This window comes from Streptomyces sp. R302, from assembly GCF_012927245.1.
Lineage (GTDB): Bacteria > Actinomycetota > Actinomycetes > Streptomycetales > Streptomycetaceae > Streptomyces.
The window spans coordinates 112,321-169,186 of sequence record NZ_JABBGE010000013.1 but is presented as its reverse complement, the minus strand read 5'-3'; the positions used below and the strand labels follow the sequence as shown (position 1 = coordinate 169,186).

Sequence of the window (56,866 nt, the reverse complement as noted above, 5' to 3'; positions counted from 1 at the left end):
TTCTCCCAGTCCAGGAGCCGCTTGTGCTCGTTCTCCGCGTCCTCGGGCGCGACGTACGAGAACATCTCGACCTTGTCGAACTGGTGGACGCGGAAGATGCCGCGGGTGTCCTTGCCGTACGTGCCGGCCTCGCGGCGGAAGCAGGGCGAGAAGCCCGCGTACCGCAGCGGCAGCTTGTCGGCGTCGATGATCTCGTCCATGTGGTACGCGGCGAGCGGGACCTCGGAGGTGCCGACCAGGTAGTAGTCGTCCTTCTCCAGGTGGTACACGTTCTCCGCGGCCTGGCCGAGGAAGCCGGTGCCCTCCATGGCGCGCGGGCGGACCAGCGCGGGGGTGAGCATCGGGATGAAGCCGGCCTCGGTGGCCTGCGCGATGGCGGCGTTGACCAGCGCGAGCTCCAGGAGCGCGCCGACGCCGGTCAGGTAGTAGAAGCGCGAGCCGGAGACCTTGGCGCCGCGCTCGACGTCGATGGCGCCGAGCGCCTCGCCGAGCTCCAGGTGGTCCTTGGGCTCGAAGCCCTCGGCGGCGAAGTCGCGGATGGTGCCGTGCGTCTCCAGGACGACGAAGTCCTCCTCGCCGCCGACCGGCACGTCCTCGTGGACGATGTTGCCGAGCCGGAGGAGGAGCGCACGGGCCGTCTCGTCGGCCTCGTTCTGCTCGGCCTCGGCGGCCTTGACGTCGGTCTTGAGCTGTTCGGCGCGCTGGAGGAGCTCGGCGCGCTCCTCGGGGGTGGCCTTGGGGATCAGCTTTCCGAGCGCCTTCTGCTCGGAACGGAGCTCGTCGAAGCGGACGCCGGACGACCTGCGCCGCTCATCGGCGGAGAGCAGGGCGTCGACGAGGCCGACGTCCTCTCCACGGGCGCGCTGGGAGGCGCGAACACGGTCGGGGTCCTCACGGAGCAGGCGAAGGTCAATCACCCCACCAGGCTACCGGTGTGTGCTCGTGCGCCCTCACCGGATAAAGGAGGGCGTGTTGGTATGCCCGAATTGAGGGCCTTGTTGCGGTTCTCGAAATTCCAGGGAATCGAGTTATCCACAGGGTGTGAGGAAGTTCTGTGGATTCCGGGACCGTCACCTCCGAATTGCGTGATCAAACACCATTCCCGCACTCATTTCGAGGGGAATCGCTCGCTCCGGAGGGTGAGTGGGGTGGGCCCGCTCTGACGTGCACGGCGGTGGGGCCTGTGGATGGAGGCCATGTGCGCGAGGGGTGACGGGGGTGATTTGTCGACCTTGTCGGGGACGGGAGTCGACTTGTCCCCAGCCTGCCCGCTGGCCCTGTGGATAAGTGATGGGGGAAACCGAAAAGTATGCAGGTAGGACTAATGATGCCTGCCTGTGGACGAACGAACGCACGAACCGCGCGGCTCGGTCACTATCGCGGTCAGGCCCTGCCGTCCTGGGCCCTCGCCAGCCAGTCGGAGGCAGCCGTGAACTCTTCGTCCGAGGTCCCCCGCCGCAGCGGCCTCACGTCCGCGCGGGACGCACCCGCACGCGGATACGAGCCGAGGAAGCGCACCTGCGGGCAGATCCGCTTCAGACCCATCAGCGCCTCGGCGACCCGCCGGTCCGAGACATGGCCCTCGGCGTCCACGGCGAAGCAGTAGTTCCCGATCCCCGCCCCCGTCGGCCGGGACTGGATCAGCATCAGGTTCACCCCACGCACCGCGAACTCCTGCAGGAGTTCCAGAAGGGCACCCGGATGATCGTCACCCAGCCACAGCACCACCGAGGTCTTGTCCGCGCCGGTCGGCGCCGCCGGCCGGGCCGGCCGGCCCACGAGCACGAACCGCGTCTCCGCGTTCTCCGCGTCGTGGATCTCCTTGACCAGTGCCTCCAGGCCGTACGTCGCCGCCGCGAACTCACCCGCGAAGGCCGCGTCGAACCGCCCCTCCTGCACCAGCCGGGCGCCGTCCGCGTTGGACGCCGCCGACTCCCACACCGCCTCCGGGAGGTGCTTGCGCAGCCAGTTGCGCACCTGCGGCTGGGCCACCGGATGGCCCGTCACCGTCTTGACGTCCGACAGCGCGGTCCCGGGGCGCACGAGCAGCGCGAAGGCGATCGGCAGCAGCACCTCGCGGTAGATCATCAGCGGCTCGCCGGAGGCCAGCTCGTCGAGGGTCGCCGTCACCCCGCCCTCGACCGAGTTCTCGATCGGGACGAGCGCGGCGGCCGCCTCCCCGTTCCGTACGGCGTCGAGCGCGGCCGGGACCGAGACCATGGGGACGAGTTCCCGCGTGGCCGCCTCGGGCAGGCTCCGCAGCGCGGCCTCCGTGAACGTGCCTTCGGGACCGAGGTAGGTGTACCGGGTGGCGGACATACCGTCACCCTAATGCGCCCCGGCGCCCTGCCCCGCCCCGTCTCAGCCCTCGGCCCGGCCTCAGGACTCCAGCAGCCGCTGGCCGACGTACTCGCCCTCGGCGGCCCCGCCCGGTACGGCGTAGAGACCGCTCGACTCGTGCCGGATGAAGGCCGACAGCGCGTCGCCCCGGTCGAGCTTCCGCTGCACGGGCACGAAGCCGCGCAGCGGGTCCGCCTGCCAGCAGACGAAGAGGAGTCCGGCGTCCGGGGTGCCGTCCGCGTCGATCCCGTCGTGGAAGGAGAAGGGCCGGCGCAGCATCGCCGCCCCGCCGTTCTGTTCGGGGGCGGAGATCCGGGCATGGGCGTTGTCGGGGATGACGGGCTTTCCGTCCGGGCCCAGCTTGTCCAGGTCCAGCGGAGTGGTCTCCGAGCCGCCCGAGAGCGGCGCCCCGTCCGCCTTGCGGCGGCCGATGACCCGCTCCTGTTTCTCCCGCGCCAGCCCCTCCCAGTCGTCCAGGAGCATCCGGATCCGCCGCACGACCGCGTAGGAGCCGCCCGCCATCCAGTCCTGGGCGCCGGGCGCCCCGGCCGGGACGAAGATCCGCCGGTCGAAGTCGGGGTCGGTGGTCTTCGGGTTGTTCGTGCCGTCGACCTGCCCCATCAGGTTCCGGGCCGTCATCGGGCGCGCGGTCGCCCCGGCCGAGCGGTTGAAGCCGTTCATCTGCCAGCGGACCCGGGCAGCGTCCCCGGCGTCCTTCTGGAGCGCGCGCAGCGCGTGGAAGGCGACCAGGGCGTCGTCCGCCCCGATCTGCACCCACAGGTCGCCCTCGGAGCGCTTCGGGTCGACCGCGTCGGAGGAGAAGGCGGGCAGCGGGTCGAGCTGCGCCGGGCGCCGGGCGGCGAGGCCGGTCCGGTCGAAGAAGGTGCGGCCGAAGCCGAAGGTGACCGTGAGGGAGGACGGGCCCGCGTCCAGCGCGATCCCGGTGTCCCCGGACGCCGGCGCCTCCCCCGCCATCAGCGTCCGCGCCGTCGCCGACCAGCGGCGCAGCAGCGCGGCGGCCTCCCTGCGGCCCGCGCCCGGCGCGAGGTCGAAGGCGATCAGATGGCCCCGCGACTGCAGCGGGGTGGTGATCCCGGGCTGATGGCGCCCGTGGAAGCCCACCTCGGTGGCCCCCACCGAGGTGAGGGCGCCGGAGCCGCCGGCCCCGGGCGTGGCGGTGCCGTCCTCCGAGACGGCCGCCGCGATCCCGGCACCGCCGGCGGCGCCGATCACCAGGCCGGCCGCGCCCGCCGCGCCGACGGTGCCGAGCAGCCGGCGCCGGGAGATGTCGAGGTGGCCGCTGTCGGAGACGGAGACGGAGGTGGAGGTGGAGGCGGAGGTGGAGGTGGAGGTGGAGGCGGGCGTGGTGCCGTCGGACGCGGGGCCGGTCACGGGGTTGCTCACGGTCATTCAGCCGATCTTGACGTTCTTCTCGATGGTGGTCTGGTCGATCTCGGAGGTACGGACCGTCACCTGGATCCGCCATTCGCCGGGCAGCGGGAGCTGGACGCCGCTCGCGCTCCAGTGCCCGGTCTGGATCCGGTCGGGGGCGACGGGAAGCGGGCCGACGCCCTTCTCCTCCAGGGTGAGGTTCACCTTGATCTCGGGGACGTCCAGCGGCTTGCCGTTGGGGCGCTCCACGAAGAGGTGCAGGGCGTTGGCGCCGGTGCGGCCCGGGTCGAGGCTGAGCCGGACGACGCCCTCGCCGTCCACGCCGCCGGTGTCGAAGGGGAGGCGGATGTCGACCGGGCGGTCGGGCACCGCGGCCGAGCCGGCCGTCGTCCCGCCGTTCCGGGCGGCCTCCTCGGTGCGGCCGGGCTCGGTGGAGGTGAGGACGGTGGTCACGGCGAGCAGGACGACGGCCACGGCGGCCTCGGTCAGCACCGAGCGGCGCAGGCCGGTCCGCTCGGGGTCCGCGTCCCGCGCCTTCTTCCGCCGGGCGGTGGCCACGGCGGCCCGCTGCCGGGCGAGCTGGGCGGCCCGCTCGGGATCGGGCCCGTCCTGAGGGTCCTGCTCCTGAAGCTCCTCTTCGGCGCTCTCCGGATCAGGCTCAAGCTCCTCCTCCCCGGTCTCCGACGCCGTCCGATCCGCCAGGCGACGGGTCCAGCGGCGGGATATCCAGGCGATGCCGACGAGTACCGCCATCAGGCCGATCTTCACCAGGAGCAGCTGCCCGTACCGGGTGCCGGTGAGGGCGGACCAGGAGCCGACCTGGCGCCAGGACTGGTAGAGGCCGGTGGCCACCAGGGCGGCGACCGAGACGAAGGCGACCCGGGAGAAGCGCTCGACGGCCGCGCGCTCGACGGAGGGCGCCCGGTAGAGGGCGACCAGCAGGGTGGTGAGCCCGCCGAGCCAGGCGGCGACCGCCAGGAGGTGCAGGATGTCGACCGGCATGGCGATGCCGGGCTGGATGCCGGTGGAGGCGTGCTCGGCGAGCGCCCAGGTGCCGGCGATGCCCGCGGCGACCACGGTGCCGCCGAGGCCCAGGCCGAAGGCGAGGTCCTTGCGCTCCTTGGGGTCGGTGCGCCGGGCGTACGCGCCGAAGAGGACGGCGACGAAGAGCGCGGCCGCCCCGAGCAGCAGCAGCCGGGAGGTGAGCGCGGCCCCCGTCTTGGTCTGGAGCACGGCCTGGAGCCCGGCCAGGTCGAAGACGTCGGCGAGCCTGCCGGAGCCGGTGTACGGGCCGCGGAGCAGCAGCATGGCCAGGGTGGCGCCGGTGAGGGTCAGCCAGCCCCGGACCACGGTCCGCTGCACGGGCCGGACGCCCGCGCCGCGCGGCCAGCACAGCAGCACGAAGGCGCCGCCGCCGACGAGGACGGCGAAGCCCGCGTACGACAGATAGCGCGCGATCCCGTAGAGGGCGCCGACGACCCCGCCGCCGGCCGTCTGCTCGGGCAGCGCGACCGAGGTGGCGGAGGGGGCGCCGATGGAGAAGGTGAAGGCCCCGGCGATGGGGTGGCTGTCGGCGGAGACGGTCTGCCAGGCGACGGTGTAGGTGCCGTCCGGCAGACCGGCCCGCAGGGCCACTCCGTACTTGACGACGGCACCGCTGCACAGGTTGATGATCTCGCCGGTGTCGGCGCGCCGGCCCGAGGGGTCGAGGACCCGGATCGAGTCGGCGCTCATCGCGACCTGTTCCGAGAAGATGAGGCCGACCTCCTTGGGAGCGGTGGCGACCACCGCCCCGTCGCCGGGGTCGCTCCCGGTCAGCGCCGCGTGCGCGGAGGCGGGGGCGGCGCCGGCGAGGAGCATGCCCAGGAGCGCGGCCGCGAGTACGAGCAGCCGGGCCAGGGCGGTACCGAGGCGGGGGGCGGTGGTTGTCGTCACTGTGTCACTCCGTCAACGAGCTCAGTGCTGCTGCGGGTTGTGGTTGGTGGCTTCGACGGGCAGCTCGACCGTGATCGGGTCGGCCTTCTCGAAGTGCAGCTCGACGCTGACCTTCTCGCCCTGCTTCGGCTTCTTCTTCAGCTCCATGAACATGAGGTGGTTGCCGCCCCGGGCCAGCTTCAGCTCCCCGTTGGCGGGGATGTCGAAGGCCTTCACCATCTCCATCTTCTGGTTCTTCGTCTCGTGCATCGTGACGTCGTCCGAGAGCGGGCTGGTGACCGAGGTGAGCTTGTCGGCGGTGTCGCCGGTGTTCTCGATGATGAGGAAGCCGCCGGCCATGTCCGTCACGGGCTGGGGCATGTACGCGCCGCTGACCTTCAGCTCGGGCTTCCCGCCGTCGGACGAGCACCCGGTGAGCGCGAGCGCGGCGGCGAGCGCGACGGAGGCGGAAAGGGCGGTGGTGCGGCGGGTCACGGGTTCTCCCCCTTGATGATCTTCGGCAGGTCCTTGGCGTAGTCGTCGACGGTGGCGTCCTCCCCGTACAGGACGTAGCCCTGGTCGGTGGTGGGGGAGAAGGCGATGACCTGGGCGCCGTGCATGGAGACGACGGTGCCGTCCTTCTCCTTCTTCGGCGGGTCGATGCCGATGCCGATCGAGCGGGCGCCCGCCTGGATCGTCGCGAAGTCGCCGGTGAGCCCGGTGAAGGACGGGTCGCCGAAGCCCGGCAGCCACTTGGCCAGCGAGGCGGACGTGTCCCGCTCGGGGTCGGTGGTGACGAAGACGACCTGGAGCTTGTCCTGGTCGGCCTTGGGGAGCTGCTTCTTGGCGATGGCGATGTTGCTCATCGTCAGCGGGCACACGTCGGGGCAGTTGGTGTAGCCGAAGTAGATGAGCGTCGGCTTGCCCTTGGTGCGCTCGCGCAGGTCGTAGCGCTCGCCCTTGGTGTCGGTGAGGACGAGGTCGGGCTTGGTGAAGGGGCGGTCGAGGACGGTGGCGGCCCGGGTCTTCTCGGTGACGCCCTCGATCCGGGCGATGCCGGAGGACGAGGCGTCCTTCTCGTCGTCGCCGCCGAGCCCGACCGCGGCGGTGATGCCGAGGGCGGCGACGATGGCGACGGCGGCGATGATCAGCGGGGTGCGCCGTCCGGGGCGGCCTGTGGTGCCGTCCCCGCCGCTCTGCGACGGGGACGTCTTCTCTGTGGACATGCGATGAGTGTCTTTCGGAGTACGGGAAGTACGAGACATGCCGGGGGTGCGGGTCGTGGCGGGGGTGCCTCAGGCCGAGCGGCGGCGGCCGTAGAGGACGCCGAAGGCGACGCCGGCGATGCCGACGAGGATGCCGACGACGCCGAGGACGCGGGCCGTGGTGTCGCTGGAGGAGCCGGACGCGGTCTCGGTGTGGTCGCCGTCCCCGTGCTCGTGACCGGCCTTCGCGTCCGCCGCGGCGGAGGCCGAGGCGGTGGGCGCGGCGCCGCCGCCGTGGTGGTCGGCGCCGGCGGCCGAGAGCTTCAGGACCGGGGCCGGGTTCTGCGGTTCCTCGGAGCCCTTCTGCTCCTCGATCCAGCGCACGACCTCGTTGTTGTCGTAGGTCTGGATGGCCTTGAGGACGAGCTGGTCGGCGTCCTCCGGCAGCTGGCCGAGGGAGAGCGGGAACTGCTGGAACTGGCCGGGGCCGATCTTCGAGCCGTCCGCGGTCCAGGTCACCTTGGAGACGGCCTCGTTGATCTGCTTGCCGTGCAGGGTCAGCGGCTTGTCCAGCTTGGACTTGGTGACCTCGGTCTTCCAGCCGGGAACGGGCTGCGGCATGACGGAGGCGAGCGGGTGGTCGAGCGGGAAGTTGACCTCCAGCTTCACGGTGGAGGCGTTGTCGCGCTCGTTCGGGACCTTGATGTTCACGGTCGCGTAGCCGCCCTTGGCGGCCTCGCCCTGCGGCTGCACGCTCACATGGGCGAAGGCCGTGCCCGACAGGAGGACGACGGAGGCGGCGGCGGTGCCGGCGGCGAGGGCGACGCGGGACAGGTTCATGTGGAGACACTCCGGCTCGGTGAAGGGGCCCGTGGCGGGCCCGCGAGAGAGAAGGCGGTCCGGTCCGGCGGCCCGCGGCGCCACGGGCGGACCCGGGGCGGAGGGGCGCGGACGGGCGCGGCCCCGCTCCCCCTGGAGCGGACCGCGTCAGGCTGCGAGGACGCAGGCGGCGGCCGGCGGGCCGCGGCGGATCACCGTGTGCTGGAGTGCCCCGGCCACCGGCGGCGGCGGGGAGTCGAGGGCGGTGCGGAGCCGGCCGCGCGGACCGGCCGGGGCCAGCGCCGCCAGGCCGGCGAGCAGGGCCCGGACGAGCCGGAGCGCGGCGCGCAGGGAGCGTACGGGCACCCCCTCGGCGAGCTCGCCGGCGCGCTGCTCGGAGAGCTCCACGAGCCGGACGAGGGCCAGGTCGCCCCGGCGCAGCAGCCAGCCGGCCACCAGGGCGGCGAGCAGATGCCCGAGGGCCATCGGCAGGCTCGGCAGCAGCGCGTCGGCGGGCGCGGCGGCGGCCCCGTGCAGGCCCGCGTGGGCGGACGTGGCCGCCGGGTCGATCCCGGCCCGGCTGAGGATCCCGGCGGCGTCGCCGGGGGTGAGGTTGGCCGCGCCCGAGCCGCAGACGAGCTTGGCCGCCATCCGGACGAGGGCGTCGTCGGCCTGGGCGCTCAGCGCGAGCTGCCGCTGTCCGAGGCCGAAGAGGAGATGGAGCCCCAGCTGTCCGCCCGCGAGGGTCGCGACGACGAAGCCGAGCGAGCGCTCGCGCCCGGTGAGCAGGACCGTGACCCCGAAGACGCCGAGGAAGCCGGCGAGGAGGGTCCACAGGGCGATGCCCGCGCAGGCGGCGAGGGCGTGGCCGAGCGCGGACAGCACGACGCAGACCGCGGTGAACACCGCGGCCCTCAGCAGCCGTGGAGCGAGCGCGGGGGCAGACATGGCGGCCCCATCATCGCACCAGGGCACCCGCCCGCAGGAGGCAGGTCCGCAAGGTCGGCCTTGGGAGTGTTCGGGAGGACATCCACCGGGACATACCCCGGATATCCACCGGGGTCTACCCCGGACATACACCGGCCCCGGGGCCCCTCGCATCCGCCGAACGGGCGCTCTTGACCGGTTCACGCGCTTACGGAGGGCCGTCCCCGGCAATAGCTAGGGGTATGTCGAGCCGCTGCCGGGAGGCTGGAGCATGAGCATCTGGTGGTCACTCCATCTGCGGCGCGAGGCCGCGAGCGTGCCGCTCGCCCGGCGCCTGTTCCTCGGCACCATGGAGACGGCCGGGGTGGATCCCGACGTCTCCTACGAGCTGTCGGTGGCCCTGACCGAGGCGTGTGCCAACGCGGTCGAGCACGGCGGCACCGCCGCCGCGGGCCGGGCCTCGGAGGCGTACCGGGTGACGGCCTTCCTCGACGGCGAGACCTGCCGCATCGAGGTCGCCGACGCCGGCCCGGGCTTCCCGGGGACGCCGCACGCGTCCGCCCCGGCCGCCCGGCCGGACGCCGAGAGCGGCCGCGGCCTGCGCCTGATCGAGGAGCTCTCCGACCACGTCCAGTTCGGCCGCTCGGGCCGGGGCGGGGCGGTCGTCAGCTTCGACAAGATCCTGAAGTGGAAGGACAGTCCGTCCCTCCTGCTGGCATGACGAGGCCCCGTCGGCGAGGTCGCCGACGGGGCCCGTACGCGTGGGGCGTCAGCCCTTCAGGCCGGCCATCCACGCCTCGACCTCGTCCGACCGGCGGGGCAGCTGGTCCGACAGGTTCCGGTTGCCGTCCTCCGTGACGAGGATGTCGTCCTCGATCCGGACGCCGATGCCGCGGTACTCCTCCGGCACGGTCAGGTCGTCGGCCTGGAAGTACAGCCCCGGCTCGACGGTCAGGCACATGCCCGGCTCCAGGGTGGTGTCGACGTACGCCTCGGTGCGCGCGGCGGCGCAGTCGTGGACGTCCATGCCGAGCATGTGGCCGGTGCCGTGCAGGGTCCAGCGGCGCTGGAGGCCCAGCTCCAGGACGCGCTCGGCCGGGCCCTCGACGAGGCCCCACTCGACGAGCTTCTCGGCGAGCACCCGCTGGGCGGCGTCGTGGAAGTCGCGGTAGGCGGCGCCGGGCTTCACCGCGGCGATGCCCGCCTCCTGCGCCTCGTACACGGCGTCGTAGATCTTGCGCTGGACGTCGGTGTACCGGCCGTTGATGGGCAGGGTGCGGGTGACGTCGGCGGTGTACAGCTCGGTGGTCTCGACGCCGGCGTCGAGCAGGAGCAGGTCGCCGGAGCGGACGGCGCCGTCGTTGCGGACCCAGTGCAGGGTGCAGGCGTGCGGGCCGGCGGCGGCGATGGTGCCGTAGCCGACGTCGTTGCCCTCGACGCGGGCGCGCAGGAAGAAGGTGCCCTCGATGTAGCGCTCGCTGGTGGCCTCGGCCTTGTCGAGGACCTTCACGACGTCCTCGAAGCCGCGGGCGGTGGAGGCGCAGGCCTTCTCCAGCTCGGCGATCTCGAAGTCGTCCTTGACCAGCCGGGCCTCGGAGAGGAAGACCCGCAGCTCCTCGTCGCGCTCGGCGGTGACCTTGTCGGTGAGGGCCGCCTCGATGCCGGCGTCGTGGCCGCGCACGGCACGGACCGGGCCGGTGGCCTCGGTGAGGGCGGCGGCCAGCTCGCGGACGTCCTTCGCCGGCAGGCCGAGCAGCTGCTCCGCCTCGGTGAGGGAGTGGCGGCGGCCGACCCACAGCTCGCCCATGCCGTCGAGCCAGAACTCGCCGTTCTCGCGGTCCGAGCGGGGCAGCAGGTAGATCGTGGCGTCGTGGCCGGTCGCGGTCGGCTCCAGGACGAGGACGCCGTCGTGGGTCTGGTCGCCGGTGAGGTACGCGTACTCGGTGGAGGCGCGGAAGCTGTACTCGGTGTCGTTCGACCGGGTCTTCAGGTTGCCGGCCGGGATCACCAGGCGCTCGCCCGGGAAGCGGGCGGAGAGCGCGGCGCGCCGGGCGGCGGTCCGCTCGGCCTGCGGGATCGGCGCGAGGCCGGTCAGCTCCGTGTCGGCCCAGCCGGACTTCATGCTCTCGGCCAGCTCGTCGGACACGCCCTGGTACAGGCCGTTCTTCCGCTGCTTGATCGGCTCCTCGGCCTCGTCCGGGGTCTCCGGAGTGAGCTCATCGGCCACGGGTCTGCCTCCTCTTGGTACGACACTGAACCCCCTCCATCGTACGGTCGTACGGAAGGGGGCCCAGGGCCGGAAGGCCCATCACCGTGCGGTCATCGCCGGAGCCGTGCGGTCACCGTGGGAGCCGTGCGGTCACCGTGGGAGCCGTGCGATCACCGCGGGAGCCGTGCGGTCACCGGTGGGATCAGTCGAAGCGGGCGGCGAGCAGCACCACGTCCTCGCCCTCCACCGCCGGGTCGAGCCCGTCCGGGAGCACGGTCCGCAGGACGTGATCGGCGATCGCGCCCGGATCGTCCCGGTCCGTCCTGGGCACGCTCGCGGCGGCCGCGTGGAGCCGGGCGAAGGCCCGGTCGATCGGGTCGCCGGTACGCCGCAGCAGCCCGTCCGTGTACAGCAGCACCGTTTCTCCTGGCGCGGGGGACAGCTCCACGCTGGGCGCCTCCCAGCAGGAGAGCATGCCGAGCGGGGCGGAGAGGGAGGTCTCCACGTACTCGGTGCGGCGCTCGCCGATCAGCAGCGGCGGGGTGTGGCCGGCGCCGGCCAGGACGAGCCGGCGGTGGGCCGGCTCGGCGTAGGCGAAGAGGGCGGTGGCCGAGCGGGCCGGCTCGGTGAGCCGGAGCAGCAGCTCCAGGTCGGAGAGGACGGCGACCGGGTCCTCGCCCTCCATCACCGCGTACGCGCGCAGCGAGGCGCGCAGCCTTCCCATTGCGGCGAGCGCGCTGGGCCCGGTGCCGGAGACGGAGCCGACGGAGAGCCCGAGGGCGCCCTCGGGGAGCGGCAGCGCGTCGTACCAGTCGCCGCCGCCCCGGGGGCCGGTGCGGTGGCGGGCGGCGAGCCGGACCCCGGGGACGCGGGGGAGCCGGCTCGGGAGCAGCTCCTCGGCGACCGTGGCGACCTGGACGCGGGCCCGCTCGACCTGGAGGAGGTGGGCGAGGTGCTCGGTGGCGAAGCGGCCGTAGAGGCCGATGAGGTGGCGCTGGCGGTCGGTGGGGGCGGCCGGTTCGTCGTAGAGCCAGACGCCGGCGCCGATCCGGCCGGCCTCCTCGGTGGCGAGGGGGAGGGCGTAGCTGGCGGCGTAGCCGAGTCGGGCGGCGACCTCGCGGTGGCGGGGGTCGAGGCCTTCCTCGGTGCGGACGTCGTGGATGGCGATGGGTTCCGGGACGCGGTCCGGGTCGGACGGGTCGGGGAGCCCGTCGAGGAGGCGGCCGTAGCTGGTGGCGCCGCGGGGGACGGTCTCGATGGTGCCGAGGTCGGCGTGGGCGAGGCCGAGGCCGATGGTGGCGGTGGGGCCGAGGCCGTCGGCGGGTTCGAGGACGGCCATGCCGCGTCGGGCGCCGACGAGGGCGGCCCCGGCGCCGAGGAGCTCGTGCAGGGCCTCGTCGAGGGTGGCGGTCCTGATGAGCCGCTCGGTGAGTTCGTGGAGGGTGGTGAGGTCGGAGACCCAGCCGGCCAGGCGGTCCGTGATCTGGGCGCCGGGTCCGGGGGCCGCGTCGGCCGGTGCCGCGGCGGCGGGGACGCCCGCGAGAGGCGCCTTAGTGTGCGGTGGCGCGGGAACCGTGGAGTCGATTCCGGCCACTTTCGGAAGGTGTTGCTGCAGATGTTTCGGCAGGTGCGGGGTGCTCATCTCGGTCGGCTTTCCGACCGGTGCGTTTGACGCCATGGCATCGCAAACCCCCATGTCATATTGCGCCGCTCGATGTCTCCACATGTACACGCACCCGAGGAGCGATGTCCAGCATTGTCCCGATGGGACTTGTGGTGTCCGGGTGGCGTTCCGCGAGCTTGTGCGCAGGGGTTGAAGTGGGCTGGAAGTTGGCTGAAAATTGCCCCCAGTGTGCACCATTTGCGGTCGACTGGCGTCGTTTGAAAGCGCGTCATTCTGAGCGTGTGGGGTACGTAATCGATGACAGGCAGGGGCAGTTGACGGCGCCCCGGGATCGAGAAGCGGAACCCCGGCGTCGTACGGGCCGCAGGCCGCAGCCCCTCCCCGCGTGGCGGGGATCGTGTTCTGAACCGGCTTCGACCTGACTGTGACCCGGCCCCGTTCCGGCCGGCCCCGCCCTCGGCAGGGCGACGCACCGCCGACGCTGTACGCGCTGATACGCACGGTGAAGAGATCTGCACATGGTGTGATGTGGATTCGGCGTTCAACGGAAAGGAACGAGCGCTCATGCGCGAGATCCTCGGAAGGCGACGCAGGCTCCGGTCCCGGCGCAAGGCGAGGACCGCACGGCAGGACGCGGCGGTCGGCTTCGCGGTCGAGTGGGACTGGCCGGTCCTGCCGGGAGTGGGCCTGGCGGAGCCCGCCGGTACGGCGAAGACCTCCCGCCGCCGCGGCCTGCGGGCCGTCTCCGGAGCCGCCGTAGCGGAGCGGTCCGGCACGGGCCGTGCGGAGAAGTCCGGTGGCGGGCGTCCGGCCGAGCGGTCCGGGGGCGTGTCGCGGACCGGCGGCGGCGACGGGCCGGTGTGCGCCTGTCCCGACCCGGAGTGCGTGGTCCCCGGCGCCCACCCCTTCGACCCGGGCCTGCTGGCCGCCACCACCGACGAGCGGATGATCAGCTGGTGGTGGACCCGGCGCCCGGACGCCCCCATCGTGCTGGCCACCGGCGGCCGCGCCCCCTGCGCGGTGAGCCTCCCGGCGCTCGCCGGCGCCCGTGCCCTGCGGGACCTCGACGCGATGGGCATGCGGCTCGGCCCGGTGGTGGCGACGCCGACCCGCTGGTCGATCCTGGTCGCCCCGTACGACCTCGAACGACTCGGCGAGCTGCTGTACACGAAGGACAGCGTGCCGAGCTCGCTTCGGTTCCACGGCGAGGGCGGCTATCTGCTGCTGCCGCCGTCCACGGCGGGCACCGGGCAGGTCCGCTGGGAGCGGGAGCCGCTCGCCGGCTCGGCCCGCCCCTGGCTGCCGGACGTGGAGGCGGTCGTCGACGCCCTGGTCGCGGCGAGCACGGCCACCCCCGGCGGCGGCAGCCGGCTCGCCTACTGACCGTTCACCCGAACGGGTGTGTCCCGGGCCGACGCGTACGGGAATCCGGCGCGCGGCCCGCCGGGCGCCCCTCCGGCGCGGGTAGGTTCGGCCCACCGTCCGTGATCGTTCCCGGCCGGGAACGGTCCCCGAACAGAGCAGGTGGGTCGCATGAGTCGGCTGAGTCCGGCGCAACTCCGCATGGCCGGCCTCGGCACCGCCGTCGCGCTCGCCGTCCTCGTCCCCCTGGCCGCCACGGCGGGCCAGCCGGACGAAGCACCACCGTCGACGGCCCACGCTCCGGCGGGTGACGCCAAGCCGGGCGGGGCGTCCGGCGGGCTGCTGGGCGAGCTGGGGCTCGGCGGGGAGGACGTGACGGGGGGAGCGGACCGTACCGGCGGAGGGGACCGTATCGGCGGAGCGGGCCGTACCGGCGGGGAGGACCGTATCGGCGGAGCGGGCCGTACCGGCGAGAGTGCCCGGCCCGCCGCTCCGGTGCCGGCCCCCGCACGCGCGCGTGCCACCGCCGCCCCGACGGCCGCCGTCCCGAACGCCGCCGCCGCGGGCGCGCCCGAGCGGGTCAGCCGCTGCGGTCCCGAACTCGCCTCGCCCGAGGGCGTCGAGGCGCAGACCTGCGTCCTGTCCGAGGGTCCAGACGTCTGGGCGCGGACCTACTACCGCAATGCCACCGGCCGGGAGATCGACGCGATTCTGACCCTCATGGCGCCCGGCGGCCGGACGGTCCAGGTGCGGTGCGCGGTCCCCGCGCGGGACGAGCCGGACACCTGCGAGACCCCGAGGGAGCCGGGTACGGGCGCCGCACGCGCGCATACGGCGGTGGCGGAATTCGCGGGGAAGGAAGAAGGCGGCGACGCACCGCTGCTGCTCCGCTCGGGCAGCAACACGGCCGAGGACGAAGCGAGTTGAGAAACCGCCCGGGCGCGACGGCGGGGCGGACATGGAAACGCCCGGTCGCTGGCGACGGGGGATGCACCAGCGACCGGGCTTCCAGAACGGTAACAAGAGATCTGCGGTTCGCAAATTCGATCTCGGTTATTCGGACAGGGATTTACCGCTCCGTAGGTACCGCTGTGGCGGAAGTCACCGACTGATCGGTCTGTCAGTCACCGATACCACCTGGGGTATCAGCTGAGAGTGACCTGACGGTTCGTGAGGCCGCCGCGCGCACGACGCTCCTCGGCGGTGAGCGGGGTGTCCACGGCGAGCGCCTCGGCCAGTCGCCCGGCGAACTCGGCGGCGGGCTTCTCGCACTGCTCGGCGGTCATCGCCGACGGCAGGTCCCACACCGGGACCATCAGGCCGTGGGCGCGGAAGGAGCCGACGAGACGGGTGTCCGGGCCGAGCGAGGTGGTGCCGGCGGCCTGGAGGCGGGCGAGCGCGTCGAGGAGCTTCTCCTCCGGGTGCGGCATGACCCAGCGCAGGTGGTTCTTGTCCGGGGTCTCGCACCAGTAGGCGGCGTCGACCGAGGCCAGCTTCTCCGTGGGGATCGCGGCGGCGTTGGCCCGCTCCAGGGAGGCGGCGACCTCGGGCTCGGCGCCGTCCGCCGACTTCGGGATCCAGAATTCGAATCCGGTGTGCACCTCGGGCACGAAGGGCGCGTCCGTGTCGAGCAGGTCCTGGAGGCGCGGGCCCTCGGGCTCGACGCGGCGCGGCGGCACCGGGTTGCCGGGCTCGGTCTCCAGCGCGCGCTGGAGGGTGTCGGCGAGGTCGCGGGACAGGTCGCCGGAGGTGCCGTCGTTCTGCAGGGCGAGCAGGACGGAGCCGTCGTCGCGGCGGAGCGCGGGCCACGCCATCGGCAGGACCGTCGCCAGCGTCACCGACGGAACGCCCTCGGGCAGCCCGCCCTTGAGGGTGAGCGGCACGGTGGCGGCGGGCACCAGCTCGCGCAGCGCGACCAGGTCGCACTCGCCCGGCAGGCCCTCGAAGGGGCGCTGGACGTGCTCGGTCACGGCGTGCGCGGCGGCCCGGCCGTGGCACGCCTTGTAGCGGCGGCCCGAACCGCACGGGCACGGCTCGCGCGCGCCGACGACCGGGATCTCCCCGTTCGTGACCTGTGCCTGGCCGCTCTTGCCGGCCTTCGTCTGGGGGCGCTTCTTGGCCATGGTGTGGCTTTCTCCCGATCGCGGTGCTGTGTCGGGCGCGAGCCTAGCCGCCCGGACGCCGCCACAAGCTCAGCCGTGCCATGACCACCCGACGGATCGGATACGAGCTCCGCCCGCGGATCGGATACGGGCTCCGCCGACGCGCCCGCCGGCCCCGGAGCCGTATCCCCGAACAGGCCGGAAACGAACCCCGCGCACCCCGCACCGGAACGCGGCCGGGCGCCCTGGAAGGGACCCCCGGTGGGTCGGAACGGAACCCCGGCGGGTCGGAAAGGAACCCCCGGTGGGCCGGAAAGGAACCCCCGGTGGGCCGGCGGCGAGCCCGAGCCCGGGTCCGGGGCCGGGCCCGCCGCCTCAGTCCAGGTCGTCGTACGCGTCGAGGAGGTCGAAGCCGGAGCCGCCGGAGCCGACCCGGGCCGCGAAGTCCTCGCGGCGGTGGCCCTCCGTGACGATCACCCAGACGGTGACCTCGCCCGTCGCGCTGTCGCGCACGCCCCAGTCCTGGGCCAGGGCGCCGATGATGGTGAGCCCGCGTCCGCCGCGTGCAGTGACCGAGGGCGTCGACGGGACGGGTCTCGTGGGACCGCCTCCGTCCGTCACCTCGATCGTCAGCCCGCCCGACGGATCGAGCCGCCAGGCCGCCAGCACGTCGCCCTCTCCCCGGTCCGCCCGGCCCAGCGGCCTGCCGTGCCGGTAGGCGTTGCTGAGCAGTTCGGACAGGATCAGGACCGCGTCGTCGACGACCGATTCCGACACCCCGCCGCGGTACAGCTCGTCCCGCATCCGGTGTCGCGCTTCCCCCACGCCCGCAGGGCCATGGGGTACGGCCATGCTCGACGACGTGGGCACCTTCTGTGCCACCACCAACGCCACCCCCGAGACCTCCTTCGCCCCACGCCACGGTGTGGATGCCCCGGTGACCGCGACCGGAAACCGCCTGTTCCGGGTGGGGTGGAGCACAAGTGACGATCGCGTACGCGCCGAACGCGCCGGTGCGCACCCCCCGGGCGCCCCGGCGGAGCGCCCGGGGGCGTGGTTCAGGAGCGTCCGAGCTGTTCGAGGACGGCCTTGGGGCGGTTGGTGATGATCGCGTCGACGCCCAGGCGCAGACAGAGTTCGACGTCCTCCGGATCGTCCACCGTCCAGACGTGGACCGGGTGGCCGGCCTTCTGCAGGCGCAGGATGACGGCCGGATGGTGACGGACGATCCGGATGGAGGGACCCGCCACGCGCGCGCCCGCGGGGAGGCGTCCGTCGCGCAGCCGGGGGGTGACGAACTGGGCGAGCGAGACGGTCGGGAGCGTCGGCGCGGCGGTGTTGATCCGGTGCAGGGAGCGGGCCGAGAAGCTCATGATCCGTACCGGGGACTCCTCGGGTGCCACGGGCGCGTGCAGGCCGAAACGCTCCAGGAGCGCGAGGAGCCGCTCCTCGACCTGGCCCGCCCAGCGGGTGGGGTGCTTGGTCTCGATGGCGAGCTCGACCCGCCGGCCCGCGTCGGAGACCAGCTCCAGGAGGCGCTCCAGGGTGAGGACCGAGGTGTACTCGGGGTCGCCCCAGTCGGGGATCTCGCCGGGCTCGCCGGAGTCCTCGCGTTCCTTGAACTTCTTCCAGGCGCCGAAGTCCAGCGCGGACAGGTCGGCGAGTTCGAGCGTGGAGACAGCCCCGCGGCCGTTCGACGTACGGTCGACGCGGCGGTCGTGGACGCAGACCAGGTGCCCGTCGGCCGTGAGCCGGACGTCGCACTCCAGGGCGTCGGCGCCGTCCTCGATGGCCTTCACGTAGGCGGCCAGGGTGTGTTCCGGCGCGTCTTCCGAGGCTCCTCGGTGGGCGACGACCTGGACGGGGCCGGGGTGCGGTTGCTGCCGTGCGTGGGTCACCGCGTCATGGTGCCATTGGCAGGGCGGCCGGGGCACACCGGACCTGCCCGTTCTGCCCGGATATAAAGAATGGGGTGCGTACGCACAGCTCCGCCTTACCGCGGCCTGACGCCTGGTGGGAAAAGCTGTGCCCAGCACCCTGGAGCGACCGTCACCGTCCCCGCGCCGTGAACGAGGAGAGCGAGCTGTGAGCACCGAGAACGAGGGCACCGAGGTTCCGGCGGACCCGACTGCCCCGTCCGCCCCCGCCACGCCGCCCGCCCCCACCACCCCGCCGCCGGCCGCGCCGCCCGCCGCGCAGCCGACCGGGCAGGTCCCGCAGCAGCCCGAGGAGGCCCCGCGGGCGCAGCAGCCCGCGGCGCCGTCGGGCGCGGACGAGACGACCAGGATCCAGCCGCCGCTCCCGCCCGCGCCCCCGGCTGCCGCCCCCGCTCCCGCTCCCGTACCTTCGGTGCCCGCATCCGCCCCGTACGCGCCCGTGCACGCCCCCGAACACGCGGCGGCGGCCGCCGGGGGCGGCGGCTGGCCGCCGGCGCCTCCGACCGTCCCGGCCTGGGGCGAGCCGGTCCCGGCCCTGCCCGCGGACCAGTCCGCGCCGCGCAGGCGCACCGGCGGGCTCGTCGCGGCGGTCCTCGTGGCGGCGCTCGTCGCCGGCGGGATCGGCGGCGGCATCGGGTACTGGGCGGCCCAGCGCGAGGACGGCGGCACGGCGTCCACGACGGTCTCCTCCGGCGACGCCCCCGCCTCCTTCAAGCGGGAGCCGGGCACGGTCGCGGCGGTCGCCGCGAAGGCGCTGCCGAGCGTGGTCACCATCCGGGCCAAGTCGGGCGGCGTCCAGGGCGAGGGCGGCACCGGCACCGGTTTCGTCTACGACCGGGAGGGCCACATCGTCACCAACAACCACGTGGTGGCGTCGGCGGCGGAGGGCGGCACGCTCTCCGCGACCTTCTCGGACGGCCGGACGTACGACGCCGAGGTCGTCGGCCGGGCCGAGGGCTACGACGTGGCCGTGATCAAGCTCAAGAAGGCCCCGAAGGGGCTGAAGCCGCTGCCGCTGGGCGACTCGGACAAGGTGGCGGTCGGCGACTCGACGATCGCGATCGGCGCCCCCTTCGGCCTCTCCAACACGGTGACGACCGGCATCATCAGCGCCAAGAACCGTCCGGTGGCCTCGGGCGACGGCGGCGGCAGCAACTCGTACATGAGCGCCCTGCAGACCGACGCCTCGATCAACCCCGGCAACTCGGGCGGTCCGCTGCTCGACGCGGCCGGCGCGGTGATCGGCATCAACTCGGCGATCCAGTCCACCGGCGGCAGCTACGGCCAGTCGCAGGCGGGCTCCATCGGCCTCGGCTTCGCGATCCCGGTGAACCAGGCGAAGGCGGTGGCCGAGCAGCTGATCAAGACCGGCAAGCCGGTCTACCCGGTGATCGGCGCGACCGTGAACATGAACGACAAGGGCGAGGGCGCACGGATCGCCGAGCAGGGCGCGGGCGGCACGGACGCGGTGACGCCGAGCGGCCCGGCGGCCAAGGCGGGCCTGCGGCCCGGCGACGTGATCACGGCCTTCGGCGACCACCCCATCGACAGCGGCCCGTCGCTCATCAGCGAGATCTGGACGCACAAGCCGGGCGACTCGGTGAAGATCACCTACGAGCGCGACGGCAAGACGGCGACCACGACGGTGATCCTCGGCGAGCGCACCGGCGACAGCTGACGCACGCGCGCGTAGGGCCACGAAAACGGCGCCAGGGAGAACCAGAACCCCCCGGCGCCGTTCTTCGTACCCTCGGAGGCCCTAAGGCCGTAGATGCCCTTGGAGGCCCTGACGCTTCCGTACGGGGCTTCTCCGTCCCGCTCACCTGGAAGCCGAGCTGCCCGGGCAGGCCATCATCCATCCCACGAGTGGCGTGACCATGTCATAGCTGACCCGTCGATCGTGCCCTGCACCCTGCGACCCTCTGTTCTTCTCAAGGAATGTGGAGATGTCGTGAAGGGGGCTTTAGTCCGGCGATCGCGGCGATCGCGGCGATCTCCAGGCACTCATGGCATTACAGAATCATTCCGGGCACACACCCCAACCCTCCGCGAATCCCCCGCCCCGTCCGGCGGCCCGCCGCCTCCTCTCCCCACCCGGTACGCTGTAGCCCGCTCCGCCCCAAACGGTCCGGAGCGAGGGTGGGTTGCCCGAGCGGCCTAAGGGAACGGTCTTGAAAACCGTCGAGGCAGCGATGTCTCCGTGGGTTCAAATCCCACACCCACCGCGGTGTGCGCGAGCCTTCGGCCGGTGTGTCCGGTCGGGGGCTCGTGCCCGTTTGCGGGGCGGAACGGGAGTGGCGGGGGAGGGGGCGGGGGCGTGGAAGGGGCGCGGTTCGTCAGGTTCCAGGGGGTCGTCCGGCATCCGCGCGGGCACTTTCCCGGGGTTTTCGTGCTTGCCAACGAACTGGCGGCGCAGGGGCGGTTGAGTGAGGAGCAGTACCGCTTCTGGCGGGCGGCCAACGACTGGTACGACGTCCACTACCCGAATCCGAGCCGTGTCGACCCCTCCGTGTACGACCCGGCCGTGCACCCCGGGGCGGTGGCGTGGTTCAAGGCGTCCGCCGTCGAGCTCATCGCGCGCGTGGACGGGTATCTGGAGCTGCTCGCCGCCCATGGTGTCGAGTGCCGGCGGCTGGAGTCCTCGGATCCCGGGCGGATCCTCTACGAGGACGCCTATCAGGTGGTCGTGGCCGCCGAGGGCTCCGTGGGCGGCGTGTAGGGGGCGGTGGTATTCCGCGTGCCGTGGGGGGCGGGTGGCGGGAGGATGGTGGGGAGTGTGGGGAGTGTGGGGAGTGTGGGACGGAGGCGGGTGGCGTGGTGCGGATCGTGCTGGTGCGGGGGGACATCACCGAGGAGGTGGTGGACGCGGTGGTGAACGCCGCGAACTCGTCGCTGTACGGGGGTGGGGGTGTCGACGGCGCGATCCATCGGAAGGGCGGGCCGGAGATCCTCGCCGCTTGCCGGGAGCTGCGGGCGGCGCGGTACGGGAAGGGGCTGCCGACCGGGCGGGCGGTCGCGACGACGGGCGGGCGGTTGCCGGCGCGGCATGTGATCCACACCGTGGGGCCCGTCTGGTCGGAGAGCGAGGACCGGTCGGCGCTGCTGGCGTCCTGCTATCGCGAATCCCTGCGGGTGGCCGATGAGTTGGGTGCTCGTACCGTCGCCTTTCCGGCGATCTCCACGGGGGTCTACCGCTGGCCGATCGACGACGGGGCGCGGATCGCGGTCGACGCCGTGCGGCAGGTCGCGGCGGCGGGGACGGGGGTCGAGGAGGTGCGGTTCGTGCTTTTCGACGCGAGGGCGTACGCCGCCTTCGAGGCTGCGGTCGCGAGCGAGTAGAACGTCTTTTTGGGGGTCCTCTTCTTGTGCGGGGTTGAGGGGGTGGTCGGTGCCGTGTGCGGTCCGGTTTGTCGGGGGTTCTGGCGGAACGCTTCCTCCCTTGCGGCGTAACGGATCCGGGGTGGTTTCGCGGGTGCCGTCCGCGGTGAGCTGGGGGTTTCTCGGCTACGAAGGGTTTATCGGCTTGTCCTCACGCTTGCGGGGGAATCGGGTGCTCCGGGGTGGTTCGCCGGGGATTCGGTGGGCAACTCTGGATTCGCGACGTCGAGCAGAAAACGACCGGGGCGGTCGGCCAACTTCCCTGGTCAGGGCCGGAGTTCATGGCCTGCCTTCAGTGATCCGCATTTCCGTGCACAGCAGACTGGCTTCAGTTCCCGGAGGAACAGACATGGCAAGCATCCGTACCGCCCGCATCGCCGCCGCCGTCGTCGCCCTGCCGCTCGCCGCAGCCCTCTTCGGCGGCGTGGCGCAGGCCGACAACGGCGGTTTCGCGGACGACGGATCGAACACGAGCGTCGCCACGATCATCGGCAGCGGCGTGGGTGGCGACAACAACGGCAACTCGACCACCACGCAGCAGGTGGCGACCGGCTCCGGTGCCTCCAACCAGAACAACACGGCGAGCGTGAACGGCTCCGCCTTCACCCACATCTCGCAGGCGAACAACACGGTCAACTTCTACCCGTGGTGGTGACCAGCCCACGGGCCCGGCCCGAGGGGGCGTGACCGCGGTGTGAACGGCGGCCCGCGCGCCGGTACTTCGGTACCGGTCGCGCGGGCCGCCTCGCCGTTTCGCGGGCGTGCCTCGCCCTTTCCGCGGCCGTGTCTCGCCGTTTCCGCCGGCGTGCCTCGCCGTTTCCGTCAGGGCGCCGTGACGCGGCGACCTTCACGCGGCGACCTTCACGAGGTGACCTTGACGAGGTGATGGGATCTGACGGATAGTCAGAAACCTTCGTCGTCGCCGCCCCGGGAGGCCGTCCCGTGCACCTCGCCCCGACCGAGCGGCAGCTCCGGCTGCGCGCCGAACTCCGCGCGTACTTCCGCGAGACGATGCCCGACGGGCCGCCGCCCGCGAGCGACGGCGCCGCGCAGCGCCGGCTGCTGCGGAGGATCGGCGCCGACGGGCTCCTGGGCCTCGGCTGGCCGGAGGAGTACGGCGGCGGCGGCCGTGGCCCCGACGAGCAGTTCGTCTTCTTCGACGAGGCGTACCGGGCGGGCGCCCCCGTCTCGATGGTCACCCTCAACACCGTGGGCCCCACCCTCATGCGGTACGGCACCGAGGAGCAGAAGGCCGCCTTCCTGCCGCGGATCCTGCGCGGCGAGTGCGTCTTCGCGATCGGCTACAGCGAGCCCGAGGCCGGTACGGACCTGGCCTCGCTGCGGACCCGGGCGGTGCGCGACGGCGACTCCTGGGTCGTCGACGGGCAGAAGATCTTCACCTCCAACGCGCAGAACGCCGACTGGATCTGGCTCGCCTGCCGCACCGACCCCGAGGCGCCCCCGCACCGGGGCATCTCCCTCCTCCTCGTCCCCACGGACGCCCCGGGCTTCTCCTGGACCCCGATCGACACGGTCGGCGGGCTCACCACCACCGCGACCTACTACGACGGGATCCGGGTCCCGGCCGGAAACCTGGTCGGGGAGGAGAACGGCGGCTGGGCGCTGATCACCGAGCAGCTCAACCACGAGCGGGTCGCGCTCGCCGCGATCGGCATGCAGGCGGAGGACTTCTTCGCCGCCGCGCTCGACCGCGCCCGCACCCCCGATCCGGTGAGCGGGCGGCGCCGGACCGACGAGCCGTGGGTGCGGATCCGGGCCGCCGAGGCGCACGCCCGGCTCGCGGCGACGCGCCTGCTCAGCTGGCGTCTGGTGGGGGACGTGGGGGCCGGTCGGCTGACCCCAGGCGACGCCAGCGGAGTGAAGTTCGCCGGCACCGAATCGGCGGTGGAGGTCTACCGGATCTGCCAGGAGATCGCGGGCGGCGCGGGCGTGGTGCGGGCGGGCTCGCCGGGGGCGTACGACGACGGCGAGCTGGAGCGGATGAACCGCGCCGCCCAGATCAACACCTTCGGGGGAGGGGTGAGCGAGGTGCAGCGCGAGATCGTCGCGCGGGCCCGGCTCGGCATGCGGGGAAGGGGCCGGCGATGAGCGGGACCGGACAGGAGCGGGGCGGACAGGAGCGGGTCGGGGAGGAGCGGGGCGGGCAGGAGCGGGGCGGGCAGGGTGAGCGGGGCGCGCAGGAAGGACGGGGCGCGCAGGAGGGGCGGGGCGGGCAGGAAGGACAGGGCGCGCAGGAGAGGCGGGGCGCGGAGGAAGGGCGGGGTGGGCCGAGCGGACCGGGCGCGCAGGAGGGGCGGGGTGCGGAGGAAGGACGGGGTGGGCAGGAAGGGCGGGGTGGGCCGAGCGGAGCGGGCGGGCAGGAAGGGCGGGGTGGGCCGAGCGGACCGGGTGGGCAGGAGGGACGGGGCGGACCGGGCGGGCAGGCCGGGCAGCCTGGGCAGGACGCGTTGTACGCGCTCCTGAAGGCGTACGAAGGGCGGCCCGCGGCCGTCGGGGGGCGGGGCAAGGACCCGGTGAACCTGCCGATGATCCGGCACTGGTGCGAGGCCATGGGGGACGCGCACCCGGCGTACCGGGGGCCGGACGCGGTGGCGCCGCCGACCATGCTCCAGGCGTGGACGATGGGCGGGCTCTCCGGGCACGAGGACCGATCGGAGGCGTACGGGGAGCTGCTCGGCCTCCTCGACGGCGCCGGATACACCTCGGTGGTCGCCACCGACTGCGAGCAGGAGTACCTGCGCCCGCTCCGGCCCGGCGACGAGATCACCTTCGAGGCCGTCGTCGAGTCCGTCTCGCCGCGCAAGACCACCAAGCTCGGCACCGGCCACTTCGTGACCACCCGGATGGACGTCCGGGCGGGGGGCGAGCTCGCCGGCACCCACCGCTTCCGGATCCTCAAGTACGCCCCCGCCGACCGCCCCGCGAAGGCCCCGGACCGCCCGCGGCGGCCCCGGCCGGTGGTCAACCGGGACAACGCCGGGTTCTGGGAGGGCGTCGCGGCGCACCGGCTGCTGATCCAGTGGTGCACGGCCTGCGGGACCCTCCGCTTCCCCTGGCTGCCGGGGTGCAACGCCTGCGGGGCGGCGGAGTGGGACACCGTCGAGGCGGGCGGCGCGGGGACGGTCTACTCGTACGTGGTCATGCACCACCCGCCCTTCCCGGCCTTCGACCCGCCGTACGCGGTCGGTCTGATCGAGCTGGCCGAGGGCGTCCGGATGATCGCGAACGTGGTGGGGGTGCCGTACGACAAGGTCCGGATCGGGATGCCGGTCCGGCTGGAGTTCCAGCGGATCGACGAGGAGCTGGTGCTGCCCGTCTTCCGCGCCGTGTACGCCGCCGGAGCCGGAGCCGGAGCCGGAGCCGGAGCCGGAGCTGGAGCTGGGGCCGGAGACGAGGACGGCGGGGACGGCGGGGACGCCTCGGAGCCCCGGGAAGGGGAGCGCTGACATGGACTTCACGCCCACCGAGGAGCAGGAGGCCGCACGGGAGCTGGCCGCCCGGATCCTCGGCGACCTCTCCACGCACGAGCGGCTGGTGGCCGCCGGCACCGGCACGGACGCCGAGCTGTGGAAGGCGCTGTGCGCGGCCGGACTGCCCGCCGCCGTCGAGGAGATCGGCCTGCTCGGCCTCGTCCTCCTCCTGGAGGAGCAGGGCCGGGTGACGGCCCAGGTGCCGCTCGCCGCGACCGGGGTGTACGGGATCCTCGCCGTCGCCCGGCACGGCACCGAGGAGCAGCGCGCCCGCCTCCTGCCGGGCCTGCGGGACGGGTCCGCCGTCGCGACGGGCGCCTTCCCCGCCACCGGCGCGGTCACGGCCACCGTCCGCGTCCCCGACCCCGCCACCGTCCCCGCCACCGCCACCGCCACCGGCGCGGTCACGGCACGCGGCGGGCGGCTCACCGGGACCGTCGGCTGGGTGCCGTGGCTGCGGGACGCCACCCACGTCCTCGTACCGGACGCGGACCGGACCCTGTGGCTGGTGCGGACCGAGGACCTCGCCGCCGTCGAACCCGTCGAACTGACCGCGCCCTGGTCGGCGGGGCGGCCGGTGCTCGACGGGACGCCCGCCGAGCGGCTGGGGGCCGGGCCGGGGCCGGAGGCGTACGAGGACGTGCTCGCCGCCGCCCGTACCGCCTTCGCCGGTCTCCAGGCGGGTGTCTGCGCCGGTTCGCTGGCACGGGCGGTCGCGCACACCTCCGTACGGGAGCAGTTCGGGCGGCCGCTCGCCACCCGGCAGGCGGTCCAACTGCGCGCCGCCGACGCCCACATGGACACCGAGTCCATCCGGGTCACCGCCTACGAGGCGGCCTGGCGGTCCGACGCCGGTCTCGGCAACGCCGCGGCGGCGCTGACCGCCGCCTGGTGGGCCTCGGAGGCCGGCAAGCGGGTCGTGCACAGCGGCCAGCACCTGCACGGCGGCACGGGCGCCGACCTCGACCACCCCGTCCACCGGCACTTCCTGTGGGGCCGGCAGCTCGACGCCTACCTGGGGCACGGCACCGAACTCCTGGCCGAACTCGGCGACCTGCTCGCGAAGGGGGAACCGGCATGAAGGCCGGTGACGTGCTGCCGCCGCTGGAGATCCCCGTCACCCGCACCCTGATCGTGGCCGGGGCCGTCGCCTCCCGCGACTACCAGGACGTGCACCACGACGCCGAGGCCGCGCGGGAGAAGGGCTCCCCGGACGTCTTCATGAACATCCTGACCACCAACGGCCTCGTCGGCCGGTACGTCACCGACCACTTCGGCCCGCGCGCGGTGCTCCGCAAGGTCGCCATCCGGCTCGGCGCCCCCAACTACCCGGGGGACACGATGACGTTGACCGGAACGGTGGATGTGGTGACCGACGTGGTCGATGTGGCCGACGTGACCGACACCGCCGATGTGGCCGACGTGGCCGGCATCGCCGATGTGGCCGATGCGGCCGACGTGGCTGATGTGGCTGATGTGGCCGTGGCCGACGTGACCGATGCGGCCGACGGCCCGGCGGGCACCGTCACCGCCGTCGTCCGGATCGTCGGGACCAACCGCCTCGGCCACCACGTCACCGGCACGGTCACCGTGGAGGTGCCCCGATGAGCCTGCTCCGCCCCGACGGACTCGGCGGCCGGGCGGCCGTCGCTGGCATCGGCGCCACCGAGTTCTCCAAGGACTCCGGCCGCAGCGAGCTCTCCCTCGCCGTCGAGGCGGTCCGCACCGCCCTCGACGACGCCGGGCTGAGCCCCGGGGACGTGGACGGACTCGTCACCTTCACCATGGACACCAGCCCCGAGATCACCGTCGCCCAGGCGGCCGGCATCGGCGAACTCACCTTCTTCTCCCGCGTCCACTACGGCGGCGGCGCCGCCTGCGCCACCGTCCAGCAGGCCGCGCTCGCCGTCGCGGCGGGCGTCGCCGAGGTCGTCGTCTGCTACCGGGCCTTCAACGAGCGGTCGGGGCGCCGCTTCGGCTCCGGCGTGCAGCGGCGCGAGCCCTCCGCCGAGGGCGCCGCGCTCGGCTGGCAGCTGCCCTTCGGGCTGCTCACCCCCGCCTCCTGGGTCGCCATGGCCGCCCAGCGCTACCTCCACGTGTACGGGCTCACGCCGGAGGTCTTCGGGCACGTCGCCGTCACCGACCGCAGATACGCGGCGACCAACCCCGCCGCGTACTTCCACGGCAAGCCGATCACCCTCGCCGAGCACGCCGCCTCCCGCTGGATCGCGGAGCCGCTCCGGCTCCTCGACTGCTGCCAGGAGACCGACGGCGGCCAGGCGATCGTCGTCACCACCGCCGAGCGCGCCCGCGACCTGCGGCACCCGCCCGCCGTCGTCCTCGCGGCGGCGCAGGGCGCGGGCCGCAGGCAGGAGGCCATGACCAGCTTCTACCGGGACGGGCTGACCGGGCTGCCCGAGATGGGCGTCGTGGCACGGCAGTTGTGGCAGACCTCGGGGCTCCGCCCGGCCGACATCGACGTGGGCGTCCTCTACGACCACTTCACCCCCTTCGTGCTCATGCAGCTGGAGGAGTTCGGCTTCTGCGGGCCGGGCGAGGGCGGGGACTTCGTGGCGGCGGACGCGCTGCCGATCAACACCCACGGGGGCCAGCTGGGCGAGGCGTACCTCCACGGGATGAACGGCATCGCGGAGGCGGTGCGGCAGCTGCGGGGCACCTCTGTGAACCAGGTGCCCGGCGCGGCCCGGGCCCTGGTCACGGCCGGTACGGGCGTCCCCACCTCGGGCCTGGTCCTGGGCACGGACACCTGAGCGGGCACAGGAGCGGACACGGGGGCGGACCCAGGGGCGGACCCGTACGCGCCCCGCCGTCCCCGGGCCGACCCTGACCCCCGGGTGACGGCGGCTCCACCCAGAGGAGGTGGGGGCACCCCGACGACTCCGACCTGAGGGGGAGCCGGGTTCGGGACCTGGGGCCGATCCGCCCGGACCCCGCCGCTCCTAGCGTGGAACCATGACTCCGCCACCCACTGGCCCCGTCTGCGCCGGCGCCTCCACGGCCGCCACCCGGCCCGGACAGCGCACGGCCCCGCGCACCTCGCCGCGGCAGGGCCCGCGCCCGTTCGCGTACCCCTCCTTCTCCTCCTTCGTGAAGGCCCGGCAGCCGCTGCTGCTGCGCACCGCCCGCTCGCTGACCGCGAACCCGAGCGATGCCGAGGACCTGCTCCAGACCGCGCTCACCAAGACCTTCGTGGCCTGGGAGCGGATCGAGGACCACCGGGCGCTCGACGGGTACGTGCGCCGGGCGCTGGTGAACACGCGCACCTCGCAGTGGCGCAAGCGCAAGGTCGAGGAGTTCGTCTGCGAGGAGCTCCCCGAGCCCTCCGGCCCGGCCGAGCCGGACCCGGCCGAGCGCCAGGTCCTCCACGACGCCATGTGGCGCGCCGTGATGAAGCTCCCCGAGCGGCAGCGGCAGATGGTCGTGCTGCGGTACTACGAGGACCTCAGCGAGGCCCAGACGGCCGAGGTCCTCGGGGTCTCCGTCGGCACGGTGAAGAGCGCCGTCTCCCGCGCCCTGGGCCGCCTCCGCGAGGACCCGGAACTGACGGCGGGGGTCGGCGCCTGAGACCCGCCGAGGCGCCGGCCCCCGAGGGCCCGGTCGCATGCCCGCCGGGCACCCGGTCACAGGTCCCCGAGGGCGCGGTCGCAGGCCCGCCGGGCACCCGGTCACAGGCACCCGAGGGCCCAGTCACAGGCCCACCGAGCGCCCGGTCACGGGTCCCCGAGGGGCCGGTCACAGGCCCCCCGAGCGCCTCGCCGCAGGCCCGCCGGGCGTCCGTCACAGGCCCCCGAGTGCCCCGCCGCAAGCCCACCGAGCGCTCGATCACAGGCCCCCGAGGGCCCGGTCACAGGCCCACCAAGCACTCGATCACAGGCCCGCCGAGCGCCCCGCCGCAAGCCCACCGAGCGCTCGATCACAGGCCGGCCGTTGACATCTGCCAGTGATCACTGGCAATTTCGGTACTCCCGGGTAGTGACATACCGCGCGGTACGTGCGCAGAATCTGCACATCCTTACTGCCACGTAGGCCACGTAGCGCCCACCGGGAGGACGCCCCGTGTACAGCACCATGCAGGACGTACAGCTCACCATCAGCCGCATCCTCGAACACGGTCGACGGGTCCACGGGCGGTCGACCGTCACGACCTGGACCGGCGAGCCGGAGCCGCAGCGCCGCACCTTCGCCGAGATCGGCGACCGCGCCGCCCAGCTCGCCAACGCGCTCCGCGACGAGCTGGGCGTCCAGCCGGGCGAGCCCACGGCGACGCTGATGTGGAACAACGCCGAGCACGTCGAGGCGTACTTCGCGCTCCCCTCCATGGGCGCCGTCCTGCACACCCTCAACCTGCGGCTTCCCCCCGAGCAGCTGGCCTTCATCGTCAACCACGCCGCCGACCGGGTCGTCCTCGTCAACGGCTCCCTGCTCCCCCTCCTCGCCCCGCTCCTGCCGCACCTGCCGACGGTCGAGCACGTCGTCGTCGCGGGCCCCGGCGACCGCTCCCTCCTCGACGGCGCCGCCCCGCGCGTCCACGAGTACGAGGAGCTGATCGCGGGCCGCCCGACCACCTACGACTGGCCCGAGCTCGACGAGCGCACGGCCGCCGCCATGTGCTACACCTCCGGCACCACCGGCGACCCGAAGGGCGTCGTCTACTCCCACCGGTCGATCTACCTGCACTCCATGCAGGTGAACATGACCGAGTCGATGGGCCTGACGGACAAGGACACGACCCTGGTCGTCGTCCCGCAGTTCCACGTCAACGCCTGGGGCCTGCCGCACGCCACCTTCATGACCGGCATCAACATGCTCATGCCGGACCGCTTCCTCCAGCCGGCCCCGCTCGCCGAGATGATCGAGCGCGAGAAGCCCAGCCACGCCGCCGCCGTCCCCACCATCTGGCAGGGCCTGCTCGCCGAGGTCACCGCCAACCCGCGCGACCTCTCCTCCATGAAGCAGGTCACCATCGGCGGCGCCGCCTGCCCGCCCTCCCTCATGGAGGCGTACGACAAGCTGGGCGTCCGCCTCTGTCACGCCTGGGGCATGACGGAGACCTCCCCGCTCGGCACGATGGCGCACCCGCCGGCCGGGCTGACCCCGGAGGAGGAGTGGCCGTACCGCGTCACGCAGGGACGTTTCCCCGCGGGCGTCGAGGGCCGGCTCGTCGGTCCCTCCGGCGAGCACCTGCCCTGGGACGGCGAGTCCGCCGGCGAGCTGGAGGTGCGCGGCACCTGGATCGCGGGCGCGTACTTCGGCGGCGTCGGCGCCGACCCGATCCGGCCCGAGGACAAGTTCAGCGAGGACGGCTGGCTGAAGACCGGCGACGTCGGCGTGATCAGCCCCGACGGTTTCCTCACCCTCACCGACCGCGCCAAGGACGTCATCAAGTCCGGCGGCGAGTGGATCTCCAGCGTCGAGCTCGAGAACGCGATCATGGCCCACCCGGCCGTCGCCGAGGCCGCCGTCGTCGCCGTCCCGGACGAGAAGTGGGGCGAGCGCCCGCTCGCGACCGTCGTCCTCAAGGAGGGTGAGACCGCCGACTACGCGACCCTGCGGGACTTCCTCGCCACCGAGGGCGGCATCGCCAAGTGGCAGCTGCCGGAGCGCTGGGCGATCGTGCCGGCGGTCCCGAAGACCAGCGTCGGCAAGTTCGACAAGAAGGTGATCCGCAAGCAGTACGCGGAGGGCGAGCTGGACGTCACCCAGCTCTGACCCGCCGGAGAAACCGGGGACGAGCCGGGGACGAACCCGGGGGAACCGGGGGCGAATCGGGGACGAACCCGGGGCGAGCCGGGGACGAACCCGGGGACGAGCCAGGGACGAATCGGGGGGCGGGCCGTCGACGGCCCGCCCCCCGTTCTCAGTTGGTGCCGATCTTCGCCAGCAGGTCGACGATCCGGGCCTGGACCTCGGCGCTGTTGGAGCGCTCGGCCAGGAAGAGGACCGTCTCGCCGGAGGACAGCTCCGGCAGCCGCTCGGCGTCGAGGCCGGCCGAGGTGTAGACGACCAGCGGGGTGCGGTTGAGCTGCCCGTTCGCCCGCAGCCAGTCGATGATCCCGGCCCGTCGGCGGCGCACCTGCATGAGGTCCATGACCACCAGGTTCGGCCGCGTCTCGCCGGCCAGCGCCACCGCCTCGGTGTCCGTGGCCGCGCGCACCACCTGCATCCCGCGCCGCTCCAGGGTGGCGGCGAGGGCGCCGGCGATGTGCTCGTTCTCCTCGATGACCAGGACCCGCGAGGGGTGCTGCTCGCTGTCGCGCGGCGCGAGCGCCTTGAGCAGGACGGCGGGATCGGCGCCGTACGCCTCCTCCCGGCCCGTCTGCCCGAGCCCGGCCGCGAGCAGCACCGGCACCTCGGCGGAGACGGCCGCCTGGCGCAGCGACTGGAGCGCGGTCCGGGTGATCGGACCGGTCAGCGGGTCGACGAAGAGCGCGGCCGGGAAGGCGGCGATCTGCGCGTCGACCTCCTCGCGGGAGTGCACGATCACCGGCCGGTAGCCGCGGTCGCTCAGCGCCTGCTGGGTGGTGACGTCCGGCGCGGGCCAGACGAGCAGCCGGCGCGGGTTGTCGAGCGGCTCCGGGGGCAGTTCGTCGTCGACGGGCAGCGGCGCGGGCCGGTTGACGACCTCGACGGCGCCACCGGGGCCGTCGAGCGGCTCCGGCCCCTCGTCGGATCCCTCGGCCGGCGCCCCTATCGCGTACGCCCGCCCGCGCCCCTCGGACTCGGGAGCGGGTACGGGAGCGGGCGCGGCGGTGGGGAGCGGTGCGGGCGCGGGTGCGGATGCCGGGGCCGGGGCCGGCGGGTCGAGCTCCGGCGGCGTCGCGAGCTTGCGGCGCCGGCCCGAACCGTTCGACGGAGCGGCCACGGGCGTCCCCGCCTGCGCCGGCGGCGCGAAGGGCACCCCCTGCCCGAGCGTGCGCACGCTGAACGCCCGCCCCTGCGTGGAGTCCTTCGGCAGCGGAGCCGCCGGCGCCGGCACGGGCGCGGGCATCGGCAGCTCGGGAGGCAGCGGTACGGAACCGGTGCCGGTGCCGGCTCCGGACGGCGTGGCGGTACCGCTCGCGGGCGTAGGCGCGGGCATGGGTACGGGTCCCGGGGCCGCGGTGGCGGCCGGAGCGGCCGGGAGGGGATGCGGCAGCGGGGGAGTGTGCCCGGCGGGCACGTCCCGTACGGCTCCGTGCTGCGGCTCCTCGCTCTCGGGCCCGTCCGGAGCCGGCGGTTCGTCGCGGTCGGCCTCGGCCGGCGGCAGCGCGAACGGCGTCCGGGGCCCCGCCTCGGCGGCGGCGGCCCGCTCCTGCGCGGCGGCGAGCGCACGCCGGCGGCGACCGGTCGGCCGCTCGGCTTCGGCGAGCGCGCCGCCCTGCGGCACGGGCGGCAGCGCGGGAGCACCGGCGGGCTCGACGGGCGCCACGCCCTGCGGCGGCACGGCGGCACCGAGCGCGGGCCGCTCCTGGGCGCCCTCGGCGGCGGTCACCACGGAGCCCTCGGCGGGCCGGCCCCGGCGGCGGCCGGTCGGCTCGACGCCGGTGGACTGCTGGGCGGGGATCAGTTCGGCGGGCCCCGCCGCCTCCTCCGTACGGGCGCGGCGGCGTCCGCCACCCGCGGCCGGCACGGCGACCGCCCCGGCACCGCCCTCCGGGGAGGTCGCGCTCTCCAGGAACGCGTCGGTGGACGCACGCCGCGCCCGCCGCCGCCCGGAACCGCCCGCGGTCCCGCCGTCCACGGGCCCGGAGACCTGCGCGGGCACACCGGCCGGGGAAGCCTCCGGCGCGCCCTCGGGCTCGGGCGAGGACCCGGGCGAGGTGTCGAGCGAGGCCCCGGGCGCGTCGTCGGCCGGCAGCCCGGCCACCGGACCCGGCGTGGGGGCGGGCCCGGATGCGGGCCCGGACATGGGCACGGGTGTGGGTCCGGGTGTGGGTCCGGACATGGGCCCGGGCGTGGCCACGGGGGTGGGTCCGGACGTGGGCCCGGATGCGGGCCCGGACATGGGCCCGGGCGTGGACACGGGTGTGGCTCCGGGCATGGGCCCGGACATGGGCACGGGCGTGGGTCCCGATGCGGGTCCGGACATAGGTACAGGCATCGGCCGGGACGTAGGCCCGGGCATCGGCCGGGAAATGGGCCCGGACGTGGGTCCGGGCGCGGGTACGGACATCGGTCCGGCCACGGGTCCGGGCGCGGGTACAGACATCGGTCCGGACATGGGCCCGGAGGTGGGCCCTGCCTCGGGCCTGGACGTGGGCCCTGCCTCGGGCCCGGACATGAGCCCTGCCTCGGGCTCTGCCTCGGGCCCTGCCTCGGGTCCAGCCTCGGGCGCGGCCGCGAGGGCGAGTGTGGCCTCGCCTGTGGGAACGGTCTCCGCATCGGGGGTGAGCTCGCCTGCGGGAACGGTTCCCCGGCCCGCGCCGATCGGCACCTCCAGGACGTACGCGCCGCCGCTGGTCCCCGGCACCTCGTGGGTCTGCACGACACCGCCGTGCGCCGCCACGATCCCGCGCACGATGGGTCCGTGGACCGGGTCGCCGCCCGCGTACGGGCCGCGTACCTCGATGCGGACGACCTCGCCGCGCTGCGCCGCCGCGACGACGATCGTGGAGTCGGCGGGACCGGCGGCGCCCTGCGCCGAGGCGCGGGTCCTGCCGGTGGCGTCGACCCCGGCCACGTCCGCGACGAGGTGGGCGAGCGCGGTCTTCAGCCGGCCGGCGTCGACCTCGGCCTCGATCGGCGGCGCGTGCACGGCGAACTGCGCGCGGCCCGGGCCGATCAGCTCCACGGCCGCGTCGATGGCGCTGGTGACGATCCCGTCGAGGAGCGCGACCTTCCGGTCGAGCTCCTCCTCGCCGGCGTCGAGAAGCTGGTAGCCGAGGACGTTGTCGATGAGGGCGGTCATCCGGGCGGACCCGGCGACCAGGTGGTGCAGCAGCCGGTTGGCCTCGGGCCACAGCTGCACGCCGTCGTCGGCGGCGAGCGAACCCAGCGCGCCGCGCAGCTCCTCCAGGGGCCCGCGCAGCGACTCGGTGAGGACGGCGGTCAGCTGGGCGTTCCGGGAGGCGAGCGACGCGTACCTCTCCGCCTGCGCCTCGCGCTCGGCCGCGTGCCGCTCGGCCCGGTCGGCGAGCTCGACGGCGTGCCGCTCGGTCAGTTCGGCCAGCTCGGTCGCGTGCTTCTCGACCAGCTCCTCCTGCCGCGCGACCAGTTCCTCGTGGGGCCGGCGGTCGGTGAAGGTCATCACGGCGCCGACGAGCTGGTCACCGTCGCGCACCGGAGCGGTCGTCAGGTCGACCGGCACCCGGTCGCCGGCCTTCGACCACAGCACCTGGCCGCGCACCCGGTGCTTGCGGCCCGACTTGAGGGTGTCGGCGAGCGGGGACTCCTCGTACGGGAAGGGGGTGCCGTCGGCGCGCTTGGGGAGGATCAGCGGGTGCAGCTCGGCGCCGCCGAGCTCGCCGGCGCGGTAGCCGAGGATCTGCGCGAAGGCGGGGTTCACGAGGACGACCCGGCCGTCGGTGTCCGTGCCGACGACGCCCTCGGAGGCGGCCCGCAGGATCATCTCGGTCTGCCGCTGCGAGCGGGCCAGCTCGGCCTCGGTGTCGAGGGTGCCGGTGAGGTCGCGGACGACGAGCATCAGCAGCTCGTCACCGGTGTAGGAGGTGTACGAGTCGTACGCCTCGCGGCCGTCCTCCAGGCTGGCGCTGGTCACCTCGACGGGGAACTCGCCGCCGTCGGTGCGCCGGGCCATCATCCGCATCGGCTTGGTGCGGCCGCGCTCGTCCGCCGGGTCGGGGCGGCGCATCGAGCCGGGGATCAGGCGCGAGTCGAAGGAGGGCAGCAGATCGAGCAGCCCGCGCCCGACGAGCGCGGTGCCGGGCGTCTCGAACATGCCGAGGGCGATGGTGTTGGCGTTGACGACCGTGCCGTTGCAGTTGACGAGCACGAGGCCGTCGGGGAGGGCGTCGAGTATGGCTGCGAGGCGAGCAGCGCCTCGGGATGGCCTGCTGCTCACGACGACGCTTCCTCCCTGACGCCTGCAATTGCCCGCGGGCCGTACCCGCGGTGTGCGCCGTCCGGCATGTGCCGTGACGGCGGGCCGGCCCCATCTTGCCCCTCGGACGGCGGCCCTGTCACGGAGGGAGTCTAACGGCGCCCCCGATCGTCCCGTCAGCCCCGGACGCTCGGAAGGAGCGGTTCCATGTTCTCCCAGCGGTCGATCTCGCAGCCGTTCGCGCGGGAGAAGCGGGCGTCGATCCGGCGCCCCTGCCAGGTGCCCGTCACGTGGGCGGTCACCGGCCCGCCGTACATCTGCGTGCACAGCGAGTCCGCCGGGACCGGCGCGAAGGGGTTCTCCCCGGCGCGCGCGAAGCCCGCCAGGCGCTCGCAGGCCCGCGCGGCCGCCGGATGGTCCCCGCCCGGCCGGTCGTCACAGGTCAGCTTCCAGCTCCCCTCGGCCTCCGGGTTCCCGCTGCCGGTGACGGTCACCGTCAGCGAGTCGGGCGGCGACAGCAGCGGCAGCGGCGGCAGCGGCCCGGCCGAGGCGGCGCCGGCGAGGGAGGTGACGAGGGCGGTGGCGAGCGCGGCGGAGAGGGCGGCGGGGCGGGCGAGACGGCGCAGCGGCATGGAACGACTCCGGAGACGTGCGGACGGATGCGTACGGGAAGAGGGAGCGGGACGGGACACCTCTCTAACGCTGCGACCCCGGGCGCGTTGCGCAAGCGGGGTACGCCGCGCGGGGCCCGGACGCGGTCCGCGGGACGCGCCGGGGGCTTTGCCCTGCACCCCGCCCGCCCGGTACGGTGAAAGCGATTGGTGACACGAGGCTCGCCTGTGTCATCATCTGCACGCACCGTCCGCGCATGCGCGTGGTGCGAGGAGGCGTCGCCTAGTCCGGTCTATGGCGCCGCACTGCTAATGCGGTTTGGGCTTTATCGCCCATCGAGGGTTCAAATCCCTCCGCCTCCGCTTCAGGAAGCCCCGGCCCCACGGCCGGGGCTTCCGCCGTTCCCGGCCCGGATTCCCCCACCGCGCCGACACGTGACCCCGGTCTCCTTCTCCCCCTCCAGCCCCGTTCTCCCCGCTGGAACCCCCGGCTCCACCCCACCGCCCCCAGCCCCCCTCGACGACGTTTCCGCAGGTCAGAGGGGGTGGGCTAATCGGATTTCACATGACGCCGGGACTCATGTAATGTTCTTCCTGTCGCCGGGACAGCGGGCCGAAAGGGCCGGGAAACGGAGACAAGAACAAAAGAACAAGCACTCGTAGCTTAACGGATAGAGCATCTGACTACGGATCAGAAGGTTGCAGGTTCGAATCCTGCCGAGTGCACATAGGTGAGAGGCCCGGACGAGAGTCCGGGCCTCTTGCGTTGTCGGGCTGTACAGCAGTGAAGTACAGCAACCGCGCCGAACGCGCTCAGCCGATGCCGGTCCCGCCCATCACGTCGGACAGCTTGCCGATCGCGGTACGCACCTCTTCCTCGCTCGCCTCGGCGTAGACCTCCATCGTCATGGCGATCTGCGAGTGTCGAAGGATCCTCTGCGCCACCTTGGGGTGGACCTTGAGGGCGACCAGGAGCGAGCTGCACGTGTGCCGGGTGTTCCGGAGCGGGATCACCCGGAGGCCGGCGCGACGGGCCCGCAGGGCGAACATCCGGGTCAGGTTCCCCGGCTCGATCGGGGTGCCGTTCTTGGTCGTGAAGACGAGCCCGCGGCTGTCCTGCCACAGGTCGCCGGCCGCCTTCCGGTCCCCGAGCTGCTGAGCGCGCCGCATCCGAAGCGCCTTGAGGCAGACGGCGGGCAGCGGCAGGAAGTCGTCCGACTCCTCGGTCTTGGTCTCCCGGTGGAGGAGCTGGCGCCCGGCCCGCTGGATCTGGTGGTCTACGTAGATCTCTCCGGTCTCGAAGTCGACCGACTCCCACGTCAGGCCTAGGACCTCACCACGGCGGAGTCCGAGACACAGCACGAGCATCCAGGCCGCGAAGAGGTGATCGTCCCGGTCGGCCGCGTCCGCGAGGAACTGACCGGCCTCGGCGACGGACCACGGCTTGATCCGGCGGCGGCGCGGCTTGGGGACCTTCACGAGGGAGGCGACGTTCTTCCCGATCTCCTCCTCGGTCGCGGCGTGCGTGAGCGCTGCCCGGAGGGCGTCATGGGCGCCCTGGACGACCCGACGGGACGGGTGCGACTCACACACTCCCCGGCGGCGCAGCACTTCCGACGGCCCGGCTCCGCTTGGCGTCCTTCCCCTGCGCGCAGCATTGGCAGATGCCTGCGAGCTTGGTCAGCCACTCCCGCACGTCGCGCACGGTCAGCTTGTCGATCCGCTTCGCACCGAGGTGCGGGGCGATGTACAGCCGGACGTACCCCTCGTACGAGACGTACGAGAGAGGGGCCAGGTTGGGCTTCACGATCGAGTCGAGCCAGTAGGCGAGGAACACGGCGAGGGTGCGGTGCCGGGTGGCCACAGGCCCCTTCTTCGCCTCGGCGTGGAGGGCGAGCCACTTCTCGTGGACCTCGTCCCAGGTCTTGCCGTACGCGTACTTCCTGGCCCGCTTCCCGTCCGGCTTGGCCGTCGGAGCGCAGCAGGTCCAGCAAGCCCGGATGTGGTTCGACAGCGTCTGGGAGACCATCGGAAGGGACTTCGACCTTGACGCACGATGACCGACTTTCCGAGGTCCTGGGCAACGCCCGGGTGGTCTTCTTCGACTTCGACGGCCCCGTGTGCGATGTGTTCGCCGGGCTCCCTGCCTCCCAAGTCGCAGGCCAGCTCACGGCGATCCTCGCGGCGAAGGACGTATCCGCGGGCGCGAAGGAAGTTGAGACCGATGACCCCATCGAGGTTCTGCGCATCGCGCATGAGGCGGACGCCGAGCTGGGCGGGGAGATCGAGCAGCGGCTGACGGAGGCGGAGGCCGAAGCCGTCGCGGTGGCGGGCTCGCCGACGCCGGGGGCGGTGGAAGCCCTCCAGGCCGTGAACGCCTCCGGGAGGGCGGTCGCGGTGGTGAGCAACAACTCGGCCGAGTGCGTCGAGAGCTTCCTCAAGGCGCACGGGCTGGAGGGATACGTCGCGAAGGTGGTCGGCCGGCAGATGGGACAGCCCCACCTGATGAAACCGAACCCGTTCCCGCTCATCACGGCAGCCGAGCGGATGCACATCGACGTCACGAACTGCGCCCTGATCGGTGACTCGCTCACGGACATCCAGGCTGCCCACGCAGCCGGGGCTACGGTGATCGCCTACGCCAATAAGCCCCACAAGGCCGACCTCTTCGCCGAGGCCCAGGCCGACACCATCACCGACGACATGCACGCCATCGCCGACGCACTCACCACGGCATAGCCGAGGAGCAGCGGAGGACCTGTTACAGGTTTCTCTGCCTCATCAAGCACCCGGCTGCGCTCCGCTCCGCCGGGCGGGCTTCCCGGCTCCGCTCGGGGCGCCGCTCCTGCCTTCGGCCCGCTCCGCCCCCGCTGCGCCGACGCCCGCCCCTGCAAGACGGGATGGGAGTTAGGGCGAGTGGTGGGCTGAGCGCCGAGTCGCTCGTCTAGCTGAGTAGGTCTCTGTGAGCGTCCAGGGTCTTCATAAATTCGTGTGCGATCTGACGAACCGAGATCGCGACAACATTACCGTCAAGTGGGAGGTTCTCGCCTGACGCATTAGAGATGAAGCCCATCCCGTTCTGCTTCGCAAGATGTTCGTAGGCTGAGTTCAAGTGCGGGTCAACGTGCGCCCCGCCTTCCTTATTCGACATCGTCAGTACAAACTTCTTGCGCGACCAAAGTGCGCCACTGTCGTCGCGTGTGTGCTCTTCCGTCCACCATGAGGTGAAGGGGGCAGGCGGGTGGATATGTGACGGGGGAAGGGGCATGTCGAGAGGTGCGACGTAGTCTGCTCCGACGCCCGACGTCATTCTCATCAGAACCAGAGCCGGTGCGGCTGGAAGCAGGTTGCGAGGGTTAATTCGACTGGCTGTGTCCACGTATGCCATCTGATCTTTCAAGCCGAGCTGATCAAGCAGCGAGTGGCTGCTCGCAGTGTCATGGAGGAGCACGCGAAGAGTCACAGCAAGTCTTTTTGCCTCAGCTTCAAATCCCGCATCGAACGAGGCTGCAGAAGCTCTGAGGAACGCGACGTTTTCATCGAGCATCTCAAGGAGATCTGCCCGACTTCGTTGGACTGCCATATCTGCCCCTCTCGTACAGCACACATACCTGCGAATGAGTCGAGCAGGCGAGCTTCATGAAGCTTCCCATGAGGTGCGCTGCTGGCGCTGGCCAATGTCCGACACAGGAGGTCGTGCCACATCCGTGCCAGATCGTGCGGGGAGCCACGGGGAACGAGGGGCGTTGACGGGCTCTGGGCTGTCGATCAGCCCCACAGCATCCGCGCAGGTCAGATGCGCCCCCCTCCCGCTCTCCTAGAGTGGCGGCTTCCTCGTGGCTAGCGGCAGGGTCCAGCTTGCGCAGGCCACCAGTGCGCTGTCGTCCTCAGTAAGGAAGAGCAGGGTGAATCGTGTCCGATTCTCAGGATCAATCAGTGCGGTGCGCACGGGCTGGCCGTACTCCCTAGTGAGTTGCACCGCTCGTTCCAGCCCAGAGGGTTCGAAACCACGCATCCGCATGCGCTGAAGTCGATGACTGAATACTCCAGCATGTGCACCAGCGGGTTGAGCCCGCTCTGCCACCCAGTAGGGGGCGCCGCGACGTAGGGCAGCCAGAGCTATCGCGGACGCCTCGTCACCGCCGGTCAACAGCGCTTCCAGCACATGCCGTTCCATGGCCACCTCAGGTGGATCGTGCGGTACAGCAGCGCGGTACCGCAACCCCAGCAACCGACCCCGTCCACTAGCGGACGTCACGGGCCACAGAGCGGCCGGTATGGCCGTCGTTGACCGATCCCGCTAGAGCTACGGATCAGAAGGTTGCAGGTTCTAATCCTGCCGAGTGCACACAGATCAGAGGCCCCCTGGACATCGTCCAGGGGGCCTCTGGCGTCAGCGGATGACATCAACGTGTTCATCGGTTGGGTGCTTGCGCGCTCGTGGGCGCTCTCGATCACCGAAACCTTTGGCTGAGGCAACGCCGGCCTGCGCTCCCCACATCACCGCTCCCCGCATGACCGCTGTCCGCGCTTCGCTTCGGACACCGCGCCAGTCAGTTGAGCGTGCGCCGGGCGTCGTTGAAGCCGGTCTGAGACGACCTGTCCGCCCGTTTCCTCAGCGCGGCTACCGTATTCGGGTCGAGGCCCCTTGCCGTCGCCCAGATCTCGGTGAGCTCGGGGCCCTGGTTGCGCAGCATGGCCATGGGCTTCGTGGCTCCGGCCTTCTCCCACCGCTTGATCCAGGTGGCGGTGACATATCCGGCCGGGTCGCCGTCGAAGGCGGGGGGTGAGGTGTCGGCGCCGTGCGTCAGAGACGCGAAGACCTCCGCCGCCCACTTGTCTCCTTCGTCGTCTCCCTGTGTGCCACCGAGGTCCGCGGCGATCGCATCGAAGGCTGCCAGTGCGCGGGCGTTGCCGGTGGACGGCGCCGTGAGATCGGCATTGTTCGGGTCGGTGGCGTCGTGCGGCACGGCGGCGAGCTCTCGGGCGGCTTGCCGGGTGGCTGCACCGCGCAGGGTGGCGTACGCGGTCGGATCCTCCGAGACGACTCGGAGCACCCGGAGCAGGGACTTGTCGTGGATCGCGAAGTGGACTCCGTCCGCATCCTTCCACGGCTTTTCGGAGCGTCCGGAACGGCGGACGTAGTCGGCACGGCCCGAGGCCAGCATCGCGCGGGTGTCGGTCGCGTAGTCCGCGAGTGCCTCGGACAGCGGAACGTGCAGACCGCGCTCCACGGTCTTGGCCTGGGTGGCATCACCGAGCGCGAGCAGGACGTTCTTCATGGCTTGCGCCTGCTGTTCGGAGTGCCGACCCGGTGCGGTGCCGATGGTGGCGCCCTTGATGGCCTCGCCCAGTTCTTCACAGGTCGATGCGGATGCCCCCTCGGCTCCGAGAGCCGAGCGCATCTCGTTGCTGCCGGCCAGTTCGTCGCAGGAGACCCGCCGTTCCTGTGAATCGATGACGAACCATGCTCCAGCCGCCGCGGCGAGTACCGCGGTCGCCCCGATCGCCGACTTGACGACGCGGGACTTCTTGGGTGCGGAAGCTGCTTGCTCGGCCATGGTGTTCATGCTCTCCGAATGCTGCGTTGGCCTCGGCCTCCACTTCGCCCTTCATCGACGATGACGAAGGATCCGCCCGCGGTGGGGATGGCCATGGGGGTGACCGCGCCACCGATGACGTGGCGGGCGACCTTGGACTTCCAGTCGGCCGCGCTGTATCCGACCATGCGCTCGTCGTTGATCACGTCCTCGCGGATCGCGGTGAACGCGGCCAGTCGGTCGGAGGGGTGTGAGTGTGAGGTGGGGGCGTTGCCAGGGGCGGGGTGGGTGGGGTTAGGTACGGATGATCGTATCTATTGGCTGAAATGTGGGGGGTAGGGCCATGGCGCTCTTCGGGAACGCGCACTCCATCGATCCGGCGCAGGCGCAGCAGGACTACGCGCGGCTGCTCGGTCAGGGGGAGCAGGTGCACGCCGCGTACCTGCTGATCCGGGACGTCATCTTCTTCACGGACCGGCGGCTCGTGCTCGTCGACAAGCAGGGCATCACCGGCAAGAAGGTCGAGTACCACTCGATCCCGTACCGGAGCATCACGCACTTCGCCGTCGAGACGGCCGGCACCTTCGACCTCGACGCCGAGCTGAAGATCTGGATCTCCGGCTCGCAGCTGCCGGTCACCAAGACGTTCACCAAGGGCGTGGACATCTACGAGGTGCAGGCGATCCTCACGCAGTTCGTCGCGCGCTAGCGGGCGCGGAGATTACTACGAAGGCCCCGGGTTTGCCCGGGGCCTTCCCCGTTTGGGTGAACCCATCAGATTTGCATGTCAGTTGAATATGCCTTCGGCCTAGTGTGCGGGTGGAGGTGATGATCGTTGGACGCGATCGACATCGATGACTTCGTACGGGCCGCCTCGGGAGGCCAGCTGAGGCGGCTGACGGCCGTCGACGGGGCACACTGGTTCCCCGTCGTGGACGTGGCCCGGCAGCTCGGGTACGCCGGGCCGCGGGAGGCGCTGCGCAGCGTGGTCCTGCCCGCCTGGTGCCTGGCGCCGGCCCGCGAACTGGCTCCGAGCCCGGACATACTCGCGCGCAGCGGCATCCGGGGCACCGCCCGCATGGTGAGCCTCCCCGGGCTCGTGCAGCTCGTCACCGCCTGCCGCGCGCCGGAGGCCGGGCCGTTCCGGGCCTGGGTGGGCGAGCTGGTGGCCGAGGTGCAGCGGCACGGCGGCTACGGGCTCGAACCGGCGCCCGGGCACAGCGGGTTCGTGTTGCCGCCCGAGCTCGTCGACGTCCTCGTCCGGCTGGAGGGGCGCTTCGACGAGGGCGCCGCCGACCTCGTCGCGTACGCGGAGCTGCTGCGCGAGACGCGGCGCAGCCTCTCAAGGGTCGCCGACTCCCTTGAGCGCTCGTTCGCCGTGCCCCGCCAGCGGGGCGGCGAAGGCCCGCCGCCGCTCAGCGCGCGGGAGCTGGTCGAGTCCTGGGAGATCAGCGGCGACATGCGGGCCGTCGCCTGTTTCCTCGCCCCGGCTCTCGTCCGCGGCGGCGTCCGCTGCCGCCCGCAGGACGTCACCCGGCGCACCGGCCTCTCCGGCGAGCGCGTCCGCGACTGCGTGCGGCTGCTCATCGAGCGGGGCTGCATGCGCGAGGTCGGCGACCCCTGCCCGGACGGGACGCGGATCTACGTCCTGCCCTGAGGGGAGGATGGGGGCATGGGAGGTGACCGGGGCGTGTGGCGGAGCGGCGGGGTCGGGTGGGTCGACGGCGCGGCCGTGCTGCGCTGGTGGGGCGGGCGGACGAGCCCGGTCGCGTACGGGCGGCCGCTCGGCTTCCGGGCCGTCGGCGGCCGGGTCTGCGCGGGGGTGCGGGGGAACGCCTGCCCGCTCGGCGCCGCCGTGCCCGGGCGGTCCACCGGCGGGCTCTGCCCCGCGTGCGCGCGGCTCGACCGGGCGCACTCCGTGGCCGCCGACACCTTCGCCGACGACCCCCGGCCCTACCGCGTCTACCTCGCCTGGTTCGGGCCCGGCACCGTCAAGGTCGGGATCACCGGGGAGCACCGGGGGTCCGCGCGCCTCCTCGAACAGGGCGCGGTCGCCTTCTGCTGGCTCGGGCGCGGGCCGCTGATGGCCGCCCGGCGGACCGAGGAGGTGCTGCGGCAGGCGCTCGGCGTGCCCGACCGGGTGTCGTACGAGCGGAAGCGGACGCTGCGGGTCGGGCTCCCGGGCCCCGCCGCCCGGCGCGGCGAGATCGAGGCGCTGTACGGCCGGGCCCTGGCCGTCGGGGGCTGGGGCGAGACGCTGGAGGCGCTGCCGTTCGCCGCGTACGACCACGGGGACGTCTTCGGGCTCGGGGAGCTGCCCGCGCTCGACGGGAGCGTCACCGAGCTCGTCGACGGCGGGGTCGTCACCGGGCGGGTGCTCGCCGCCGCCGGCCCCGACCTGCACCTGCGCGATCCCGCCGGCCGCCATCTCGTCCTCGACGGCCGGCTGCTCGCCGGGTGGGGGCTCGAACGGGGCGGTGAGGCGGACGTCTGGAGCGTGCCCGTCGGCGTCGTCGCGGCCGGGAGTGCACAGGACGGGCTGTTCTGACCGGCCGGCCAGCCGGCAGAGACCGGTCAGGATGGGCTCTTCTGCCCGGCCGGGCAGAGAGCGGTCAGGACGGGCTTGTTCCGGCCTGCCTGCTCGCTGGGTGTGGGCAAGGTGGGTTTGTTCTGGCCGTCCGCTCGCTGGGTGTGGGCAAGGTGGGTTTGTTCTGGCCGTCCGCTCGCTGGGTGTGGGCAAGGAGCGCTTGTTCTGACCGTCCGCCCGCCGGGTGTGGGCAAGGAGCACTTGTCCTGACCGGCCGCCCGCCGGGTGCGGGTAGGACCGACCTGGCCCGGGCCCGGCCTTCCCCTCCACCGCGAGCGGGCAAGGCGGGCTGTTCCGGCCGGCTCGTCGTTCGTAAAGTCTTGGATCCCTTTGGCCGGCGGCCGTGGACAGCGTCCGGGGCGCCCGGCGAGGGTGATCGCATGACGCAGAAACCGATCTCCGGGCTTGAACCGCCTTACTACACCGCCGTCTTCACCTCCCTGCGGCCCGACGCCCCCGAGGGGTACGCCGACACCGCCGCCGAGCTGCGCGACCGGGTCGTCTCCATCCCCGGCTACCTCGGCCACGAGGCCGCCCGCACCCCCGGTGGCCTCGGCATCACCGTCGCCTACTTCCGCGACCTGGAGGCCCTTGACGCCTGGCGCCTCGACTCCGCGCACCTGGCGGCGAAGGCGTACGGGCGCGAGCACTGGTACGAGGCGTACAGCTGCCACATCGGGAAGGTCGAGCGGAGCTACGGCTTTGAGCGAGAGTGAGGCCGTACGGGCCCTGACCGCGCGGCTCGGGCTGCCCGGACTCGTCGACGTCCACACCCACTTCATGCCGAAGAACGTGCTCGACAAGGTCTGGGCGTACTTCGACGCCGTCGGGCCGATGACCGGGCAGCCCTGGCCCATCACCTACCGCGAGGAGGAGGACCGGCGGGTCGAGCTGCTGCGCGGCTTCGGCGTGCGGGCCTTCACCTCGATGCTCTACCCGCACAAGCCGGGGATGGGCGCCTGGCTCAACTCCTGGGCCGCCGACTTCGCCGCACGGACGCCAGGCTGTCTGCACACCGCCACGTTCTTCCCCGAGCCGGAGGCCGCCGCGTACGTCCGGGAGGCCCTCGACGCCGGGGCCAGGGTCTTCAAGGTGCACGTCCAGGTCGGCGGCTTCGACCCCAACGACCCGCTGCTCGACGAGGTGTGGGGGCTGCTCGCCGAGAGCGGGACACCGGTCGTCGTCCACTGCGGCTCCGGGCCCGCGCCCGGCGCCTTCACCGGGCCGGGACCGGCGGGTGAGCTGCTCGCCCGGCATCCCCGGCTGCGGATGATCGTCGCGCACATGGGCATGCCGGAGTACGAGGACTTCCTCGGGCTCGCCGAGCGGTACGAGGGCGTGCATCTGGACACCACCATGGCGTTCACGGACTTCAGCGAGCGGCTCGCGCCCTTCCCGCGCGAGGCGCTCAAGCGGCTCGTCGAGCTCCAGGACCGGATCCTGCTCGGCTCCGACTTCCCGAACATCCCGTACCCGTACGTCCACCAGCTCGACGCCCTGGAGCGGCTCGGGCTCGGCGACGACTGGCTCCGGGCGGTCCTGCACGACAACGGCGCGGCGATGTTTCACGTGAAACCCTGACCCTGACCCGGACGCCGGACGGCCGGGAGGTCACGGCTTTCTCAGGGAATTCACAGGAAAGCGAAAGAGGGATCTCAGCGGCGGCGGCCAGCGTGGTGCCATGACCGTCACCACTCGCAGCACTTCAGCCCGCCGCGGCACCCGCGCCGATCTGCTCCGTGCCGACGGCACCGCCGTCCGCGTCCTCGTCGTGGACGACGAGGCCTCCCTCTCCGAACTGCTCTCGATGGCCCTGCGCTACGAGGGGTGGCAGGTCCGCAGCGCCGGAGACGGGGCCGGTGCCCTGCGGGCCGTCCGCGAGTTCCGGCCCGACGTCGTCATCCTGGACATCATGCTCCCGGACGTCGACGGGCTCAGCCTGCTCGGTTCGATCCGGCGCGAGCTGCCCGAGGTGCCGGTCCTCTTCCTGACGGCGAAGGACGCCGTGGAGGACCGGATCGCGGGGCTCACGGCCGGCGGCGACGACTACGTCACCAAGCCGTTCAGCCTGGAAGAGGTCGTCGCCCGGCTGCGCGGCCTGATTCGGCGCTCGGGCGCGGCGCAGGCCCGCAGCGAGTCGGTCCTCGTGGTCGGCGATCTCACCCTCGACGAGGACAGCCACGAGGTCACCCGGGGCGGCGACTCGATCCATCTCACCGCCACCGAGTTCGAGCTGCTGCGCTACCTCATGCGCAATCCGCGCCGGGTGCTCAGCAAGGCGCAGATCCTCGACCGCGTGTGGTCGTACGACTTCGGCGGCCAGGCCAACGTCGTCGAGCTGTACATCTCCTATCTGCGCCGGAAGATCGACGCCGGGCGCTCGCCGATGATCCACACCCGGCGGGGGGCCGGCTACCTCATCAAGCCGGGGGAGTAGCCCTTCATGCGCCTCCGCCCCGGGAGCGGGTTCCGGCGGCCGTGGTCGCTGCGGACGCGGCTCGTGGTCTCCGCCGTCGCGCTGATCGCGGTCGTCGCCGCCGTCATCGGCACGGTCACCACCATCGCGTACCGCTCCTACCTCTACGACCGGGCCGACGAGCAGCTCACCGGCCTCGCCCAGCGGGCCGCGGGTCCGCCGGGCAAGCCGCTCGGCCCCGACCCGCTCCGCGGCCGTGAGCCGCTCGCCTTCCTCGGCACGCCGGGCTCGCCGATCGGCACGCTGGGAGCCGTCGTCGAGGACGGGAAGGTCACCGAGGCCGGGTACTCGACGGAGGTGGCCGGCAGCGGCACCGGCGAGGGGCCCCGCTTCCCGGTCAGGGAGCTGGACGCGGCGCAGGAGAGCGCGCTCGCCGCCGTGCCCCGCGACGGCCGGGCGCACACCGTCGACCTCCCCGGCGGGCTCGGCTCGTACCGGGTCGTCCACACCGAGGGCGCCCGCAGTGCCTTCCTCACCGGCATCCCGCTCACCGAGGTCGAGAACGCCCTCTCCACCCTCGTCCTCGTCGAGCTCAGCCTCACCGGCGCCTCCCTCGCCGCCGCCTCCCTCGCCGGGACGGTCCTCGTCCGGATCGCGCTGCGTCCGCTGCGCCGGGTCGCCGCCACCGCCGCCCAGGTCTCCCGGCTGCCGCTGCACAGCGGCGAGGTCGCGCTCCACCAGCGGGTGCCGGACGCCGAGGCCGATCCACGGACCGAGGTCGGACAGGTCGGCGCCGCCCTCAACCGGATGCTCGACCACGTCCACGCGGCCCTCGACGCCCGCCAGCAGAGCGAGACCCGGGTCCGGCAGTTCGTCGCCGACGCCAGCCACGAACTGCGCACCCCGCTCGCCTCCATCCGCGGCTACGCCGAACTCACCCGGCGCGGCCGGGAGGAGTGCGGCCCCGACACCCGGCACGCGCTCGGCCGGATCGAGTCCGAAGCGACCCGGATGACCGGCCTGGTCGAGGACCTGCTGCTGCTCGCCCGCCTCGACGCCGGACGTCCCCTCTCGGCCGAGACCACCGACCTGGTCCCGCTGGTCGTGGACGCCGTCGGGGACGCCCGCGCCGCCGGGCCCGACCACCGCTGGCGCCTCGAACTGCCCGGGGACGGGCGGGAGACGGCGGTACGCGGCGACGCGGCCCGGCTCCAGCAGGTGCTGCTCAACCTGCTCGCCAACGCCCGCACCCACACCCCGCCCGGCACCACCGTCACCGCGTCCGTACGGAACGAGGGCGCGGCCGTCGTCGTGGAGGTCCGGGACGACGGGCCCGGCATCCCGCCCGACCTGCTGCCCGCCGTGTTCGAGCGCTTCGCCCGCGGCGACGCCTCCCGCTCCCGGCAGGCCGGCTCCACCGGGCTCGGCCTCGCCATCGTGCGGGCCGTCGTCGCGGCGCACGGCGGCGAGGTGACCGTCGAGTCCGTCCCCGGACGCACCGTCTTCTCGGTGTCCCTGCCGGCGGCGGTCATGCACTCACAGGCGGACCACAGGCTGATCACACAGCCGTGACAGCGGGCCCGGCGAGGGTCGTGGACATGCGAACCCACACCCTCGCGGGGCCCGCGACGCAGGCCCCCGGCACCCTCCCCGCCCGGGAGCACCTGCCGGTGAGCGAAGCGGGCCGGCCCGTTCTGGACGTGGTGATCCCCGTCTACAACGAGGAGAAGGACCTGGAGCCGTGCGTCCGCCGGCTCCACGCGCACCTCACGCGCACCTTCCCGTACGGCTTCCGCGTCACCGTCGCCGACAACGCCTCCACCGACGCCACGCCCGCCCTCGCCGCCGCCCTCGCCGCCGAGGTGCCCGAGGTGCGGTCCGTACGGCTCGAACAGAAGGGCCGCGGCCGGGCGCTGCGGACCGTGTGGTCGGCCTCCGACGCCCCCGTCCTCGCCTACATGGACGTGGACCTCTCCACCGACCTCAACGCGCTGCTCCCGCTGGTCGCGCCGCTCATCTCCGGCCACTCCGACCTGGCCATCGGCTCCCGGCTCGCCCGCTCCTCGCGGGTGGTGCGCGGGCCCAAGCGGGAGTTCGTCTCCCGCGCCTACAACCTGATCCTGCGCGGCTCGCTCGCCGCCCGCTTCTCCGACGCCCAGTGCGGCTTCAAGGCGATCCGGCGCGACGTCGCCGAGCGGCTGCTCCCGATGGTCGAGGACACCGGCTGGTTCTTCGACACCGAGATGCTCGTCCTCGCCGAGCGGGCCGGACTGCGGATCCACGAGGTGCCGGTCGACTGGGTCGACGACCCCGACTCGACCGTGCACATCGTCCGGACCGCCACCGACGACCTGAAGGGCGTCTGGCGGGTGGGGAAGGCGCTCGCGACCGGCTCGCTGCCCCTTGACCGCCTCGTCCGGCCCTTCGGCGACGACCCGCGCGACCGCGAGCTCCCCGGGGTGCCCGGCGGACTCGCCCGCCAGCTCGTCGGCTTCTGCGTCGTCGGCGTGCTCTCCACGCTCTGCTACCTCGCCCTGTACTCCCTCTTCCGGCTCGGCACCGGCGCCCAGCTCGCCAACGCCGCCGCCCTCCTCCTCTCCGCCGTCGCCAACACGGCCGCCAACCGCCGGCTCACCTTCGGCGTCCGGGGCCGCGACCGGGCCGTCCGCCACCAGGCCCAAGGGCTCGTCGTCTTCGCCATCGGCCTCGCCCTGACCAGCGGCTCCCTCGCCGCGCTCGGCGCGGCCACCGGCGACCCGGCGCACTCCACCGAACTCGCCGTGCTCGTCGTCGCCAACCTCGCCGCGACCGTGCTCCGCTTCCTGCTCTTCCGGCTCTGGGTCTTCCCGGACCGCCGACACCCCACGGGGGACCCCCGATGACCGCACCCCTTTCGATCCCGGTGGTCCGGGAGAGCCGCCCCGCCCGGCTGTGGCGCGGCCGCCCCGAGGACGCCCCCTGGGTGCGCCCGGCCTTCCTCGGCCTGCTCGCCGTCACCACCGCGCTCTACCTGTGGAACCTGACCGCCTCCGGCTACGCCAACTCCTTCTACTCGGCGGCCGTCCAGGCCGGCGGCGAGAGCTGGAAGGCCTTCTTCTTCGGTTCGCTCGACGCGGCGAACGCCATCACCGTCGACAAGCCGCCGGCCGCGCTCTGGCCGATGGCGCTCTCCGTCCGCCTCCTCGGCCTCGGCTCCTGGCAGATCCTGCTGCCCGAGGTGCTGATGGGCGTGGGCACCGTCGCCGTGCTGTACGCGGCCGTCCGCCGCCGCTTCGGCGCGGGCGCCGGCCTGATCGCGGGCACGGTGCTCGCGCTCACCCCGGTCGCCGCGCTCATGTTCCGCTTCAACAACCCGGACGCGCTCCTCGCCCTGCTCATGACCGTGGCCGTGTACGCGGTGCTGCGGGCCCTGGAGCGGGCCGAGGGGGGCACGAAGTGGCTGGTCGCGGCGGGCGTCGCCTTCGGCTTCGCCTTCCTCACGAAGACCCTCCAGGCCTTCCTGATCCTGCCGCCGCTCGCCCTCGTGTACGCCGTCTGCGCGCCCTCCCGGCCGCTGAAGCGGCTCGGCCAGCTGGGCCTCGCCGGACTCGCCCTGATCGTCTCCGGCGGCTGGTGGGTTGCGCTCGTCGAGCTCTGGCCGGCGGCCTCGCGCCCGTACGTCGGCGGCTCGCAGAACAACAGCTTCCTGGAGCTGACCTTCGGCTACAACGGCCTCGGCCGGATCAACGGCGACGAGGTCGGCAGCGTCGGCGGCGGGGGCGGACCCGGCGGAGGCGGTGGAGGCGGCGGCGGACAGGGCGGCCGCTGGGGCGAGACCGGGCTGCTGCGGATGTTCAACGACTCCGTCGGCGGCCAGATCTCCTGGCTCCTCCCGGCCGCGCTGCTGCTGCTCGCCGCCGGACTCGTCGTCACCCGGCGGGCGCCGCGCACGGACACGGCCCGGGCCGCGTTCCTCCTGTGGGGCGGCTCGCTGCTGATGACCCTCGGCGTCTTCAGCTTCATGGCCGGCATCTTCCACGAGTACTACACGGTCGCCCTGGCCCCGTACCTCGCCGCCCTCGTCGGCATGGGCGCGGCGGTGCTGTGGGAGGAGCGGACCCGGCTCCTCGCCTCGGCGACGCTCGCGCTCGCGGTCGGCGTGACGGCCTGGTGGGGCTGGACGCTGCTCGGCCGTACGCCGGATCACCTGCCGTGGCTGCGCTGGACGGTGCTCGTCGCGGGCGCGGTGGCCGCGCTCGGCCTGCTCGCCGCGGGCCGGGTCGACCGGCGCCTGGGCCTGGCGGCGGCGGGCCTCGGCCTGGCCGCGGGCCTCGCGGGCCCGTTCACGTACACCCTGGAGACCCTCGCCACCGGCCACCAGGGCTCCATCGTCACGGCGGGCCCGTCGGGCGCCGGCTTCGGCGGCCGCGGAGGCTTCCCGGGCGGTCCCGGCGGGGCCCAGCGCATGGACGATGGCGGCCCCCGGAACGGCGGCATGCAGCCGCCGACCGGCCGTCAGATGCAGCCCCCCACCGGCCAGATGCCCGACTTCGGCGAACGCGCCGGGAGGGGCGGCGGAGGCATGCGTGGCGGAGGCATGGGCGGGCTCCTCAACGGGACCACCGTCGGTGCGGAGGCCAAGGCGAAGCTGCTCCAGGACGCCGACGCGTACACCTGGGCCGCCGCGACCGTCGGCGCGCAGAACGCGGCCGGCTACCAGCTCGCCACCGAGAAGCCGGTCATGGCGATCGGCGGCTTCAACGGCAGCGACCCGTCCCCCACCCTCGCCCAGTTCCAGCAGTACGTCGCCGAAGGCCGCATCCACTACTTCATCGGAGGCGGAGGCGGAGGCGAAGGCGGCGGCGGTATGGCCGGTGGCATGGGCGGCGGCTCCGAGATCACCGCCTGGGTCCAGGAGACCTTCACCGCCACCACCGTCGGCACCGCCACCTTCTACGACCTGACCGCCGCCCCGAAATAAAAATCCCTATACAGCGTAAGAGACCTCCTATACGGTGTACGAGCCTTTGACCTCGTACACCGTATAAGGAGTTTTCATGACGGCCACGCCCACGGCGACAGGCGGCCACCCCCAGCGCTGGCTGATCCTCGGCGTCATCTGTCTCGCCCAGCTCACCGTGCTGCTCGACAACACCGTCCTCAGCGTCGCCATCCCCTCGCTGACCACCGAACTCCACGCCTCCACCAGCGACATCCAGTGGATGATCAACGCCTACTCGCTCGTCCAGTCCGGCCTGCTCCTGACCGCCGGCAACGCCGCCGACCGCTACGGCCGCAAGAAGCTGCTCGCCGTCGGTCTCGCGCTCTTCGGCCTCGGCTCGCTCGCCGCCGGCCTCGCCGACTCCACCGGGCAGCTGATCGCCGCCCGCGCGGGCATGGGCGTCGGCGGGGCGCTCCTGATGACCACCACGCTCGCCGTCGTCATGCAGATCTTCGACGACTCCGAGCGCGTGAAGGCCATCGCGCTCTGGGCCACCGTCAGCTCGCTCGGCTTCGCCGCCGGACCGCTGATCGGCGGCGTGATCCTCGACCACTACTGGTGGGGGATGATCTTCCTGATCAACATCCCGGTCGCCGTGATCGGCCTGGTCGCCGTCCTCAAACTGGTCCCCGAGTCGAAGAACCCCCAGGGCGACCGCCCCGACCTGCTCGGCGCGCTGCTCTCGACCATCGGCATGACCGCCGCCGTGTACGCGATCATCACCGGCCCCGAGCACGGCTGGACCTCCACCGAGGTGCTGCTCCCGGCCGCCCTCGGCATCGTCGTGCTCGCCGCCTTCGCGCTGTGGGAGCTGCGGACCCCGTACCCGATGCTCGACATGCACTTCTTCCGCAACCAGAAGTTCGTGGGCGCGGTCGCCGGCGCCATCCTGGTGATGTTCGGGATGGGCGGCTCGATGTTCCTGCTCACCCAGCACCTCCAGTTCGTGCTCGGGTACGCACCGCTCGAGGCGGGTCTGCGGATGGCGCCGCTCGCGCTGACCGTGGTCGTCCTCAACCTCAGCGGCGTCGGCCCGCGGATCGTGATGAAGCTCGGCACCCCGCTCACCGTCACGGTCGGCATGACGCTGGTCGCCGCCGGTCTCGCGTCGATCGCCCTGATCGGCGGCGGCACGGACGGCACCTACTGGGGCATGCTGCTGGGCCTGGTCCTCATGGGCGTCGGCCTCGCGGTCTCCAACCCGGCCATGGCCAACGCGATCATGAGCGCGATCCCGCCGGAGAAGGCCGGCGTGGGCGCGGGCGTCAACGGCACCCTCGCCGAGTTCGGCAACGGCCTCGGCGTCGCCGTCCTCGGCGCCGTCCTCAACGCCCGCTTCGCCGCCCTCGTCACCGTCACCGCCACCTCGCTCCCGGCGGCCCTCGCTGCGGCCGGCGACGAGACCGAGCGGGCGCGGATCTCCGACGCCTTCGCGTCCGGGCTCCAGACCAGCCAGCTGGTCGGCGCGGTCGCCGTCCTCGTCGGCGGTCTGCTCGCCGCCTTCCTGCTGAGGCGGGCGGAGCGGACGGAGCAGCCCGCGGCGGCCGAGCCCGTCGTCGCTGCCTAGCATGGTCACGAGCCCCGACGGACGGAGGAAGCCGATGGTCAAGGCTGCGGACCGGGACAAGAACCCGGCGGGCTCCAGCGTCTGGCTGGAGCGGCGGTCGGCCCGTACCGGCGGCGGCCCGGCCGGACTCGACCGGGACCGGATCGTGGCCGCCTCGATCCGGATGCTCGACGAGGACGGCCTCGCCAAGCTGTCGATGCGCCGCCTCGCGGCCGAGCTCGGCGTCACCGCGATGTCCCTGTACTGGTACGTGGACACCAAGGACGACATCATCGAGTACGCGCTGGACACCGTGTACGGCGAGATCGACCTGGCCGCGGTCGAGGCCGGCCGGGACTGGCGGGAGAGGCTCTCGACGCTCGCCCTGGAGTACCGCCGGATGCTGGTCCGCCACGCGTGGATGTCGCCGTGCGCGGGCCAGTACCTGAACATCGGGCCGAACGCGATCGCCGTCGGGGCGAAGATCCAGGAGGCGATCGGCGCCACGGGTCTGCCGATGAGCCGGCGGCCCAGCGCGATGTCGGCGGTCTTCCAGTTCGTGTACGGCTACGGGACGATCGAGTCGCAGTTCGGGCGGCGGGCCGTCGAGGCCGGGATGGACGCGGACTCCTTCTACGGCGAGTCGATGAAGGCCTTCCGGGAGGACCCCGCCTTCATGGAGACGCTGAAGCCGATGACGGAGCTCCTCGACGAGCGGGCCTCGCACGGCTCCGTCTCGGCCATCTGGGACCGGGACTTCGCCTACGCCCTGGACCTCCTGGTGGCCGGCATCGAGGCGATGGTGGCCCGCGAGGCCCGGACGACCGGGGAGACTCCCGAAGCATGACGGAGCGGCGGGCCGTCCCCTGCCCGCCGCTCCGTCCGTACCCGGCCGCGCCTCCGCTCGAAGCGCGGCCGGGAGTCCGTCAGGCCTTCTCCGGCGCGGCCTCCGGCGCGACCGTGCTGCTCTTCAGCGCGACCTCCTTGATGAAGAGGGTCACCAGGAAGGCGAGCAGCGCGAACGGTGCCGCGTAGAGGAAGACGTCGCCGACGCCGTGGCCGTACGCGCTCTCGAAGACGGTGCGGATCGGGCCGGGCAGCGTGTCCATGTCGGGGATGGCGCCGCCGGGGCCGCCCTGGCCCACCGCCGCCGCGGCCTTCGGGCCGAGCTCCGCGATGCCCTCCTTCACGTAGTCCGTGACCCGGTGGGCCATGACCGCGCCGAGCGCCGAGACGCCGATCGCGCCGCCGAGGGAGCGGAAGAAGGTGACGACGGAGGAGGCGGCACCGAGGTCGGCGGGGGCGACCTGGTTCTGCGTGCACAGCACCAGGTTCTGCATCATCATGCCGATGCCCAGGCCGAGGACGGCCATGAAGAGGGCGATGTGCCAGTACGGGGTGTCGTACCGCAGGGTGCCGAGGAGGCCGAGGCCCGCGGCGGCGAGCGCGCCGCCGCTGATCAGCCAGGCCTTCCAGCGGCCGGTCTTGGTGATGATCAGGCCGGAGGCCGTCGAGGAGACGAAGAGGCCGGCGATCATCGGGATGGTGAGGACGCCGGACATGGTCGGCGACTCGTTGCGGGCCAGCTGGAAGTACTGGCTGAAGAAGACCGTGCCGGCGAACATCGCGACGCCGACGAAGAGCGAGGCGAGCGAGGCGAGCGTGATGGTCCGGTTGCGGAAGAGCCGCAGCGGGATGATCGGCTCGGCGGCCCTGGACTCGACGAGCACGAAGACCGCGCCGAGCAGGACCGATCCGCCGACCATGGCGGCGGTCTGCCAGGACATCCAGTCGTACTTGTCGCCGGCGAAGGTGACCCAGACGAGGAGCAGGGAGACGGCGGCGCTGATGAAGAAGGCGCCGGCCCAGTCGACCTTGACGTCGCGCTTCACGACGGGGAGCTTGAGGGTCTTCTGGAGGACGACCAGGGCGATGATCGCGAAGGGTACGCCGACGTAGAAGCACCAGCGCCAGCCGAGCCACTCGGTGTCGGTGATGACGCCGCCGAGCAGCGGGCCGCCGACGGTGGCGACGGCGAAGACCGCGCCGAGGTAGCCGCTGTAGCGGCCGCGCTCACGGGGGGCGATCATCGCGGCGAGGATGACCTGGGAGAGGGCGGTGAGGCCGCCGACGCCGATGCCCTGGACCACGCGGCAGGCGATCAGCATCCCGGTGGACTGGGAGAGACCGGCGACGACCGAGCCCGCGACGTAGATGACCAGGGCTATCTGGATGAGCAGCTTCTTGGAGAAGAGGTCGGCCAGCTTGCCCCAGAGCGGGGTGGTGGCGGTCATCGACAGCAGGGTCGCGGTGACGACCCAGGTGTAGGCGGACTGGCCGCCCTCCAGGTCGGTGATGATCTGCGGGAGGGCGTTCGAGACGATCGTCGAGGAGAGGATGGCGACGAACATGCCGAGCAGCAGCCCGGAGAGCGCCTCCATGATCTGGCGGTGCGTCATCGGAGCGGCGGGGTCTCCGGTCCCGGCGGCCGGGGCGCCCCGCACACCGGTGTCGGGTGTGGTCGTAGCCATGAAGTGGGATTCCTCTGGTTTGCGAGCGTGGTCAGGGGGGTCGGGCAGGCTCACGCGCGGTCGGCGGCGTGGTCAGGCGTGGGTGGCCCGGCAGTCCCCGAAGGAGTCGCGGAGTCGGGCGAGCAGGGTGGTGAGCAGTGCGACGTCGTCGTCGGACCACTCCGCGAGGTAGTGGGTGAAGGCTTCGGTCACCCGGCGGTCGAGCTCGGTGAGCATCGCGAAGCCCTCGGGGCTCAGCCGCAGGATGCGGGAGCGCCCGTCGTCGGGGTCGGGCAGCCGCTCGACCCAGCCGCGCGAGACGGTGTGCGCGACGTGGCGGCTGCAGACGGACATGTCCACGGCCATCAGTTCGGCCAGCCGGCTCGTCCGCATGTCGCCGTGGTGCTTGAGCATGGCGAGGACGGCGGCGGCGCCGCCCTGGCAGTCGCCGGGCAGGACGCGGGCGACGCCGCGCTTCACGGCGCCGATCGCGCTGATGGCGCGGGCGAGATCCTCGTAGCGGCTGCCGCTCGGCTCGACGCGATGCTCCACCGGGCCGCACCCCTTCCAACTTGTTGCTTAGGGCAACCATAGAGATGGATGGTTGCTTCAGGCAAACTAAATCGGTCAAACAGTGCTAAAGAATCGGCAAAGGGGAGGCGTGGCGGGGGTGCGGCGCGGGTGTGGCGGGGGTGTGGCGGAGGCGAGCCGCCAGGGCTTGGGCCGCCCACCCGGCTTTCGCTAGGGTCCTGGCCCATGGCACACAACCCGCAAGCACCGTACGGCCAGGGCGCCCAGGGCCCCGAGGGCTACGACCCCGCCGGCAGCACCCAGATGTTCCGCGCCTTCGTCGACGAGGGCCCCCAGCACCAGCCGCAGCAGGCCGCGGCCGTCCCGGCGGGCGGTCCGCGCCTCGGCGTCATCGCCGGTGTGATCGCGGCGATCGTGGTCGTCGCGGCCGTCGTCTGGCTCGCCGTCTTCTGACCCGCGTCACCACCAGGGAGGGGCCGGTTCCGTCACCCGTACGGAACCGGCCCCTCCTGGCGTCGGCGGGGTCGGTACGGGCCTCACCGCCAGGTGGCGGTCACCTCACGGGTCTCGACGCGCATCCCGAGCGGCACCCGCCAGGAGTCCAGACAGACCGTGTACGTCTGCTTCCGCGCCGCCCCGGCGGCGATCGGGGCCGGCAGCGGCTGGCTGGTGACGACCGTGCCCCAGTCGATGCCGAGCGCGCCGACGACATGGGTGGCGAAGCTCGCGGTGCCGGAGGCGACGGGGGAGCCGCCGGTGTTCCGGAAGGTCACCGTGACCCGCTCGCACCAGCGCTTCTCCCCGTCGGCGGTGACCGGCGCGGAGACCGTGAGCACGGCCGGCCCGGGCGCGGGCGCCGTCGTGGAGGGCCGCGGCGCGGCGGTGGTGGGCGCGGGGGCCGTGGCCGGCGGGGAGGTGGTGCCGGGGGTCGTGCCGGGGGTACGGGGAGGGGCCGGCGTCCCGCCGGGCGAGCCGCCGCCGGGCGGTGCCCCCGACTCCGTACGCCCTCCGGGAGCGGACCCGGACCCGGACCCGGAGGATCCCGTACCCGCACGGGTACCCGTACTCGCACCCGTACCCGGCCCCGTACCGAGCGACGGGGACGGCGAGACGGACGGGCCCGGTCCGTCCGGTGGTGCGTCCGGCCCCGGGGGCGGGGACGAGGTGCTGGAGATGGTGCCGCTCGCCGTGGGGCTGTCCAGCGGGACCAGGGTGACCGCGCCCGAGGGGGCGACCGCGCCGCCGGGCGAGGGACCGGCGCCGACCGCCGTGAACCCCTCGCCGTCTCCTCCGCCTCCGCACGCGGTGAGCGCTCCGCCGAGGCAGAGCGCCACCGCCGCGAGTACCGGCTGCTTCCTGCGGCTCATGCGCCCCAGTGTGGCTGACGTCACGTCAACAGGAAGCCTCTTTGCGGAAGTCAGTCGGAGATCAGGCCCTCGCGAAG

49 protein-coding genes, 3 tRNA genes and 1 pseudogene (2 of these 53 running past the window's edge) are annotated in these 56,866 nt (G+C 73.0%); 30 read left to right on the top strand and 23 right to left on the bottom strand.

Annotation, left to right across the window (positions count from 1 at the left end):
- The 8 genes from serS to HHL19_RS32735 form a co-directional block, all read right to left on the bottom strand.
- A protein-coding gene (serS, locus tag HHL19_RS32770) for a serine--tRNA ligase (RefSeq protein ID WP_169094013.1) crosses the window boundary here: on the bottom strand, window positions 1–917 show its 5' portion. The gene continues 373 nt to the left of window position 1, outside the view; 917 of the gene's 1,290 nt are visible here — the first part of the coding sequence; it begins with the start codon at window positions 915–917; its stop codon lies beyond the left edge, outside the window.
- 466 nt (window positions 918–1,383) lie between these two features.
- The gene (gene pheA, locus HHL19_RS32765) at window positions 1,384–2,319 is read right to left on the bottom strand and encodes a prephenate dehydratase (protein WP_169094012.1); all 936 of its coding nucleotides are present in this window, start codon (window positions 2,317–2,319) and stop codon (window positions 1,384–1,386) included.
- Between the two features lie 60 nt (window positions 2,320–2,379).
- On the bottom strand, window positions 2,380–3,750 hold the full coding sequence (gene efeB / locus HHL19_RS32760) for an iron uptake transporter deferrochelatase/peroxidase subunit (RefSeq protein ID WP_169094011.1): 1,371 nt from the start codon (window positions 3,748–3,750) through the stop codon (window positions 2,380–2,382).
- Window positions 3,751–5,631 (bottom strand): copper resistance protein CopC, encoded by a 1,881-nt coding sequence (locus tag HHL19_RS32755; RefSeq protein ID WP_240982028.1) that lies wholly within the window; start codon window positions 5,629–5,631, stop codon window positions 3,751–3,753.
- 57 nt (window positions 5,632–5,688) lie between these two features.
- Window positions 5,689–6,141 carry a copper chaperone PCu(A)C gene (locus HHL19_RS32750; RefSeq protein ID WP_169094010.1) on the bottom strand — a complete coding sequence of 151 codons (453 nt, stop codon included), beginning with the start codon at window positions 6,139–6,141 and terminating at the stop codon, window positions 5,689–5,691.
- A complete protein-coding gene (locus tag HHL19_RS32745; RefSeq protein ID WP_169094009.1) occupies window positions 6,138–6,872 on the bottom strand; it encodes an SCO family protein in 735 nt (244 codons plus the stop codon). Before HHL19_RS32745 ends, HHL19_RS32750 begins: the two co-directional genes overlap by 4 nt.
- 69 nt (window positions 6,873–6,941) lie before the next feature.
- A complete protein-coding gene (locus HHL19_RS32740; RefSeq protein ID WP_169094008.1) occupies window positions 6,942–7,691 on the bottom strand; it encodes a YcnI family protein in 750 nt (249 codons plus the stop codon).
- A gap of 147 nt (window positions 7,692–7,838) precedes the next feature.
- Window positions 7,839–8,618: a hypothetical protein gene (locus HHL19_RS32735; RefSeq protein WP_169094007.1), complete on the bottom strand. Its 780-nt coding sequence runs from the start codon at window positions 8,616–8,618 to the stop codon at window positions 7,839–7,841.
- A gap of 250 nt (window positions 8,619–8,868) precedes the next feature.
- Between HHL19_RS32735 and HHL19_RS32730 the strand changes: the two genes are divergently transcribed.
- Window positions 8,869–9,318, top strand: a complete 450-nt coding sequence (locus tag HHL19_RS32730; RefSeq protein WP_169094006.1) for an ATP-binding protein — start codon at window positions 8,869–8,871, stop codon at window positions 9,316–9,318.
- Between the two features lie 48 nt (window positions 9,319–9,366).
- Here HHL19_RS32730 and HHL19_RS32725 read toward each other — a convergent pair whose 3' ends face one another.
- On the bottom strand, window positions 9,367–10,824 hold the full coding sequence (locus tag HHL19_RS32725; protein ID WP_169094005.1) for an aminopeptidase P family protein: 1,458 nt from the start codon (window positions 10,822–10,824) through the stop codon (window positions 9,367–9,369).
- A gap of 184 nt (window positions 10,825–11,008) precedes the next feature.
- The gene (locus HHL19_RS32720; protein ID WP_169094004.1) at window positions 11,009–12,502 is read right to left on the bottom strand and encodes a PP2C family protein-serine/threonine phosphatase; all 1,494 of its coding nucleotides are present in this window, start codon (window positions 12,500–12,502) and stop codon (window positions 11,009–11,011) included.
- A 492-nt stretch (window positions 12,503–12,994) separates the two neighbouring features.
- Here HHL19_RS32720 and HHL19_RS37910 point away from each other — a divergent pair, with 492 nt between their 5' ends.
- A complete protein-coding gene (locus HHL19_RS37910; RefSeq protein WP_240982020.1) occupies window positions 12,995–13,813 on the top strand; it encodes a bifunctional DNA primase/polymerase in 819 nt (272 codons plus the stop codon).
- A 150-nt stretch (window positions 13,814–13,963) separates the two neighbouring features.
- A complete protein-coding gene (locus HHL19_RS32705) occupies window positions 13,964–14,719 on the top strand; it encodes a hypothetical protein (RefSeq protein WP_169094003.1) in 756 nt (251 codons plus the stop codon).
- Between the two features lie 218 nt (window positions 14,720–14,937).
- Here the strand turns inward: HHL19_RS32705 and HHL19_RS32700 are convergent, their stop codons facing one another.
- The 3 genes from HHL19_RS32700 to HHL19_RS32690 all read right to left on the bottom strand — a co-directional run bounded on the left by HHL19_RS32700 (window position 14,938) and on the right by HHL19_RS32690 (window position 17,792).
- Entirely contained in the window at window positions 14,938–15,915 is a 978-nt protein-coding gene (locus HHL19_RS32700) for a DUF5926 family protein (RefSeq protein WP_169094002.1), read from the bottom strand.
- A gap of 354 nt (window positions 15,916–16,269) precedes the next feature.
- Window positions 16,270–16,875: an ATP-binding protein gene (locus HHL19_RS32695; RefSeq protein ID WP_169094001.1), complete on the bottom strand. Its 606-nt coding sequence runs from the start codon at window positions 16,873–16,875 to the stop codon at window positions 16,270–16,272.
- 77 nt (window positions 16,876–16,952) lie between these two features.
- On the bottom strand, window positions 16,953–17,792 hold the full coding sequence (locus tag HHL19_RS32690) for a glycerophosphodiester phosphodiesterase (protein WP_169094000.1): 840 nt from the start codon (window positions 17,790–17,792) through the stop codon (window positions 16,953–16,955).
- Window positions 17,793–17,979: 187 nt separating this feature from the next.
- Between HHL19_RS32690 and HHL19_RS32685 the strand changes: the two genes are divergently transcribed.
- The 12 genes from HHL19_RS32685 (at window position 17,980) to HHL19_RS32630 (ending at window position 30,430) form a co-directional block, all read left to right on the top strand.
- Window positions 17,980–19,509 (top strand): trypsin-like peptidase domain-containing protein, encoded by a 1,530-nt coding sequence (locus HHL19_RS32685; protein WP_169093999.1) that lies wholly within the window; start codon window positions 17,980–17,982, stop codon window positions 19,507–19,509.
- Window positions 19,510–19,969: 460 nt separating this feature from the next.
- Window positions 19,970–20,056 (top strand) — tRNA-Ser (locus HHL19_RS32680).
- Between the two features lie 92 nt (window positions 20,057–20,148).
- Window positions 20,149–20,550 carry a hypothetical protein gene (locus tag HHL19_RS32675; protein ID WP_169093998.1) on the top strand — a complete coding sequence of 134 codons (402 nt, stop codon included), beginning with the start codon at window positions 20,149–20,151 and terminating at the stop codon, window positions 20,548–20,550.
- Window positions 20,551–20,645: 95 nt separating this feature from the next.
- A complete protein-coding gene (locus tag HHL19_RS32670) occupies window positions 20,646–21,170 on the top strand; it encodes an O-acetyl-ADP-ribose deacetylase (protein ID WP_169093997.1) in 525 nt (174 codons plus the stop codon).
- A 388-nt stretch (window positions 21,171–21,558) separates the two neighbouring features.
- Entirely contained in the window at window positions 21,559–21,864 is a 306-nt protein-coding gene (locus HHL19_RS32665) for a hypothetical protein (RefSeq protein WP_043224849.1), read from the top strand.
- A gap of 287 nt (window positions 21,865–22,151) precedes the next feature.
- Window positions 22,152–23,318, top strand: coding sequence for an acyl-CoA dehydrogenase family protein (locus tag HHL19_RS32660; protein WP_169093996.1), 1,167 nt, complete (start codon window positions 22,152–22,154; stop codon window positions 23,316–23,318).
- Between the two features lie 359 nt (window positions 23,319–23,677).
- The gene (locus HHL19_RS32655; RefSeq protein WP_169093995.1) at window positions 23,678–24,676 is read left to right on the top strand and encodes an OB-fold domain-containing protein; all 999 of its coding nucleotides are present in this window, start codon (window positions 23,678–23,680) and stop codon (window positions 24,674–24,676) included.
- A gap of 1 nt (window position 24,677) precedes the next feature.
- On the top strand, window positions 24,678–25,781 hold the full coding sequence (locus HHL19_RS32650; RefSeq protein ID WP_169093994.1) for an acyl-CoA dehydrogenase family protein: 1,104 nt from the start codon (window positions 24,678–24,680) through the stop codon (window positions 25,779–25,781).
- On the top strand, window positions 25,778–26,308 hold the full coding sequence (locus HHL19_RS38310) for a MaoC/PaaZ C-terminal domain-containing protein (protein ID WP_169093993.1): 531 nt from the start codon (window positions 25,778–25,780) through the stop codon (window positions 26,306–26,308). Before HHL19_RS32650 ends, HHL19_RS38310 begins: the two co-directional genes overlap by 4 nt.
- Window positions 26,305–27,471: a lipid-transfer protein gene (locus HHL19_RS32640; RefSeq protein ID WP_169093992.1), complete on the top strand. Its 1,167-nt coding sequence runs from the start codon at window positions 26,305–26,307 to the stop codon at window positions 27,469–27,471. The genes HHL19_RS38310 and HHL19_RS32640 overlap by 4 nt, the downstream gene beginning before the upstream one ends.
- Window positions 27,472–27,673: 202 nt before the next feature.
- Complete coding sequence (locus HHL19_RS32635) at window positions 27,674–28,285, top strand: SigE family RNA polymerase sigma factor (RefSeq protein ID WP_169093991.1); 612 nt, start codon at window positions 27,674–27,676, stop codon at window positions 28,283–28,285.
- 492 nt (window positions 28,286–28,777) lie between these two features.
- Window positions 28,778–30,430, top strand: a complete 1,653-nt coding sequence (locus HHL19_RS32630) for a long-chain fatty acid--CoA ligase (RefSeq protein ID WP_169093990.1) — start codon at window positions 28,778–28,780, stop codon at window positions 30,428–30,430.
- A gap of 148 nt (window positions 30,431–30,578) precedes the next feature.
- Here HHL19_RS32630 and HHL19_RS32625 read toward each other — a convergent pair whose 3' ends face one another.
- Both HHL19_RS32625 and HHL19_RS32620 read right to left on the bottom strand, forming a co-directional pair.
- Window positions 30,579–34,721 (bottom strand): PAS domain-containing protein, encoded by a 4,143-nt coding sequence (locus HHL19_RS32625; protein WP_169093989.1) that lies wholly within the window; start codon window positions 34,719–34,721, stop codon window positions 30,579–30,581.
- 155 nt (window positions 34,722–34,876) lie between these two features.
- On the bottom strand, window positions 34,877–35,332 hold the full coding sequence (locus HHL19_RS32620) for an SSI family serine proteinase inhibitor (RefSeq protein WP_169093988.1): 456 nt from the start codon (window positions 35,330–35,332) through the stop codon (window positions 34,877–34,879).
- A gap of 251 nt (window positions 35,333–35,583) precedes the next feature.
- On the opposite strand from HHL19_RS32620, the gene HHL19_RS32615 reads away from it, so the two are divergent.
- Both HHL19_RS32615 and HHL19_RS32610 read left to right on the top strand, forming a co-directional pair.
- A tRNA-Ser gene (locus tag HHL19_RS32615) sits at window positions 35,584–35,674 on the top strand.
- Between the two features lie 290 nt (window positions 35,675–35,964).
- Window positions 35,965–36,037 (top strand) — tRNA-Arg (locus HHL19_RS32610).
- Window positions 36,038–36,124: 87 nt separating this feature from the next.
- Here the strand turns inward: HHL19_RS32610 and HHL19_RS38620 are convergent.
- Window positions 36,125–37,277 (bottom strand): annotated as a pseudogene (locus HHL19_RS38620) (site-specific integrase); the annotation flags it as partial.
- 80 nt (window positions 37,278–37,357) lie between these two features.
- On the opposite strand from HHL19_RS38620, the gene HHL19_RS32600 reads away from it, so the two are divergent.
- A complete protein-coding gene (locus tag HHL19_RS32600; RefSeq protein WP_169093987.1) occupies window positions 37,358–38,050 on the top strand; it encodes an HAD family hydrolase in 693 nt (230 codons plus the stop codon).
- A 205-nt stretch (window positions 38,051–38,255) separates the two neighbouring features.
- Here HHL19_RS32600 and HHL19_RS32595 read toward each other — a convergent pair whose 3' ends face one another.
- The 3 genes from HHL19_RS32595 to HHL19_RS32585 form a co-directional block, all read right to left on the bottom strand.
- Window positions 38,256–38,858, bottom strand: a complete 603-nt coding sequence (locus HHL19_RS32595; RefSeq protein WP_169093986.1) for a hypothetical protein — start codon at window positions 38,856–38,858, stop codon at window positions 38,256–38,258.
- A gap of 1,006 nt (window positions 38,859–39,864) precedes the next feature.
- A complete protein-coding gene (locus tag HHL19_RS32590; RefSeq protein ID WP_169093985.1) occupies window positions 39,865–40,881 on the bottom strand; it encodes a hypothetical protein in 1,017 nt (338 codons plus the stop codon).
- Window positions 40,878–41,057, bottom strand: coding sequence for a hypothetical protein (locus tag HHL19_RS32585; RefSeq protein WP_169093984.1), 180 nt, complete (start codon window positions 41,055–41,057; stop codon window positions 40,878–40,880). Before HHL19_RS32585 ends, HHL19_RS32590 begins: the two co-directional genes overlap by 4 nt.
- A 137-nt stretch (window positions 41,058–41,194) precedes the next feature.
- On the opposite strand from HHL19_RS32585, the gene HHL19_RS32580 reads away from it, so the two are divergent.
- The 11 genes from HHL19_RS32580 (at window position 41,195) to HHL19_RS32535 (ending at window position 53,228) form a co-directional block, all read left to right on the top strand.
- A complete protein-coding gene (locus HHL19_RS32580) occupies window positions 41,195–41,560 on the top strand; it encodes a PH domain-containing protein (RefSeq protein WP_169093983.1) in 366 nt (121 codons plus the stop codon).
- 126 nt (window positions 41,561–41,686) lie between these two features.
- Entirely contained in the window at window positions 41,687–42,508 is an 822-nt protein-coding gene (locus tag HHL19_RS32575) for a Bro-N domain-containing protein (protein ID WP_169093982.1), read from the top strand.
- A 15-nt stretch (window positions 42,509–42,523) separates the two neighbouring features.
- Complete coding sequence (locus tag HHL19_RS32570; RefSeq protein WP_169093981.1) at window positions 42,524–43,399, top strand: DUF2797 domain-containing protein; 876 nt, start codon at window positions 42,524–42,526, stop codon at window positions 43,397–43,399.
- A gap of 419 nt (window positions 43,400–43,818) precedes the next feature.
- A complete protein-coding gene (locus HHL19_RS36905) occupies window positions 43,819–44,154 on the top strand; it encodes an antibiotic biosynthesis monooxygenase (RefSeq protein WP_206325621.1) in 336 nt (111 codons plus the stop codon).
- Window positions 44,141–45,019, top strand: coding sequence for an amidohydrolase family protein (locus HHL19_RS32565; RefSeq protein WP_206325620.1), 879 nt, complete (start codon window positions 44,141–44,143; stop codon window positions 45,017–45,019). Before HHL19_RS36905 ends, HHL19_RS32565 begins: the two co-directional genes overlap by 14 nt.
- A 100-nt stretch (window positions 45,020–45,119) precedes the next feature.
- Window positions 45,120–45,875 (top strand): response regulator transcription factor, encoded by a 756-nt coding sequence (locus tag HHL19_RS32560; RefSeq protein ID WP_169093979.1) that lies wholly within the window; start codon window positions 45,120–45,122, stop codon window positions 45,873–45,875.
- A gap of 6 nt (window positions 45,876–45,881) precedes the next feature.
- Complete coding sequence (locus HHL19_RS32555) at window positions 45,882–47,426, top strand: HAMP domain-containing sensor histidine kinase (protein ID WP_169093978.1); 1,545 nt, start codon at window positions 45,882–45,884, stop codon at window positions 47,424–47,426.
- A 26-nt stretch (window positions 47,427–47,452) separates the two neighbouring features.
- Complete coding sequence (locus HHL19_RS32550) at window positions 47,453–48,736, top strand: bifunctional glycosyltransferase family 2/GtrA family protein (protein ID WP_206325619.1); 1,284 nt, start codon at window positions 47,453–47,455, stop codon at window positions 48,734–48,736.
- Window positions 48,733–50,814, top strand: a complete 2,082-nt coding sequence (locus HHL19_RS32545; protein ID WP_169093976.1) for a glycosyltransferase family 39 protein — start codon at window positions 48,733–48,735, stop codon at window positions 50,812–50,814. Before HHL19_RS32550 ends, HHL19_RS32545 begins: the two co-directional genes overlap by 4 nt.
- A gap of 76 nt (window positions 50,815–50,890) precedes the next feature.
- Window positions 50,891–52,402, top strand: coding sequence for an MFS transporter (locus tag HHL19_RS32540; protein ID WP_169093975.1), 1,512 nt, complete (start codon window positions 50,891–50,893; stop codon window positions 52,400–52,402).
- Window positions 52,403–52,436: 34 nt separating this feature from the next.
- A complete protein-coding gene (locus tag HHL19_RS32535; RefSeq protein ID WP_169093974.1) occupies window positions 52,437–53,228 on the top strand; it encodes a TetR/AcrR family transcriptional regulator in 792 nt (263 codons plus the stop codon).
- A gap of 79 nt (window positions 53,229–53,307) precedes the next feature.
- Here the strand turns inward: HHL19_RS32535 and HHL19_RS32530 are convergent, their stop codons facing one another.
- A complete protein-coding gene (locus tag HHL19_RS32530) occupies window positions 53,308–54,912 on the bottom strand; it encodes an MDR family MFS transporter (protein WP_169093973.1) in 1,605 nt (534 codons plus the stop codon).
- Between the two features lie 72 nt (window positions 54,913–54,984).
- On the bottom strand, window positions 54,985–55,443 hold the full coding sequence (locus HHL19_RS32525; protein WP_169093972.1) for a MarR family transcriptional regulator: 459 nt from the start codon (window positions 55,441–55,443) through the stop codon (window positions 54,985–54,987).
- Window positions 55,444–55,647: 204 nt separating this feature from the next.
- Here HHL19_RS32525 and HHL19_RS32520 point away from each other — a divergent pair, with 204 nt between their 5' ends.
- Entirely contained in the window at window positions 55,648–55,875 is a 228-nt protein-coding gene (locus HHL19_RS32520) for a hypothetical protein (RefSeq protein ID WP_169093971.1), read from the top strand.
- A gap of 83 nt (window positions 55,876–55,958) precedes the next feature.
- Here HHL19_RS32520 and HHL19_RS32515 read toward each other — a convergent pair whose 3' ends face one another.
- The gene (locus tag HHL19_RS32515) at window positions 55,959–56,789 is read right to left on the bottom strand and encodes a hypothetical protein (protein WP_206325618.1); all 831 of its coding nucleotides are present in this window, start codon (window positions 56,787–56,789) and stop codon (window positions 55,959–55,961) included.
- A gap of 50 nt (window positions 56,790–56,839) precedes the next feature.
- Window positions 56,840–56,866, bottom strand: partial view of an RNA polymerase sigma factor SigF gene (locus tag HHL19_RS32510; RefSeq protein ID WP_206325617.1) — the 3' portion only. The gene runs 897 nt beyond the window's last position; only the last 27 of its 924 coding nucleotides appear in the window; the start codon falls outside the window, past its right edge — the gene reads right to left on this strand; it ends in the stop codon at window positions 56,840–56,842.

Excerpts from the sequence above, each read along its gene's own strand:
- pheA (WP_169094012.1), bottom strand. The coding sequence starts at position 2,319 with ATGTCCGCCACCCGGTACACCTACCTCGGTCCCGAAGGCACGTTCACG.
- efeB (WP_169094011.1), bottom strand. The coding sequence starts at position 3,750 with ATGACCGTGAGCAACCCCGTGACCGGCCCCGCGTCCGACGGCACCACG.
- HHL19_RS32745 (WP_169094009.1), bottom strand. The coding sequence starts at position 6,872 with ATGTCCACAGAGAAGACGTCCCCGTCGCAGAGCGGCGGGGACGGCACC.
- HHL19_RS32740 (WP_169094008.1), bottom strand. The coding sequence starts at position 7,691 with ATGAACCTGTCCCGCGTCGCCCTCGCCGCCGGCACCGCCGCCGCCTCC.
- HHL19_RS32735 (WP_169094007.1), bottom strand. The coding sequence starts at position 8,618 with ATGTCTGCCCCCGCGCTCGCTCCACGGCTGCTGAGGGCCGCGGTGTTC.
- HHL19_RS32730 (WP_169094006.1), top strand. The coding sequence starts at position 8,869 with ATGAGCATCTGGTGGTCACTCCATCTGCGGCGCGAGGCCGCGAGCGTG.
- HHL19_RS32720 (WP_169094004.1), bottom strand. The coding sequence starts at position 12,502 with ATGGGGGTTTGCGATGCCATGGCGTCAAACGCACCGGTCGGAAAGCCG.
- HHL19_RS37910 (WP_240982020.1), top strand. The coding sequence starts at position 12,995 with ATGCGCGAGATCCTCGGAAGGCGACGCAGGCTCCGGTCCCGGCGCAAG.
- HHL19_RS32705 (WP_169094003.1), top strand. The coding sequence starts at position 13,964 with ATGAGTCGGCTGAGTCCGGCGCAACTCCGCATGGCCGGCCTCGGCACC.
- HHL19_RS32700 (WP_169094002.1), bottom strand. The coding sequence starts at position 15,915 with ATGGCCAAGAAGCGCCCCCAGACGAAGGCCGGCAAGAGCGGCCAGGCA.
- HHL19_RS32665 (WP_043224849.1), top strand. The coding sequence starts at position 21,559 with ATGGCAAGCATCCGTACCGCCCGCATCGCCGCCGCCGTCGTCGCCCTG.
- HHL19_RS32650 (WP_169093994.1), top strand. The coding sequence starts at position 24,678 with ATGGACTTCACGCCCACCGAGGAGCAGGAGGCCGCACGGGAGCTGGCC.
- HHL19_RS38310 (WP_169093993.1), top strand. The coding sequence starts at position 25,778 with ATGAAGGCCGGTGACGTGCTGCCGCCGCTGGAGATCCCCGTCACCCGC.
- HHL19_RS32640 (WP_169093992.1), top strand. The coding sequence starts at position 26,305 with ATGAGCCTGCTCCGCCCCGACGGACTCGGCGGCCGGGCGGCCGTCGCT.
- HHL19_RS32635 (WP_169093991.1), top strand. The coding sequence starts at position 27,674 with ATGACTCCGCCACCCACTGGCCCCGTCTGCGCCGGCGCCTCCACGGCC.
- HHL19_RS32620 (WP_169093988.1), bottom strand. The coding sequence starts at position 35,332 with ATGCCGCTGCGCCGTCTCGCCCGCCCCGCCGCCCTCTCCGCCGCGCTC.
- HHL19_RS32595 (WP_169093986.1), bottom strand. The coding sequence starts at position 38,858 with ATGCTCGATGAAAACGTCGCGTTCCTCAGAGCTTCTGCAGCCTCGTTC.
- HHL19_RS32590 (WP_169093985.1), bottom strand. The coding sequence starts at position 40,881 with ATGAACACCATGGCCGAGCAAGCAGCTTCCGCACCCAAGAAGTCCCGC.
- HHL19_RS32580 (WP_169093983.1), top strand. The coding sequence starts at position 41,195 with ATGGCGCTCTTCGGGAACGCGCACTCCATCGATCCGGCGCAGGCGCAG.
- HHL19_RS32570 (WP_169093981.1), top strand. The coding sequence starts at position 42,524 with ATGGGAGGTGACCGGGGCGTGTGGCGGAGCGGCGGGGTCGGGTGGGTC.
- HHL19_RS36905 (WP_206325621.1), top strand. The coding sequence starts at position 43,819 with ATGACGCAGAAACCGATCTCCGGGCTTGAACCGCCTTACTACACCGCC.
- HHL19_RS32560 (WP_169093979.1), top strand. The coding sequence starts at position 45,120 with ATGACCGTCACCACTCGCAGCACTTCAGCCCGCCGCGGCACCCGCGCC.
- HHL19_RS32555 (WP_169093978.1), top strand. The coding sequence starts at position 45,882 with ATGCGCCTCCGCCCCGGGAGCGGGTTCCGGCGGCCGTGGTCGCTGCGG.
- HHL19_RS32550 (WP_206325619.1), top strand. The coding sequence starts at position 47,453 with ATGCGAACCCACACCCTCGCGGGGCCCGCGACGCAGGCCCCCGGCACC.
- HHL19_RS32545 (WP_169093976.1), top strand. The coding sequence starts at position 48,733 with ATGACCGCACCCCTTTCGATCCCGGTGGTCCGGGAGAGCCGCCCCGCC.
- HHL19_RS32540 (WP_169093975.1), top strand. The coding sequence starts at position 50,891 with ATGACGGCCACGCCCACGGCGACAGGCGGCCACCCCCAGCGCTGGCTG.
- HHL19_RS32535 (WP_169093974.1), top strand. The coding sequence starts at position 52,437 with ATGGTCAAGGCTGCGGACCGGGACAAGAACCCGGCGGGCTCCAGCGTC.
- HHL19_RS32530 (WP_169093973.1), bottom strand. The coding sequence starts at position 54,912 with ATGGCTACGACCACACCCGACACCGGTGTGCGGGGCGCCCCGGCCGCC.
- HHL19_RS32520 (WP_169093971.1), top strand. The coding sequence starts at position 55,648 with ATGGCACACAACCCGCAAGCACCGTACGGCCAGGGCGCCCAGGGCCCC.
- HHL19_RS32515 (WP_206325618.1), bottom strand. The coding sequence starts at position 56,789 with ATGAGCCGCAGGAAGCAGCCGGTACTCGCGGCGGTGGCGCTCTGCCTC.